The organism is Vibrio sp. B7 (assembly GCF_963888765.1).
In the GTDB taxonomy this organism is placed as follows: Bacteria; Pseudomonadota; Gammaproteobacteria; order Enterobacterales; family Vibrionaceae; genus Vibrio; species Vibrio anguillarum.
The window spans coordinates 1-57,671 of the sequence record NZ_CAWPKR010000004.1 but is presented as its reverse complement, the minus strand read 5'-3'; the positions used below and the strand labels follow the sequence as shown (position 1 = coordinate 57,671).

Annotated in this window: 49 protein-coding genes, 1 tRNA gene, 2 rRNA genes and 1 other RNA gene (1 of these 53 running past the window's edge); 18 read left to right on the top strand and 35 right to left on the bottom strand. The window is 45.2% G+C overall.

Features of this window, described 5'->3' with window-relative positions; translation table 11 throughout:
- From glnE to AACV32_RS02670, 3 genes are all read right to left on the bottom strand, one after another.
- Positions 1 to 1,900, bottom strand: the 5' portion of a protein-coding gene (gene glnE, locus AACV32_RS02680) for a bifunctional [glutamate--ammonia ligase]-adenylyl-L-tyrosine phosphorylase/[glutamate--ammonia-ligase] adenylyltransferase (protein ID WP_170895616.1). Its footprint begins 947 nt before the window's first position; 1,900 of the gene's 2,847 nt are visible here — the first part of the coding sequence; its start codon is at positions 1,898 to 1,900; its stop codon lies beyond the left edge, outside the window.
- A 126-nt stretch (positions 1,901 to 2,026) separates the two neighbouring features.
- Entirely contained in the window at positions 2,027 to 3,283 is a 1,257-nt protein-coding gene (locus tag AACV32_RS02675) for a methyl-accepting chemotaxis protein (RefSeq protein ID WP_013856051.1), read from the bottom strand.
- 381 nt (positions 3,284 to 3,664) lie between these two features.
- On the bottom strand, positions 3,665 to 5,188 hold the full coding sequence (locus tag AACV32_RS02670) for a CYTH and CHAD domain-containing protein (RefSeq protein WP_026028703.1): 1,524 nt from the start codon (positions 5,186 to 5,188) through the stop codon (positions 3,665 to 3,667).
- Between the two features lie 204 nt (positions 5,189 to 5,392).
- Here AACV32_RS02670 and AACV32_RS02665 point away from each other — a divergent pair, with 204 nt between their 5' ends.
- The 3 genes from AACV32_RS02665 (at position 5,393) to AACV32_RS02655 (ending at position 8,244) form a co-directional block, all read left to right on the top strand.
- Complete coding sequence (locus AACV32_RS02665) at positions 5,393 to 6,073, top strand: TIGR00153 family protein (protein ID WP_013856047.1); 681 nt, start codon at positions 5,393 to 5,395, stop codon at positions 6,071 to 6,073.
- Positions 6,074 to 6,217: 144 nt separating this feature from the next.
- Positions 6,218 to 7,477, top strand: coding sequence for an inorganic phosphate transporter (locus AACV32_RS02660; protein ID WP_026027278.1), 1,260 nt, complete (start codon positions 6,218 to 6,220; stop codon positions 7,475 to 7,477).
- A 158-nt stretch (positions 7,478 to 7,635) separates the two neighbouring features.
- Positions 7,636 to 8,244 carry a TIGR04211 family SH3 domain-containing protein gene (locus AACV32_RS02655; protein WP_026027944.1) on the top strand — a complete coding sequence of 203 codons (609 nt, stop codon included), beginning with the start codon at positions 7,636 to 7,638 and terminating at the stop codon, positions 8,242 to 8,244.
- 62 nt (positions 8,245 to 8,306) lie between these two features.
- On the opposite strand, the gene AACV32_RS02650 is transcribed toward AACV32_RS02655, so the two are convergent.
- Together AACV32_RS02650 and AACV32_RS02645 are read right to left on the bottom strand one after the other, a co-directional pair.
- On the bottom strand, positions 8,307 to 9,074 hold the full coding sequence (locus AACV32_RS02650) for a general secretion pathway protein GspB (RefSeq protein WP_170895615.1): 768 nt from the start codon (positions 9,072 to 9,074) through the stop codon (positions 8,307 to 8,309).
- A complete protein-coding gene (locus AACV32_RS02645; RefSeq protein WP_170895614.1) occupies positions 9,074 to 10,672 on the bottom strand; it encodes an ExeA family protein in 1,599 nt (532 codons plus the stop codon). Before AACV32_RS02645 ends, AACV32_RS02650 begins: the two co-directional genes overlap by 1 nt.
- Before the next feature lie 88 nt (positions 10,673 to 10,760).
- On the opposite strand from AACV32_RS02645, the gene AACV32_RS02640 reads away from it, so the two are divergent.
- Positions 10,761 to 11,972 carry a multifunctional CCA addition/repair protein gene (locus AACV32_RS02640; protein ID WP_170895613.1) on the top strand — a complete coding sequence of 404 codons (1,212 nt, stop codon included), beginning with the start codon at positions 10,761 to 10,763 and terminating at the stop codon, positions 11,970 to 11,972.
- 116 nt (positions 11,973 to 12,088) lie between these two features.
- On the opposite strand, the gene eno is transcribed toward AACV32_RS02640, so the two are convergent.
- From eno to rlmD, 5 genes are all read right to left on the bottom strand, one after another.
- Complete coding sequence (gene eno / locus AACV32_RS02635; RefSeq protein ID WP_013856041.1) at positions 12,089 to 13,390, bottom strand: phosphopyruvate hydratase; 1,302 nt, start codon at positions 13,388 to 13,390, stop codon at positions 12,089 to 12,091.
- Between the two features lie 79 nt (positions 13,391 to 13,469).
- The gene (locus AACV32_RS02630; protein ID WP_013856040.1) at positions 13,470 to 15,110 is read right to left on the bottom strand and encodes a CTP synthase; all 1,641 of its coding nucleotides are present in this window, start codon (positions 15,108 to 15,110) and stop codon (positions 13,470 to 13,472) included.
- A gap of 223 nt (positions 15,111 to 15,333) precedes the next feature.
- Positions 15,334 to 16,131, bottom strand: a complete 798-nt coding sequence (gene mazG, locus AACV32_RS02625; RefSeq protein WP_170895612.1) for a nucleoside triphosphate pyrophosphohydrolase — start codon at positions 16,129 to 16,131, stop codon at positions 15,334 to 15,336.
- Positions 16,132 to 16,265: 134 nt separating this feature from the next.
- Positions 16,266 to 18,488, bottom strand: coding sequence for a GTP diphosphokinase (gene relA, locus AACV32_RS02620; RefSeq protein ID WP_010319794.1), 2,223 nt, complete (start codon positions 18,486 to 18,488; stop codon positions 16,266 to 16,268).
- A 63-nt stretch (positions 18,489 to 18,551) separates the two neighbouring features.
- Positions 18,552 to 19,874, bottom strand: coding sequence for a 23S rRNA (uracil(1939)-C(5))-methyltransferase RlmD (gene rlmD, locus AACV32_RS02615; protein ID WP_170895611.1), 1,323 nt, complete (start codon positions 19,872 to 19,874; stop codon positions 18,552 to 18,554).
- A gap of 183 nt (positions 19,875 to 20,057) precedes the next feature.
- On the opposite strand from rlmD, the gene barA reads away from it, so the two are divergent.
- Positions 20,058 to 22,838: a two-component sensor histidine kinase BarA gene (gene barA, locus AACV32_RS02610; protein ID WP_017050472.1), complete on the top strand. Its 2,781-nt coding sequence runs from the start codon at positions 20,058 to 20,060 to the stop codon at positions 22,836 to 22,838.
- 93 nt (positions 22,839 to 22,931) lie between these two features.
- Here barA and acpS read toward each other — a convergent pair whose 3' ends face one another.
- From acpS to rpoE, 11 genes are all read right to left on the bottom strand, one after another.
- On the bottom strand, positions 22,932 to 23,312 hold the full coding sequence (gene acpS / locus AACV32_RS02605) for a holo-ACP synthase (protein WP_017047439.1): 381 nt from the start codon (positions 23,310 to 23,312) through the stop codon (positions 22,932 to 22,934).
- A gap of 9 nt (positions 23,313 to 23,321) precedes the next feature.
- Entirely contained in the window at positions 23,322 to 24,053 is a 732-nt protein-coding gene (pdxJ, locus tag AACV32_RS02600) for a pyridoxine 5'-phosphate synthase (RefSeq protein ID WP_013856034.1), read from the bottom strand.
- Positions 24,050 to 24,778 (bottom strand): DNA repair protein RecO, encoded by a 729-nt coding sequence (gene recO, locus AACV32_RS02595; RefSeq protein WP_026027280.1) that lies wholly within the window; start codon positions 24,776 to 24,778, stop codon positions 24,050 to 24,052. Before recO ends, pdxJ begins: the two co-directional genes overlap by 4 nt.
- 47 nt (positions 24,779 to 24,825) lie before the next feature.
- Complete coding sequence (era, locus tag AACV32_RS02590) at positions 24,826 to 25,800, bottom strand: GTPase Era (protein WP_010319802.1); 975 nt, start codon at positions 25,798 to 25,800, stop codon at positions 24,826 to 24,828.
- The gene (rnc, locus tag AACV32_RS02585; RefSeq protein ID WP_010319803.1) at positions 25,793 to 26,470 is read right to left on the bottom strand and encodes a ribonuclease III; all 678 of its coding nucleotides are present in this window, start codon (positions 26,468 to 26,470) and stop codon (positions 25,793 to 25,795) included. The genes era and rnc overlap by 8 nt, the downstream gene beginning before the upstream one ends.
- A 36-nt stretch (positions 26,471 to 26,506) precedes the next feature.
- Positions 26,507 to 27,403, bottom strand: coding sequence for a signal peptidase I (lepB, locus tag AACV32_RS02580; protein WP_170895610.1), 897 nt, complete (start codon positions 27,401 to 27,403; stop codon positions 26,507 to 26,509).
- Positions 27,404 to 27,497: 94 nt separating this feature from the next.
- On the bottom strand, positions 27,498 to 29,291 hold the full coding sequence (gene lepA, locus AACV32_RS02575) for a translation elongation factor 4 (RefSeq protein WP_026027281.1): 1,794 nt from the start codon (positions 29,289 to 29,291) through the stop codon (positions 27,498 to 27,500).
- A 112-nt stretch (positions 29,292 to 29,403) separates the two neighbouring features.
- Positions 29,404 to 29,874, bottom strand: coding sequence for a SoxR reducing system RseC family protein (locus AACV32_RS02570; RefSeq protein WP_017046485.1), 471 nt, complete (start codon positions 29,872 to 29,874; stop codon positions 29,404 to 29,406).
- Positions 29,871 to 30,851, bottom strand: a complete 981-nt coding sequence (gene rseB / locus AACV32_RS02565) for a sigma-E factor regulatory protein RseB (RefSeq protein WP_170895609.1) — start codon at positions 30,849 to 30,851, stop codon at positions 29,871 to 29,873. Before rseB ends, AACV32_RS02570 begins: the two co-directional genes overlap by 4 nt.
- On the bottom strand, positions 30,848 to 31,471 hold the full coding sequence (locus AACV32_RS02560; RefSeq protein WP_170895608.1) for a sigma-E factor negative regulatory protein: 624 nt from the start codon (positions 31,469 to 31,471) through the stop codon (positions 30,848 to 30,850). The genes rseB and AACV32_RS02560 overlap by 4 nt, the downstream gene beginning before the upstream one ends.
- A gap of 34 nt (positions 31,472 to 31,505) precedes the next feature.
- On the bottom strand, positions 31,506 to 32,078 hold the full coding sequence (rpoE, locus tag AACV32_RS02555; RefSeq protein ID WP_026027282.1) for an RNA polymerase sigma factor RpoE: 573 nt from the start codon (positions 32,076 to 32,078) through the stop codon (positions 31,506 to 31,508).
- A gap of 405 nt (positions 32,079 to 32,483) precedes the next feature.
- Here rpoE and nadB point away from each other — a divergent pair, with 405 nt between their 5' ends.
- A complete protein-coding gene (nadB, locus tag AACV32_RS02550) occupies positions 32,484 to 34,091 on the top strand; it encodes an L-aspartate oxidase (RefSeq protein WP_170895607.1) in 1,608 nt (535 codons plus the stop codon).
- A 54-nt stretch (positions 34,092 to 34,145) separates the two neighbouring features.
- Here the strand turns inward: nadB and AACV32_RS02545 are convergent, their stop codons facing one another.
- Both AACV32_RS02545 and AACV32_RS02540 read right to left on the bottom strand, forming a co-directional pair.
- A complete protein-coding gene (locus AACV32_RS02545) occupies positions 34,146 to 34,595 on the bottom strand; it encodes a protein YgfX (protein ID WP_306690709.1) in 450 nt (149 codons plus the stop codon).
- Entirely contained in the window at positions 34,543 to 34,803 is a 261-nt protein-coding gene (locus AACV32_RS02540) for an FAD assembly factor SdhE (RefSeq protein WP_010319812.1), read from the bottom strand. The genes AACV32_RS02545 and AACV32_RS02540 overlap by 53 nt, the downstream gene beginning before the upstream one ends.
- A 147-nt stretch (positions 34,804 to 34,950) precedes the next feature.
- Between AACV32_RS02540 and ygfZ the strand changes: the two genes are divergently transcribed.
- On the top strand, positions 34,951 to 35,922 hold the full coding sequence (gene ygfZ / locus AACV32_RS02535; RefSeq protein ID WP_170895605.1) for a tRNA-modifying protein YgfZ: 972 nt from the start codon (positions 34,951 to 34,953) through the stop codon (positions 35,920 to 35,922).
- A gap of 639 nt (positions 35,923 to 36,561) precedes the next feature.
- Positions 36,562 to 36,768, top strand: a complete 207-nt coding sequence (locus tag AACV32_RS02530) for a DUF1107 domain-containing protein (RefSeq protein WP_010319814.1) — start codon at positions 36,562 to 36,564, stop codon at positions 36,766 to 36,768.
- A gap of 74 nt (positions 36,769 to 36,842) precedes the next feature.
- Here the strand turns inward: AACV32_RS02530 and AACV32_RS02525 are convergent, their stop codons facing one another.
- From AACV32_RS02525 to AACV32_RS02515, 3 genes are read right to left on the bottom strand one after another with little or no spacing between them, the layout of a single operon-like run.
- The gene (locus AACV32_RS02525) at positions 36,843 to 38,072 is read right to left on the bottom strand and encodes an FAD-dependent 2-octaprenylphenol hydroxylase (RefSeq protein WP_017048689.1); all 1,230 of its coding nucleotides are present in this window, start codon (positions 38,070 to 38,072) and stop codon (positions 36,843 to 36,845) included.
- 12 nt (positions 38,073 to 38,084) lie between these two features.
- Positions 38,085 to 39,266 (bottom strand): 2-octaprenyl-6-methoxyphenyl hydroxylase, encoded by a 1,182-nt coding sequence (gene ubiH, locus AACV32_RS02520; RefSeq protein ID WP_170895604.1) that lies wholly within the window; start codon positions 39,264 to 39,266, stop codon positions 38,085 to 38,087.
- A 12-nt stretch (positions 39,267 to 39,278) separates the two neighbouring features.
- Positions 39,279 to 39,854: a YecA/YgfB family protein gene (locus AACV32_RS02515; RefSeq protein ID WP_017046479.1), complete on the bottom strand. Its 576-nt coding sequence runs from the start codon at positions 39,852 to 39,854 to the stop codon at positions 39,279 to 39,281.
- 243 nt (positions 39,855 to 40,097) lie between these two features.
- Here AACV32_RS02515 and AACV32_RS02510 point away from each other — a divergent pair, with 243 nt between their 5' ends.
- The 5 genes from AACV32_RS02510 to serA all read left to right on the top strand — a co-directional run bounded on the left by AACV32_RS02510 (position 40,098) and on the right by serA (position 43,418).
- Complete coding sequence (locus AACV32_RS02510; protein ID WP_010319818.1) at positions 40,098 to 40,406, top strand: cell division protein ZapA; 309 nt, start codon at positions 40,098 to 40,100, stop codon at positions 40,404 to 40,406.
- Positions 40,407 to 40,426: 20 nt separating this feature from the next.
- Positions 40,427 to 40,611, top strand: a non-coding RNA gene (gene ssrS, locus AACV32_RS02505) — 6S RNA.
- Positions 40,612 to 40,613: 2 nt separating this feature from the next.
- Entirely contained in the window at positions 40,614 to 41,204 is a 591-nt protein-coding gene (locus tag AACV32_RS02500) for a 5-formyltetrahydrofolate cyclo-ligase (RefSeq protein WP_026027284.1), read from the top strand.
- A gap of 64 nt (positions 41,205 to 41,268) precedes the next feature.
- Complete coding sequence (gene rpiA / locus AACV32_RS02495) at positions 41,269 to 41,925, top strand: ribose-5-phosphate isomerase RpiA (RefSeq protein ID WP_010319820.1); 657 nt, start codon at positions 41,269 to 41,271, stop codon at positions 41,923 to 41,925.
- 263 nt (positions 41,926 to 42,188) lie between these two features.
- Positions 42,189 to 43,418 carry a phosphoglycerate dehydrogenase gene (gene serA / locus AACV32_RS02490; protein ID WP_026028313.1) on the top strand — a complete coding sequence of 410 codons (1,230 nt, stop codon included), beginning with the start codon at positions 42,189 to 42,191 and terminating at the stop codon, positions 43,416 to 43,418.
- 82 nt (positions 43,419 to 43,500) lie between these two features.
- Here serA and ilvN read toward each other — a convergent pair whose 3' ends face one another.
- From ilvN to AACV32_RS02460, 6 genes are all read right to left on the bottom strand, one after another.
- The gene (ilvN, locus tag AACV32_RS02485) at positions 43,501 to 43,995 is read right to left on the bottom strand and encodes an acetolactate synthase small subunit (RefSeq protein WP_010319822.1); all 495 of its coding nucleotides are present in this window, start codon (positions 43,993 to 43,995) and stop codon (positions 43,501 to 43,503) included.
- Position 43,996: 1 nt separating this feature from the next.
- Complete coding sequence (locus AACV32_RS02480) at positions 43,997 to 45,736, bottom strand: acetolactate synthase 3 large subunit (protein ID WP_170895603.1); 1,740 nt, start codon at positions 45,734 to 45,736, stop codon at positions 43,997 to 43,999.
- A gap of 431 nt (positions 45,737 to 46,167) precedes the next feature.
- Positions 46,168 to 47,976, bottom strand: a complete 1,809-nt coding sequence (locus tag AACV32_RS02475) for an AMP-dependent synthetase/ligase (protein ID WP_026028312.1) — start codon at positions 47,974 to 47,976, stop codon at positions 46,168 to 46,170.
- A gap of 197 nt (positions 47,977 to 48,173) precedes the next feature.
- Positions 48,174 to 49,133 (bottom strand): transcriptional regulator LeuO, encoded by a 960-nt coding sequence (leuO, locus tag AACV32_RS02470; RefSeq protein WP_026027287.1) that lies wholly within the window; start codon positions 49,131 to 49,133, stop codon positions 48,174 to 48,176.
- A 343-nt stretch (positions 49,134 to 49,476) separates the two neighbouring features.
- A complete protein-coding gene (locus tag AACV32_RS02465; protein ID WP_026028708.1) occupies positions 49,477 to 50,523 on the bottom strand; it encodes an MJ1255/VC2487 family glycosyltransferase in 1,047 nt (348 codons plus the stop codon).
- Positions 50,520 to 51,053 carry a phosphatase PAP2 family protein gene (locus AACV32_RS02460; protein ID WP_017042702.1) on the bottom strand — a complete coding sequence of 178 codons (534 nt, stop codon included), beginning with the start codon at positions 51,051 to 51,053 and terminating at the stop codon, positions 50,520 to 50,522. The genes AACV32_RS02465 and AACV32_RS02460 overlap by 4 nt, the downstream gene beginning before the upstream one ends.
- 459 nt (positions 51,054 to 51,512) lie before the next feature.
- On the opposite strand from AACV32_RS02460, the gene leuA reads away from it, so the two are divergent.
- From leuA to AACV32_RS02435, 5 genes are all read left to right on the top strand, one after another.
- Entirely contained in the window at positions 51,513 to 53,060 is a 1,548-nt protein-coding gene (leuA, locus tag AACV32_RS02455; RefSeq protein ID WP_013856011.1) for a 2-isopropylmalate synthase, read from the top strand.
- Positions 53,061 to 53,133: 73 nt separating this feature from the next.
- Positions 53,134 to 54,225 (top strand): 3-isopropylmalate dehydrogenase, encoded by a 1,092-nt coding sequence (gene leuB, locus AACV32_RS02450; protein ID WP_013856010.1) that lies wholly within the window; start codon positions 53,134 to 53,136, stop codon positions 54,223 to 54,225.
- A 59-nt stretch (positions 54,226 to 54,284) separates the two neighbouring features.
- Positions 54,285 to 55,706, top strand: coding sequence for a 3-isopropylmalate dehydratase large subunit (gene leuC, locus AACV32_RS02445; RefSeq protein ID WP_017050484.1), 1,422 nt, complete (start codon positions 54,285 to 54,287; stop codon positions 55,704 to 55,706).
- Positions 55,707 to 55,720: 14 nt separating this feature from the next.
- Positions 55,721 to 56,323 carry a 3-isopropylmalate dehydratase small subunit gene (leuD, locus tag AACV32_RS02440; RefSeq protein WP_017042706.1) on the top strand — a complete coding sequence of 201 codons (603 nt, stop codon included), beginning with the start codon at positions 55,721 to 55,723 and terminating at the stop codon, positions 56,321 to 56,323.
- Positions 56,324 to 56,435: 112 nt separating this feature from the next.
- Complete coding sequence (locus AACV32_RS02435; protein WP_013856007.1) at positions 56,436 to 57,221, top strand: DUF547 domain-containing protein; 786 nt, start codon at positions 56,436 to 56,438, stop codon at positions 57,219 to 57,221.
- 40 nt (positions 57,222 to 57,261) lie between these two features.
- On the opposite strand, the gene rrf (AACV32_RS02430) is transcribed toward AACV32_RS02435, so the two are convergent.
- The 3 genes from rrf (AACV32_RS02430) to rrf (AACV32_RS02420) form a co-directional block, all read right to left on the bottom strand.
- Positions 57,262 to 57,377, bottom strand: a 5S ribosomal RNA gene (gene rrf, locus AACV32_RS02430).
- A 31-nt stretch (positions 57,378 to 57,408) separates the two neighbouring features.
- Positions 57,409 to 57,484 (bottom strand) — tRNA-Thr (locus AACV32_RS02425).
- A gap of 67 nt (positions 57,485 to 57,551) precedes the next feature.
- A 5S ribosomal RNA gene (gene rrf, locus AACV32_RS02420) occupies positions 57,552 to 57,667 on the bottom strand.
- Between the last annotated feature and the right edge of the window lie 4 nt (positions 57,668 to 57,671).

Here is a 57,671-nt window from a genome sequence, read left to right as displayed (position 1 = left end):
CAGCAATACGCAAAATGCAGATCTGCTTAAATTGGCGTAATCCTTCCATTTGCTGCTCCATATCCTCTTCGGGAATACGAGCAAGAAAATCACGCAGTTCAGTTTTATAAGCGGACAACTCCATTGGATTATAGAGATGCTGCGGGTCGATAAGTTCATCGAGTAAAATAGGGTAACGACTAAGCTGTTCCGAAATCATCGGGCTTGCGGTGCATAAACGCACCAGTTGCGTCAATGCCGCAGGGTGTTCATCTAGCAGCTCAAGGTAAGTGGTTCGAGTCACAATTTTGTACATCAAATGCAGCACACGAGGTAAGCCAAACTGCGCATCTGGGTGAATGAAAATCGCTTGGAACAGTTTTGGCATCAACCGGTTTAATACATCTCGTCCGCGTGGGCCCAGCGTTTTTTTCGCCAAATCCTCTTTAAATTGGATCAATACATGCACCATGCCGGCAGGATCATCACAGGTAAGCTCTTGTTGAAAAATCGTTTCAAGCACATCTGGCTTGTGCGCCATATCCCACAGCTCGTGAAAATGTTTAGCAACGCACTGGTCATCTTCTTCTTCATCATCGCCAATCAGAGTTGCAAATACTTGATGTACTTTGGTCATGTGTTGATGCGTTTCGTGAAGCAGCGTTACCCAGTCAGTGCATTGCATTGCAACGGCTAAGCGAAGTTGATCCAGTTCATTGTCTGGCAAGGTTTGCGTCTGCTTGTCGGCCATCGCTTGCCATAGGTTTTCAAGGCGACGTAAAAACAGATAAGCTTGTCGTAAATCGGCCACTTCTTGCGGTTTGAGCAGGGCAAGTTCTTCTATTGCAACCAGTGTTTCTAATAGTCCACGCTGACGTAAACTGGGTTCTCGTCCACCACGAATTAACTGAAATACTTGTGCGATGAATTCAATTTCGCGGATCCCGCCTGCGCCTAATTTGATGTTGTTATGCAGCCCTCGACGTCTCACTTCGCTGCTGATCATCGATTTCATACGGCGCAGAGATTGAATGGCGCTAAAATCGATGTAGCGGCGGAACACAAATGGTCGCAGCATTTGACGCAACTCTTGGTACTGCGAATACATTTCCCGCCCCATTACTCGAGCTTTGATCATCGCATAACGCTCCCAATCACGCCCTTGCTCTTGGTAATAATCTTCGAGCGCCGCATAGCTCATCACCAGTGGGCCACTTTCACCAAAAGGACGCAAACGCATATCAACTCGGTAGCAAAAACCGTCAAAGGTATGTTGATCCAACGCTTTAATGATTCGCTGGCCTAAACGGGTAAAAAATTGCGCATTCGCGATGCTGCGGCGAGCGCCTTGTGTTTCACCGTTTTCAGGATAAGTAAAGATGAGGTCGATATCCGACGAGAAGTTCAACTCACCGCCACCTAACTTGCCCATACCGATGATCAGCATAGGTTGTGCTTCACCTTGGTCGTTAGTTGGCGTTCCCCACTCGAAGCAGCAAACAGCGTACTGCCACTGGTAAGTCTCAAAAATGAGTGCTTCCGCCAGTGCTGAAAGATGTGCAAGGCTCTCTTCTAACGTCCAACTGGCGGTGAAATCTCGCCAAGCGATGTACACCATTTCACGGTTACGAAACTGACGCAAAATACGATGCCCTGACATTTCATCTTTGCACTCTTCTAGCTGTATAGCGAGATCGTCTCGGTAATGATCTAGCCTTGACTCTCCCGCCAACATTTCCGGTAATTGCATACACAACCATTCATCTCGCAATAATGCTTCATTGATAAACTGGCTCATCCCGACCACATACAACAGCTGTTTTCTCAATGGCTCGGACCACTGTGCAATGCTCGGTTGTTGCTCTAGCAAATGTTGATAGGTGGTGTGCGCAAAAGCGTGAAGTGATGAAGGCAGTAACATGAGACATCCTTGTGAATTGAGACCAATGCAGTCGCTAGAAGGCTATTTATAGCAAACTTATATCAATAAAAAACGCCCAACAACAAGAATTGTGGGCGTTGATTGAAGGATCGAATTTCTACAGAGTTAGACTTTGAACATCGTGATTTTCCGATCTAACTCTTCGGCGTTGCTTTGCATGATCTCTGATGTTTCAAGCAACTCACCAACCACTGTTACTGAGGCTTCAACAAGCTCCCTCACATTGGTTAGATTTTGGTCCATTTCCTGAGCCACGCTAGTTTGCTGCCCAGCGGCCGTTGCGATTTGGATATTCATGTCATTGATCCGTTGCACTTGATTCACAATACCATCTAATTCAGTGCCCGCATTCGTAACCAGCTCAACTCCTTCAGCCGCTTCAACTACACTTTTTTCCATTAAATCAACGGCTGAATTGGCACTATTTTGTAATTGAGAAATCATCTCTTGGATCTCAATCGTCGCTTTTTGGGTGCGCTGCGCTAAGTTACGCACTTCATCGGCCACCACCGCAAAACCACGCCCAGCTTCACCAGCCCGAGCCGCTTCAATGGCAGCATTGAGCGCGAGTAGGTTGGTTTGCTCGGAAATACTTTGGATGGTTCCAACAACACTGCCAATCGCAACCACTCGTTCTTCAACTTGGTTGACGGCTTGCGCTGATGCCGCGATATCCTTCGATAGCTCACTCATCTTAGTGATGGTGCCTTTGACAAAACGCTGACCAGTTTCGGCTTGACCTGACGCTTGCTCAGTTAGTGCTGATGCATTTTGTGCATGCTCTGCGACCGTTTGCACCGTGGATGTCATTTCACTCATGGCGGTGGCCAATTGGTCAATTTCGTTAAACTCTTCTTGAGCCGAATCTTTGGTTTCTGACATGCTGATGGTCATGACTTCAGTAAGTGACGAAAGCTCTTGTGAGGCATCCACTTGCATCTTAATGACGTCTTGCAACTGACGGCGGGTTTTCTCAAGCTCTCGCGCAACGTCGCCGTACTCATCTTTACATTCCATATTAATCGGTGTGGAAAGATCACGACTTGCCATCAACTTAATTGAATCACTTAAATATTGTGTTTGGCGTAGCATGACTTTGGCTGCGGCGAGTAAAAGCACAACAAAAACGATGATCATGAATGCCGTTTGCCATACTACTTGAGTCAAATAAGCATCATAGTGTTGCTGAGCGATTTCGGTATTCTGAGTTGCTGCAAGCAGTGATTCGTAAAAAGTACGAGCATCCCAAAGCTGCTTTGCGATGATCAATACTGTACTAAACACCATCAGCATAACCATTTTAGGAACGAGACGAATATCAGTAATCAAACGTTCCCATGGCTTAAATGCCATTGTTGCCATTGTCAGTTCTCCACTATGTCTTATATGTTGAAATTTCGGTAAGTAAGCAAACTCAAAAACTAAAAAGCTATTTATTTTGAGCTTCGTATGAAAAAAGATGATATCAAAGATGAGACAAATCCAATGTGTTTATTGTTGCTGATCCACTCACTCATGGCATTATTTGTGATCTCAGGCTTGTTGTTCATCCCTGTCAATCATGATACCTGTTAGGTTTCTATCGACCCTGATTTTTTGAACTGTAGTCGTTTCGTTGTGCAACCTGTTGGAGATTTGATCTCATCCACAAATCAATTGCAATTAATGAAACTAAATGAGCAGAGATATAAAAAAAGAGACACCGCAGTATCTCTTTTTCATTTTGGCTGTGAGCCATGTTGATTAGCGACTTTTACGCCAATAAGGCTCGGCTTCAATGCCAATTTGTCGCGTCTGCTCCATCGCATGAACAATGGAGTTTTGTTGGCGAATCAACCATCGCTTGAGTTGTTCTTGTTCGTCTTCTTGCAACTTGTCGATCAAATTCTCTAGCGGCTTGAGCATTAATAAATCATCTATTCCTTGCAGTAAATCAGCCCAAGGGAGACGGAAGTTTTTGCGTTCTTCAATATCATAAAGGCTCGCAAAACCAATGCCAGTGTAGAGATTACGCATTAAACGATACTGCTGATCAATATACTCTTGAGGGCTTAGCTCAACTTTAGGAGGAAAAGCTTCCATTAACTCGGCCCATGTGCGATCCAACTGCTTCACCGAAAACGAACCGACGTTACGCGCCATTTTTTCTCTGGCTTTATCGTCCAAGAAGGGTTGCCATCCACGGCTCAAAATCCAACGACTGAGATCAAGCAGTAACCCAGTATAACGCGCCGAACTGAGCAGCTTTAAGTTTTCTTCCCGAGTGGGTAGTGCCTCTTGCTGCTCTTTTAACTCGGCGATGATAAATTTACGAGCGTCCAGTTTACGCAGTGCGTGGCCTTTATCTTCAAGCAGGTTTGTTAGGTAGTCATGAGTTTTTAACCACGATAACTCTTGCTCCAACCATTTCAATTCCTGACGTAAAATAGCGCTGGCGCGACGTGGCACAATGCCGCCATAAATGCTCAAGATCTGACGTAAAAAACTAGTGGCGTGGCTTATCTCATGTAACGCCGGAATTGAATCGCGCTCGGTGTAGATCTGTTCATGGTGATGCCAATGGGATAATGCATGCTCTAGCGAGTGAATAAAACACTCTTCCACGCTGTCAGTACTGACTGTATTGACCAAGGTTAAGGCGTGAACTTCATCACCTTGATAACCAGACGCAAGACGATAGCCTCGCGCCGCTTTACTCAAGTTACCCAGACGCATACCACCGTGCTCACAAAACTGGCGAGCTAACGTAAACAAGGCATCCGTTTGCCCCGATTTCAACTCCAGCTCCACTTCGCAGATAGGTTCTTGTTTTTCACCTGCAACAACAAAACCTTGATCGAAAGCCACTTCAACTTGGCTGCCATCGGCCATGCCAATCAGCCACTGCTCGCGTGTGAAGTTGGTCGAAAATAGAGGCATCAGTTCAGATTGTAAGGTCGTAATATCTTTACCTTGTGGCCAGATATCTTCCGGATGAAGCGTCAAGTTCGGTTCATTGCTGTTGTGCTCAGCATTGTATTCTGGTCTTTGGTGCAACCCTGCAACGACTCGACCCGCCGTTTTAACAGTTTGAACATACACATCATCAAAGCGACGAATACGAAGCCCTGTGTCGTGTTGACGCAACCAGTTGTCAGGTGTATCGAAGTAAGTGTTCCCTAACGCTCGACAACTGTGCTGAAGTACTTTGATTTCAGAGATCTTGTAACGCAAAATTTCCGAAAATTCTGGTGAAACAAAAAACTTCAGTTCTATCTCGGTTTCCATAACTAACCCTTTCAAAGCAGATAGCGAAAGAATATGGCCTAATGCACAGTGGGGCAAGTAACAAATATCACCGGAATGATGATCTAAAACAGTTTTAATGAGAGATTTAATGGGTTAACATGCGCGCCTTTATAGCCATCGCTCAACATTTCGCCATGAATGGTGTATGTTATTTTAAGGTTATATTTTTTAGGTTGAACGACCATGCCAGTAAATACAATTATGGGGTTATTTGCAAAGTCCCCTATAAAGCCTTTGCAGCGCCACGTTGTGTGTGTGAATGAATGTTGCTCTCACTTAGTCAATTTCTTTGAAGTTTGTTCAAAGGGTGACTGGGAGAAAGCAGGTGAAATTCGAGCCCAAATTTCTCATTTAGAGAAAGAAGCGGACGTACTCAAGCGTGAAATTCGTCTTAAACTACCACGCGGTTTATTTATGCCTGTCGATCGTACTGACATGCTAGAGCTGTTAACTCAGCAAGATAAACTGGCCAACCTTGCAAAAGATATTGCAGGCCGTGTCTACGGTCGTCAATTGATCATCCCAGAGCCTCTTCAAGAAAACTTCATTGCCTACGTAAAACGCTGCCTTGATGCAGCAAATCAAGCGCAAAAAGTGATCAATGAGCTCGATGAGTTATTGGAAACAGGATTTAAAGGTCGTGAAGTCACACTGGTGGCGGAAATGATCAATCAACTGGATGTGATTGAAGATGACACCGATGCGATGCAGGTTCGACTCCGCCAACAATTAATGGCTATTGAGTCGAAAATGAATCCGATCGATGTAATGTTCTTGTACAAAATTCTAGAATGGGTGGGCGGCATTGCCGATCAAGCTCAGCGCGTTGGCGCTCGTCTTGAACTAATGCTTTCTCGCTCTTAAATCAGTAAGTTAACCAAATAACGAAGAGCAAAACTTGATCCATCAGCTTAGGCGTTGATTATTTTCTCCGCTGATGGTTTTGACTCGCTTCGAGAAAATGAGTCCAGTTATGCTCCGCTTGTTATCAAAAGACTAGGTATTACGATGGATATCCTTGCGAACTACGGCACTGTCCTGATTCTTGTTGCAGCCGCTTTTGGCTTCATGATGGCGATTGGTATTGGTGCAAATGATGTTGCTAATGCAATGGGAACTTCAGTAGGCTCAAAAGCGCTAACCGTAAAACAAGCTATTATCATTGCGATGATTTTTGAATTCGCTGGTGCATATTTAGCGGGTGGTGAAGTAACCGAAACCATTCGTAACAGCGTCATCGAACCCGCACTTTTCGCTCACCAACCCGACGTTCTTGTTTATGGCATGATGTCTGCACTTCTCGCTGCCGGAACATGGTTATTGTTGGCTTCATACATGGGTTGGCCTGTATCAACGACTCACTCTATCATCGGCGCCATTATCGGATTTGCCTGCATATCTGTCGGCCCAGAAGCGGTTGATTGGGCCTCAGTAAAAGGCATCGTAGGCAGTTGGATTGTCACTCCAGTCATTTCTGGTTTGTTCGCCTACTTAATCTTCGTCAGTGCTCAACGATTGATTTTCGATACTGAAAATCCACTGATGAATGCCAAACGCTTTGTTCCTATTTATATGTTCATCACCACTATGGTGATCGCACTGGTTACCATCAAAAAAGGCCTTAAACATATAGGCTTACACTTGAGTACCGGTGAAGCATGGTTATGTTCTGCGGCGTTATCAGGCCTTGTTATGGTCGGTGGTTACTACTACATCAAGAGAAAATTTGCCAACCGCGAAGAAGACCATGGGTTTTCCGGTGTTGAGAGCATCTTTAGCGTATTGATGGTGATCACTGCGTGTGCAATGGCTTTTGCGCATGGTTCAAATGATGTAGCTAACGCGATTGGTCCTCTGTCTGCGGTGGTTTCAACTGTTGAAAGCTTGGGTGCTGTTAGTGCTAAAAGCTCAATTGCTTGGTGGATTTTGCCACTGGGTGGTTTTGGTATTGTGGTTGGCCTAGCTACCCTTGGTCACAAAGTGATGGCGACGGTCGGTACGGGTATCACTGAACTGACGCCAAGCCGTGGCTTTGCCGCTCAGTTGGCAACAGCGTCAACGGTCGTATTGGCATCAGGTACTGGCCTTCCAATCTCAACCACACAAACACTTGTTGGTGCGGTATTAGGGGTTGGTTTTGCTCGTGGAATTGCGGCATTGAATCTAGGTGTGGTGCGTAATATCGTTGCTTCATGGATTGTCACCTTGCCAGCAGGCGCTTTACTTGCGGTCATTTTCTTCTATGCCCTGCAAGCAATATTTGGCTAATACAATAAGTCAATAGATTGTAAGTGCAATGTCATTAATTGACTCAAACGCACAGAAAGGGAGGCTTAGCCTCCCTTCTTTGTTGCACCAATCAACGAAACTTCTTAATATTTGTCGAAAGCATTTTAATACCTCATTTGATAGCTAAAGGACTTATCGTGAAAAAACTGATCTGCATGGTTTTACTGACCATGTTGGCTGCGCCAACGTTTGCGCAAGACCGCTATATTGCGGACAAACTCTTTACTTATATGCATTCAGGTCCAAGTAACCAATTTCGCATTCTCGGTAGCATCGATGCAGGAGACAAAGTAAAGCTGCTTGATGTTAATAACGATACTGGTTATAGCCAAATTATCGATGAGAAAGGCCGCACGGGTTGGGTTGAAAGCCGTTTTGTCACTCGCCAAGAAAGCATGGCGATGCGTTTGCCGAAATTGGAGAGTGAGCTGGCCGAAGTGAAAAGTAAATTGGCCAATGCAAAGCAAAATGCAGACAGTGAAAAAGCCGGATTGGCCAATTCATTAGAGGCTCGCAATCAACAAATTTCAGAGTTAGAACAAAACTACAGTGATATCAGTAAGCAGCTCACTGATTCACAAACTGAAATTCGCGAACTGCGCGCTAAGCTGGATACTCAGAAAGAGGATCTACTGCTTAAATACTTTACTTATGGGGGCGGCGTAGCGGGTATTGGTCTGTTACTTGGACTAATTTTGCCACACATTATCCCACGCCGTAAGAAACACCCTTCTGGTTGGGCATAATCTCCCTAACAGACTGGATCTATCACTTGAAAAACGGTCACCAGAGAAAGGTGACCGTTTTTTTATCCTTTCCAATCATAAAGAGCTGGGATTTCAATCAATTCACCATCGAAACGTATCAAGGTTGATTGCGGATTGATCTCGACTAATTGCACGCCATTCACCACATCATCGCCTACCTTTCGCTCTACGCCATTAATTTTTACCCATCGTTTATCTGTGCGACTTGAATAAACGTGAGTCTGGAAATTCAGCGCTGGGATACGTCCTGAAAAGGTATCAAGATGTTCTGTGAGCAGAAGATGATCTTTTGACGTGTCTCCTACAAGTACGACTTGATCTTTGCCTTGAATCGCCAACTCGACTCGTTGTACCAATTCCGGGGATAATTGACTTAAGTCGAGATCATTAAGGCCAAACTCCTGATCTGCGTTTTTATCTCGCGGCTCACGAGTCGTCAACTGAGTATCATGTAAAGGAGTAAGTGGCTGCGTAGAGCTTGTCTCGGTAAGTGTTTTCACTCGTGGTGTATTGGTTTGTAACTCACCAAAGTCAGGGTATTCCAGAACTTGGTAAGCCCCCTCTTGTTGCACAACTTGTGGCGCATTGTGCTTCAATTGTTCTAGCTCATCGATTCGAGCTTGGTATGAATGATAAACAAGATAACCGCAACAGAGTAACGATGGAGCAAACAACACGGTAAGCGATGATTTCGAGCACCATGAAGATGGCAAGGATTGATTAAACACTGCCACATGAGAAGAGTGAGGTAAGCTTTTGCTCTGGTGGCTAAGCTCTGATTGCTCTAATGCTTTAAGCACTTGCGACATTATCCTTGCTCCTTAGTAATGAGAAGACGAGGTGCGTTGTGTTGAGTCAATAGCTCAAGCCGACTGATCGTGCGAGCCCCAGCAATACCATCGCTGTCCATTTTCTGCCAGCGCTGGAAAAACGCTACTTTGCGCTTTACCTCACCATCAAATTGTTGATGCCCTGTGGCTTGCTCTCCAAGTAACTGAGACAATTTTTGGTCAAGCAGTTCAACATCATCTCCTTGCATGCCCTGTTTCAACGTTCGGAGTAAATCGTGCTGCCAAATGTAGTGATATTCTCCTGTCCATACGTCATTGAGCTGACTTTGGTTAATTTGCACATGCTTTCCTGCCATTAACAATTGCACCTGCTCAGCATTGATCTGGTACAGCACCGCATAAGCTTGTGTTTGCTCCGCAGCTAAAGTAAGCACCACTGGCAAATTTAACTGCTTTAATTGGTTGAAATCACCCTGCATACGCTGACATTGAAAGCGTCCTTGTGCTTGAACATCACAAAAACTATCGGCCAAAGATGCACTGTAACCCCAAACTTTATAAAGATCGCTAATGGCCGCTTCCAATGCCTTCGAGCGTTCTAGATCTTGTTCCAATTGAGCACTGATCACCACTTGAGTGATCGGTTTAGGTAATTCAGGGGAAGGCAACGCAAAGCGCATCATGCGATCAATCCATGGCGGGCTAAACCACGCCATGAACACAGCTAACACTAAGCCCGCAATGAGAGGAGAGCGATACGATATTGAAGACGGTACGAGGCGAGCATGAGGCGACTGATAGACCGAGGACTGAAAATTCATGACCTCTTGACCCGCGGTACGCACTAATTCAAATGAGAGCGCTTTCACGCCCTGCTGATAGGCTAACTTGAAACTCGCATCGCACACTAAGTTAATTAAACGCGGAATACCGTGGGTCTGTTCTGCTATCCATTTGATACTTTTCTGATCAAACCAATCCTTGTGACCGCCAGCTAACGCTAAACGAAAGTGGATGTACTGCTCTGTCTCTTGAACATTGAGAGGCAGCAAGTGATAACGACCGGTAATACGTTGCGCAAGTTGGCGTAATTGAGGTAATTGCAATTTTTGTTGTAACTCGGGCTGACCAATCAGTAAAACCTTAAGTAACTTACGGCTCTCCGTTTCAAGGTTAGTCAGTAGTCGCAACTGTTCCAGTACATCGGCGGCCAGATGCTGCGCTTCATCTATCACTAATAGCGTCTGTTTCCCTTGCGCGTGGTTATGCAGTAAATGATGATAAATTACTTGGCTAAGCGCTTTTAAACTCCCTGAAGGTGGGTAAGACAGCGCAAACTCATCACAAATCGCTTCAAGCAACTCGATGTTCGAAAAAGTTGGATTTAAAATAAACCCCGCCTGAGTACTATCATCGAGTGCCGCAAGCATCGCTCTTGCGATGGTTGTTTTGCCAGTCCCCACTTCGCCAGTTAATAGCGCAAAACCACCACCATCACCCAGCCCTGCTTGTAAATGTTGCATCGCTTCACGATGACGATGGCTCAAAAATAGGTAACGAGAGCTCGGTACAATTGAAAATGGCGGCTCGGTAAATCCAAAAAATTCCTTATACATTCTCTCGTCTCTATCATTTCACTGTGATGAAAAGTACCATTACTAACATCAATCGCCAATGGCGTTTCAGCATATTTAAGGTAATCCGGTGCAAGTATACTTAGTTGGGGGCGCGGTACGCGATCAGTTGCTCCATATTGATATCTATGACAAAGATTGGGTTGTAGTAGGCAGCAGCCCAGAGCAAATGCTGGCCACTGGTTTTACTCCTGTAGGAAAAGATTTTCCCGTATTTCTTCACCCGAAAACGAAACAAGAGTATGCCCTTGCTCGCACTGAGCGCAAAACTGGCGCTGGCTACACAGGCTTTGCCTGCTACTACGCACCCGATGTGACTTTGGAAGAAGATCTCGCCCGCCGCGATCTGACTATTAACGCCATCGCACAAGATAACGCTGGTAAGCTTATTGACCCCTATGGCGGCCAGCGCGATCTGCACAATCGCCTACTGCGCCATGTTTCTGATGCCTTTATCGAAGATCCACTACGCGTCCTTCGCGTGGCTCGTTTTGCGGCCAAATTCGCACATTTAGATTTTACCATTGCCGATGAAACCATGGCACTGATGAAACAAATAACGCAATCAGGTGAGTTGCAACACTTAACCGCCGAGCGCGTATGGCAAGAGTGGCAGAAATCACTGGCCACTCAGCATCCAGAAATATTTCTTTCTGTTTTATATGAATGCGGTGCACTTAAAGTGGTATTACCCGAACTGGATCGCCTGTTTGGTGTTCCTCAACCGGAAAAATGGCATCCTGAAATTGATACCGGAGTACACACCTTGATGGTTGCAGCGCAAGCGGCGAAGCTCTCTTCATCGATAGCGGTTCGTTTTGCAGCGCAAGTGCATGACTTAGGCAAAGGAGTCACACCTAAAAGCGAATGGCCCAGCCATAAAATGCACTGTCACACAGGAATTAACATCATTAAAGCCTTGTGCGAGCGGGTGCGTATTCCAAATGAGTGTAAAGAGTTGGCACTACTCGTCTGCGAGCAGCACTCCAATATTCATCGAGCGGCAGAATTAAAACCCAGCACCAAACTCAAAATACTCGATAAACTCGATGCATGGCGCAAGCCTGAGCGCTTGCTGGACGTTTTACTTTGTTGTCAGGCCGATCATGCGGGTCGATTAGGTTGCGAAGAGACCCCTTATCCGCAACGCGATATTTTTCTCAAAGCCTATCAAGCCGCACTGAGTGTCGATGTACAACAGGTGATCTGTGATGGTTTTCAAGGGAAAGCGATCAAAGAAGAGCTGGATAAACGACGGATCGCAGCGATTAGCGCGGTGTAAATCTTTCCCTTCTTAACTCGCAATTCAAAATGCGAGTTGCGATAGCAGAAAAAACAAAACGCCCTGCATTGCAGGGCGTTCTTTAAAGTAATGATGCTAAGCTGTATCCCGTGGGATTAAGCTTGGCCTTTCACTTCTTTAAGACCGTTGAAAGGAGCACGGCCAGCTAGCGCTTCTTCAATACGGATTAGTTGGTTGTACTTAGCAACACGGTCAGAACGGCTCATAGAACCCGTTTTGATTTGACCTGCAGCTGTACCTACCGCTAGATCAGCGATAGTTGCATCTTCAGTTTCGCCAGAACGGTGAGAGATTACCGCTGTGTAACCAGCATCTTTAGCCATCTTAATTGCAGCTAGAGTCTCAGTTAGAGAACCGATTTGGTTGAACTTGATAAGGATTGAGTTAACGATACCTTTCTCAATACCTTCTTTAAGGATCTTAGTGTTAGTAACGAATAGATCGTCACCCACTAGCTGAATTTTGTCGCCTAGAAGTTCAGTTTGGTGTTTGAAACCAGTCCAATCAGACTCGTCCAAACCGTCTTCGATAGAAACGATTGGGAATTGCTCAACAAGGCCCGCTAGGTAGTGGTTGAACTCTTCTGAAGTGAACGTTTTGCCTTCACCTTTCATGTTGTAGATGCCAGCGTCTTTGTCGAAGAACTCAGATGCTGCACAGTCCATCGCTAGAGTGATGTCTTTGCCTAGCACGTAGCCAGCCGCTGCAACCGCTTCAGCAATAACTTCTAACGCTTCAGCGTTAGATTTTAGGTTAGGAGCGAAACCACCTTCGTCACCAACAGCAGTGTTGTAGCCTTTAGACTTCAGAACTTTAGCTAGGTTATGGAATACTTCTGCACCCATACGTACTGCTTCTTTAAGAGTTTTTGCGCCAACAGGCTGGATCATAAACTCTTGGATGTCTACGTTGTTATCTGCGTGCTCGCCACCGTTGATGATGTTCATCATTGGTAGAGGCATAGAGAATTGGCCAGCAGTACCATTTAGCTCAGCAATGTGCTCGTATAGAGGCATGCCTTTCGCAGCCGCAGCCGCTTTTGCGTTCGCTAGAGAAACTGCTAGGATTGCGTTCGCACCGAAGTTAGATTTGTTTTCAGTACCATCAAGGTCGATCATCACTTGGTCGATAGCTGCTTGATCTTTAGCATCTTTACCAACTAGAGCATCAGCAATTGGGCCGTTTACAGCTGCAATCGCTTTAAGAACACCTTTACCTAGGAAACGTGATTTGTCACCGTCACGTAGCTCAAGAGCTTCGCGAGAACCAGTAGATGCACCAGATGGCGCAGCTGCCATACCTACGAAACCGCCTTCTAGGTGAACTTCAGCTTCTACTGTTGGGTTACCACGTGAGTCGATGATTTCGCGACCTAGAACTTTAACGATCTTAGACATTAATGTTTCCTCTCGTTGAATTTAAATGTCAAAACTATAAAGGGCAGCAGCACAACAATTGCAACTGCCCGTATCCTTGTTACTTCTCTGATTCACCGCGTTGGAACTCACCTGCCGCTTTAATAAAGCCTGCAAATAGTGGGTGACCATCACGAGGGGTTGACGTGAATTCTGGGTGGAACTGAGCTGCTACAAACCATGGGTGAGCAGGGTTCTCAATCACTTCAACTAGCTTCTTATCAGCAGACAGACCTGATACTTTCAAGCCGGCTTTTTCGATCTGCGGACGAAGTTTATTATTAACTTCATAACGGTGACGATGACGTTCATGAATGGTTGCACTACCGTAAAGCTCATACGCTTTGGTGCCTTTCTCTAAGTGGCATAGCTGCGAACCAAGGCGCATAGTACCACCAAGATCAGACTTTTCAGTACGCTCTTCTACGTTACCTTCGTCATCTACCCATTCAGTGATCAAGCCTACCACAGGGTATTGAGTCTCTTTGTTAAATTCTGTTGAATGCGCACCTTTCATACCCGCAACATTACGTGCGTATTCGATCAGCGCCACTTGCATACCTAGACAAATCCCTAGGTAAGGAACTTTATTTTCGCGGGCATATTGCGCAGCAAGAATTTTGCCTTCGATACCGCGATCACCAAAACCGCCAGGTACTAGGATTGCGTCCAAACCAGTCAGCACTTCCGCACCTTTGGTTTCAACGTCTTGAGAATCGATGTATTTGATTTTCACGCTCAAACGGTTTTTCAAACCTGCGTGTTTCAGTGCTTCGTTAACCGATTTGTAAGCATCAGGCAATTCAATGTATTTACCGACCATCCCGATCACCACTTCAGCGGTTGGGTTAGCCTCTTCGTAAATCACTTGTTCCCATTCAGAAAGATCCGCTTCCGGTGCTTTAATACCAAAACGGTTACAAACGATATCATCCAAACCTTGAGCTTTGATCAGTTGAGGGATCTTGTAGATAGAATCAACATCTTTCATCGAGATAACGGCTTTTTCAGGCACGTTACAGAACAAAGCAATTTTCTTACGTTCGTTCGCTGGGATAACGCGATCGCTACGACAAACCAAAATATCAGGCTGAATGCCGATAGAAAGCAGCTCTTTAACTGAATGTTGAGTCGGTTTGGTTTTCACTTCACCAGCAGCGGCAAGGTAAGGAACTAAAGTCAGGTGCATAAACATCGCGTGTTCACGGCCCACTTCAATCGCAAGCTGACGAATCGCTTCCATAAATGGCAATGACTCGATATCACCAACGGTTCCGCCCACTTCAACGATAGCGACATCGTGACCTTCAGAGCCTGCGATAACGCGATCTTTAATCGCATTAGTGATGTGTGGAATAACCTGAATCGTTGCACCTAGGTAGTCACCACGGCGCTCTTTACGCAATACATCGGCATAAACACGACCAGCAGTAAAGTTATTGCGCTTGGTCATTTTGGTACGAATAAAACGTTCGTAGTGACCAAGGTCAAGGTCAGTTTCAGCGCCATCTTCCGTGACAAACACTTCACCATGTTGAGTTGGGCTCATTGTGCCTGGGTCAACGTTGATGTAAGGGTCAAGCTTCATCATAGTCACTTTAAGACCACGAGCTTCTAAAATCGCCGCAAGAGATGCTGCCGCAATACCTTTACCTAGAGAGGATACAACCCCGCCAGTAACAAAAATGTAATTTGTCGTCATGTTTAACCTGAAATTGGTTGAATGAGGGAAATGGATTTCTTCTGGACGGGATAAAAATATACCAGAAGCCCTTATTCGCTACAACGTGAAATCTATCACACTGTCATTTTTTATTTTTTGCTTCAAATCAAAGAGCACCGCTTGATATGGCTTATCACACCACTCAAATGAGTCAAATTTGTCTCAATGGGTGGGTTTTATTGTGGATTGCCAACACAGGGTATTACTTCGACTCCAAGCGCTTCACTTCATTCCACATCGCATCCAATTCTTCGAGAGAAAAATCGGTCAAGGTTTTGTGCTGACGTGCCACCAGCATTTCAATACCTTTAAATCGACGTGAAAACTTTCGATTTGCTTTATTTAACGCCACTTCTGGATCAATTTTTAAGTGCCGAGCAAAGTTAACGGTGGCAAATAATAGATCGCCCATTTCATCCTCTACTCGAACCGGATCAGGGTTAATTTGCAACGCCTCTTCCATGACTTCTTCGATCTCTTCTTGGACTTTATCAACCACTGGGCCGATAGAATCCCAATCAAAGCCATATTGGGCACACTTTTTTTGAATCTTTGTAGCACGTAAAAGAGACGGGAAAGCGTGTGGTATTGAGTCTAGAATACTTTGATCTTTTTTTCCTGATTGTACCTTTTCTTTGGCTTTTTCAGCTTCCCAATTGGCGTTGATTTGCGCTTCATCCTCAAACTTGGCACCCGAAAAAACATGAGGATGGCGGCGCGTAAGTTTTTCATTCACCGTTTCAACAACTTGCGAGAAATCAAACAACCCTTGCTCTTTCGCCATTTGACTATAAAAAATAACTTGAAACAGCAAGTCACCTAATTCTTCTTTGAGATTAGGCCAATCTTGGTTGTAGATCGCTTCCATCACTTCATAGGTCTCTTCGATTGTGTAAGGAACAACCGTGTCAAAAGTTTGCTTGATATCCCAAGGACAACCTGTTTTTGGGTCACGCAACTGTGCCATGATCTGTTCCAGTTGTTCGATTGGGTGGCTCATTTATCCGCTCCTTACATCAATATTTAAAATAAAAAAGCGAGCAGTCATTGCCACTCGCCTTTGAAAACCCAAGGCGCTTGCGTCGCGATTTAATTGCGATTCACGCCAATAAGAGTGTTACTGTGATATGAAATTTAGCCTAGGCGTTTCACCAACATGACATCTTTGATCTGCTCTACTCGCATTGATACTCGTGACAGCGCTTCGATGTTGCTCACTTCAAGATCAAAATCCATGATGATCAACTGTCTTTTGTAGTCGCTACGACTTTTCATGCTGATGACTTTCACTTTCTCATTCGCAAGCAGGGTGGTGATGTCTTTGAGTAACCCACCTCGCTCCATCGCTTCAACGCGCAAAGTCAAAATATAGGTTCCAACAAACCCGCGCCCCCAAACGGTATCAATGATGCGTTCAGGTGCGTGATGGCTCAGCTCTTCTAGCTGTTCACAGTCACTGCGATGGACTGAAATACCACGCCCTTGAGTAATGTAACCTTTGATCTCATCACCTGGGATAGGTTGGCAACAGCGCGCTAGGTGTGTCATGAGGTTATCTACCCCTTCCACTACAACGGCATCTTTGTGCGCTCGATGTGGCTGAGCTGGACGAGTTTGCGCATCTTGCAATTTTTGCAGTGCTTGTTGATCTTCTTGCTCAGCGGTCGGCTTATTCACCAACGCATTGATGTGATTAACAATTTGGTTGATTCGCAGATCACCACTGCCAATGCCGACGTACAGCTCGTCAGGCGTATTGACGTTAAAACGTTTGAGCGCATATTTATCGGCATCTTTTAACGTGGCACCGATTTTGGCTAATTCTGATTCGAGGATCTCTCGTCCGGCTTCAAGGTTTTTCTCGCGGCCTTGTTTACGGAACCAGGCGTTAATCTTGGCGCGCGCACGGCCTGAATGAACAAACCCCGTTGCTGGATTTAGCCAATCACGCGAAGGATTCGGCTCTTTTTGAGTGATGATTTCGACTTGATCACCCATAGATAATTTATGAGTAAATGGAACAATACGACCCGCGACTTTGGCACCGATACAGCGATGCCCCACTTCAGAGTGAATATGGTAGGCAAAATCAAGCGGCGTGGCTCCCATGGGTAAATCAACCACATCACCACGAGGTGTAAAGGCGTAAACGCGATCATCAAACACCTGGCTACGCAGCTCGTCGATCATCTCACCCGAATCAGACATCTCTTCTTGCCAATCAAGAAGCTTACGCAACCAAGTAATTTTCTCATCGTAACCGCTGCGGGCAACCGTTGCGCCCTCTTTATATTTCCAGTGCGCAGCAACCCCAAGTTCAGACTCTTCATGCATCTGCTTAGTACGAATTTGAATTTCGATGGTTTTGCCTTCTGGCCCTAAAATCACCGTATGAATGGATTGATAGCCATTCGGTTTCGGATTCGCAACGTAATCATCAAATTCGCTAGGCAGGTGTTTGTATTTGGTATGAACAACGCCCAAGGCGGCGTAACAGTCTTGCAGTTGATCAGCAATAATGCGAACCGCACGCACATCAAACAGTTCATCGAAAGCCAACCCTTTCTTCTGCATTTTGCGCCAGATGCTATAGATGTGTTTCGGACGGCCACTCACTTCAGCATTGATATGAGAAAGCTTCATCTCGGCGCGCAGATCTTCGACAAAATCGTGAATATATTGTTCACGCACGATGCGGCGCTCGGAAAGCTGCTTAGCAATTTGTTTGTAGGTATCGGACTGCTGGTAGCGAAATGCGTAATCTTCAATTTCCCATTTGAGCTGACCAATGCCCAAGCGGTTTGCTAAAGGGGCATAGATATTGGCGCACTCTTTGGCCGCCACACGGCGAATTTCGTCAGGTTCATCTTTTACTTCACGTAAATTACAAATGCGCTCCGCTAATTTGATCACCACGCAACGAAAATCATCTACCATCGCAAGCAGCATGCGGCGAACGTTATCCACCTGCTCTGAAGCTTCACTGCCTTGCAAGGTGACGTTTAACTGACCAAGTGCCGCCATCTCTTCGACACCATCAATCAGCTTCACTATGCCTTTACCATAGGTCTCTTCTAATACTTCACGGTCAAAAAGCCCACTACTGACGATAGGAAAGAGCTGAGCCGCGACTAAAGTGGCGCGATCCATCGATAAGGTGATCAGGATTTCGATCATTTCACGGCCGCGCCACAGCAGTAGCGGTCCTTTGGCCTGACCTTCTAATAACGTTTCACACTGACGATATACGTCCGTCAGTTTAGAAGCTGTGCTTTTATCTTGATGTAAACTCGCAATCCATTTATCTAGCTCAAACTGTTCGTCTGGATTCAAGTGTGCGCTTCGTACCGCAACCATCTGATTCGTCCTAGTTTTATAGTTTGTGGTATTCGACTAACTTCGACTGAGTTAGTTCTCTGTCTACCGACTTTTTACAAATAGCGCCATCGATTCTAAATGACTGGTGTGTGGAAACATATCCAACATGCCAAGTTTTACCAACTTATAACCTTGGCTGAGTAAACTTTGACTGTCTCTTGCCAGTGTCGCCGGGTTACAAGAAACGTACACCACGCGCTGAGCGCCGAGTTTAGCCAATTGGTCGACAATGCCTGCCGCCCCGGCTCGCGCTGGGTCGAGTAGTACTTTAGCAAATTTTTGCTTTGCCCACGCTTGCGTTGACATATCTTGTTCCAAATTTGCTTGGTAGAACGTGATATTGTCGATTTGATTGCGCTGCGCGTTTTGTGTCGCTTGCTCAACCATCTCATCCACACCTTCAATGCCCACCACCGATTGAGCATATTGGGCCATCGGCAAACTAAAGTTCCCTACGCCACAAAATAGGTCCAACACTCGGTCATTCTCAGTCAAGGCTAACCATTCCAATGCTTGAGCCACCATTTTTTGGTTTATTTGGCGATTGACTTGAATAAAGTTGGAGGGCAAAAATTCGATAACTGATCCGGTTTCGCGGTAGCTTGCCATCTCTCCGTGAAGACGTTCGAGCTGATCGCTTTCTGGCATCACATACAAAGTGAGATGCTGCTGCTGAGCAAACGCCAGCAGCGCCGCGTGATCTTCACTTGGCAGCGGCTGAAGATGGCGCAACACCATCACCGCGCCTTGATCACCCAGCACCAATTCAACATGGCCAATCGCTTGCTGAGATTTAAATTGCGTTAACAGCGCTTGGATAGGTGTAAGTAGCGTGTTGAGTTGTGGTTCTAGCACTGGGCAGTCCGTCACGTTAACGATTTGCTTGCTCTGCTTTTTGCGAAAGCCAAATTGCAGCTGTTGCTGCTTTTTGTCCCACAACACGCTGATGCGGGCGCGGCGGCGATAGCCTTTATCGGCGCAACTTATTGCGGGGCTCAATGCCAACGTTTGTCCGGCGAATTTACTCATCAATTGCGAGAGTGTTTGCTCTTTGTGCGCCACCTGCGCACTGTGCTCTAAATGCTGCAGATCGCAACCACCACATTGACCGTAATGGCGACAAAATGGCGTCACGCGTTGTTCACTGGCCGTTAAGACTTTAATCAACTGACCGCGAGAGTATTTATTTTTGCTTTCAGTTAGCTGCATCAGCACTTGCTCACCGGGCAGCGCGCCATCAACAAAAAGCAGTTTATTATGTTGATAAGCGATACCAGAACCTTGATGATCAAGACGTTCAATCAATACCGTTTGATGTTTTGTTTCTAATTGCGCTTTCTTTTTCGGTTGGAAAAAACGTGCCATGCTCTGTGCCTAAGTAAAATTAAATCGATGTTTTTTGCCCTAGCGTCACTATTTAGTGCGGGGATGATTGTCGAACTTACTCGACTTGATTAAGCTAGCCGTCAATTAAACGATTTTCGTACAGGCTTGCTCATCAAATTGCGGGCTATTTTCCCATATCCACACCACGATGTTTAGACAATAATGACCAGATATGGCTTACGCGCGCGCGTTATTACTTTAACCTTAGCTCCAACCTTAATTATCGGCTTGTTGCTCAGTGCTTTTTTCTCATTCAATCGCTACCATGATCTGGAAAAACAGGTGATCAATGCGGGGGCAAGCATCATTGAGCCCTTGGCCATTGCTAGTGAAGACGCCTTAAAAAACCAAAGCCGTGAGTCGGTGCGCCGAATTATCAGCTACGCGCATCGGAAGAACTCTAAATTTGTCCGTAGTATTGCGGTGTTTGACGCCAACCACGAACTGTTTGTCACCTCGAACTTCCACCCTAACTTTGAAAGCTTAACTTATCCAAAAGAGAAACCCATTCCGATTTTAAGCAGCTCAAATCTCACCGAGAACACTTTAATACTGCGCACGCCAATTTTGGCTGAAAACCGTCTAACCGAAGGCATAAATGCCAATACATCAACGCCTGCGCTCGGCTATATCGCGATAGAGTTGGATCTCTCTTCATTGCGTTTACAACAGTATCAAGAGGTCTTTTCCGCCTTTTTAGTGCTTGCGCTTGGGCTCGGTTTATCAGGGATGTTCGCATTCCGACTCCTGCACGATGTGACTCGCCCTATCTCACACATGAAAAACATGGTGGATAGAATTCGTCGCGGCCACCTTGATGTGCGGATCGAAGGCAAAATGCACGGTGAGTTAGATTCGCTCAAAAAAGGGATCAACGCGATGGCGGTATCGCTATCGGAATATCACGTCGAAATGCAGCACAGTATCGACCAAGCCACCTCGGATTTGCGAGAAACCTTAGAGCAGTTGGAAATCCAAAACGTTGAATTGGACATTGCCAAAAAACGCGCCCAAGAAGCCGCGCGCATAAAATCAGAATTTCTTGCCAACATGTCCCATGAGTTGCGCACGCCGCTTAACGGTGTCATTGGCTTCACCCGCCAAATGCTCAAAACCCAGTTGACGAATAGCCAAGCAGATTACTTACAAACCATTGAAAAATCGGCCAATAACTTATTGAACATCATCAATGACATTTTGGATTTCTCCAAGCTAGAAGCCGGTAAGTTAGCGCTGGAAAATATTCCGTTCGAGTTTCAAGAAAGTTTGGAAGAGGTGGTTAACCTCCAAGCGACCAGTGCTCATGAAAAAGGATTGGAAATTACTCTTAAAGTGGATCAAAAAATCCCAGCAGGCTTGGTCGGTGACCCACTTCGTATCCAACAAGTGTTGACCAACCTGGTCGGTAACTCGATTAAGTTCACCGAACGTGGCAACATCGACATCAGTGTTGAATTGCGCTCACAACGCGACAATGTGGTTGAGCTGCAATTTATGGTGCGCGACACCGGCATTGGTATTTCAGAGCGCCAACAAGCACAACTGTTCCAAGCCTTTAGCCAAGCCGATGCCAGTATTTCTCGTCGCTACGGCGGTACTGGACTTGGTTTGGTTATTACTCAGAAATTGGTCAGCCACATGGGCGGTGAAATTAGCCTCACCAGCCGTCTTCACCAAGGTTCCACCTTCTGGTTTACGCTGCGTCTTAATACCACTGAAATGCCGATGAGCGACTGGCTTGATCCACATATTTTGAGCAATAAACAGCTGTTGCTCGTTGAACCCAATATGCAAGCCGCCTCCATCATCCAGCAAATGTTGGTGCAGGCAGGGTTGAGCGTCACATATCGAGCGGTGATGCCAGAAGAGACGGATCGCTTCGATTATGTATTACTCAATTTAGCCCCAAGTAGAGAGACTGATTTAGATTTGGTTGAGCAGTGGGTCACAAAGGCTATTCAGCTTGCCGACAACGTGATTATCGGTACACCAAGTACCGAGCTCGCACTATCCGATTATTTAATGCAGCATCATCCAGTGCAATGTATTACCAAGCCACTGTCGCGTAAAAAATTGCTGCAACTGTTAATCGCGCACCAACCGGTACAGCCTGCCATTCAAGATCTACCGATCACACTCGATACACTGCCCCTGAAAGTAATGGCGGTGGATGATAACCCTGCCAACCTCAAACTGATCATGGCCCTGCTGCAAGAACGTGTTGAAACCGTCATCGCTTGTACGAATGGCCAAGAAGCGGTCGAACAAGCAAGCCGCCAGAAATTTGATATGATTTTGATGGACATCCAAATGCCACAGATGGATGGGGTCACCGCTTGCCAGGAAATTAAGAAAACGGTACTCAATCACCAAACGCCCGTGATTGCGGTAACGGCTCATGCAATGATCGGAGAGCGCGATCGTCTGCTGAAAGAAGGAATGGATGATTACCTCACTAAGCCGATTGAAGAGCACATCTTGCAGCAAGTGTTAGCACACTGGAACCCCTACGCCAACCGTAAACAGTTGGAGAAATTACAACTCACAGAACAAGTTATACCGTCGCCGTCACAGGAAGCTGAGCAGCCTAATCACACCATTATCATTGACTGGCAAAATGCACTCAAACAATCAGCCAACAAGGAAGATTTGGCCAAAGAGCTGCTACAGATGCTAGTTGATTCGATTCCACAGGTGAGCCAAGTCGTCAGTATGGCGTTGGAAGATGATGAATACTCTACTCAAGATCTACTGCACCATATTCATAAACTGCACGGCAGTTGCTCATACAGTGGCGTCCCCCGCTTGAAAAAAGTGTGCGCGGCGCTCGAACAGGCATTGCGCTCAGGCAAATCCATCAGCGATGTCGAACCAGAGTTATTTGAATTACAAGATGAGATGGACAAAGTAATCGCCACCGCTAAACCGTATTTAAGCGAATGAGCAATTTAACCCAAGAGACAATTTAACCGAATGAAAAAAGGGGCTTGCCGCTCAGCAGTATTTGCTTGTCAGCAAGCAGAGAAGATTGACAGATTAAGACTCTAAAATCACCGTCGCCACCGCATAATGACGCTCATCAGAAATGGTTAGGTGAATGTGATTCACACTGGCTGTGGCAGCCAACTGCTTAGCCTTACCTGATAGTATTAGCACGGGTTTTCCGTTGGCGTCGTTGGTGACGGTAAAATCCTGAAAGCTAACGCCATGCGCAATACCCGTACCAAGCGCTTTAGATGCCGCTTCTTTAGCGGCAAAACGTTTCGCTAAATAGCGCCCTTTTTTCTTGAGCGAATGGAACACCGCCAATTCATCTTGGGTTAGCACCCGCTCGGCAAAAGCATCGCCACTGCGTGACAATGCTTTTTCTATGCGTTCAATTTCCGCAATATCAGTCCCTAAGCCGATAATCGCCATCGGTAGACCTTATTTGCGAGCCGCTTGCATGATGGCTTTCATATCGGCGACCGATTTTTCCAAACCATCAAATACAGCACGCCCGATAATCGAGTGACCAATGTTGAGTTCGTAAATCTCAGGCAATGCAGCAATGGCAGCTACGTTGTGGTAAGTCAAGCCGTGACCAGCGTTCACCGTAATACCCAAATCACTCGCATAGCTCGCAGCCGCCGCAATTTTCTTTAACTCATCTTGCTGATCCGCTTCGGTTGTTGCATCGGCGTAATGACCAGTATGCAATTCAATAAACGGTGCACCGCAAGTTTTAGCCGCGTTAATCTGCTCACGATCAGCATCAATAAACAGAGAGACTTTGATGCCTGCAGCGGTCAGTTTTTCGGTTGCCGCTTTCACTTTGTCAAGCTGTCCTAATACGTCCAGCCCACCTTCCGTCGTTAGTTCTTCACGCTTTTCAGGCACTAAACACACAAATTCAGGTTGGGTTTGCAGAGCAATATCAATCATTTCGTCGGTAACGGCCATCTCGAGGTTCATTCGAGTTTGCAACGTCTCGCGTAAAATACGCACATCGCGATCCTTGATATGGCGTCGGTCTTCACGTAGGTGAATGGTAATGCCATCAGCTCCGGCACGCTCTGCCATTTCAGCAGCATGCACGGGATCTGGGTATTTAGTACCGCGGGCATTTCGTAACGTGGCGATGTGATCGATATTAACGCCTAAGTAAATTGCGCTCATTTTCCTATACTCCGTACTCTGGAAAAACTAGACATGGGCAGGAAAAGCTCCCTGCTTTTTAAAGGTTTGCCGCCAAGATACGGCTTTAACGCTATGCGTGTAAAGCGTTTTGCCGCTTGAAGCTGCTCTTTACTGACAAAGCGCCGCTCACTAATGGCAATCAACTCATCGCCCATAAACGTGAGGTTATCGCGCCTAACAGATGCGATAAAACCTTTTTGCTCGCGATAGCGATAAGTCATGCGAGGATCGATGGCTTCTCCCGTTCCGGCGCAATGCAAGAAATCAACGCCATAACCCATTGAAGCTAGCAACGCGAGTTCAAAACGGCGCAGTGCTGGTTCTGGATTTTCACACTGAGCCAACTCGGTGAGTGCATGCAGATAATCATGGAACAGACCTGGGCAAGGCACTTCTTGCGCAAGCACGCGGCCAATCAGCTCATTGACGTACATGGCAGAATAGAGATGAATACCACTGAGCGGTAAGCCAAGGCTAATCGGTTCAGCTTGGCGCAAGGTTTTCATTGAACCGTTGCCTGACCATTTGAGCAATAAGGGGGTAAAAGGTTGCAGTGCACCTTTTAAGTTTGATCGTTTACTGCGTGCGCCTTTGGACATTAAGGTGACGCGGCCATACTCCTCGCTAAACACATCAAGGATTAGGCTCGACTCGCTATAAGGACGTCGATGAAGGACAAAACAGCGCTGTAAACCGTCTGACATATCAGCACTCAAAGGTGAGCGATGTTCTCGCCCACCTCGAATAGAGGTTATAGATCGTCAATATAACCAAGGCTACGAAGGGCACGTTCATCATCTGCCCACCCGGATTTCACTTTCACCCAAGTTTCTAGGTAAACCTTGCGACCAAACAACTCTTCCATGTCTAAACGCGCTTCACGGCCGATGGTTTTGATTTTTTCACCACCTTTGCCGATCACCATTTTTTTCTGGCCGCTGCGTTCAACGAGGATCAACGCGTTGATATGAAAACCATCGGTTTCAGGGTTATAGTCAAAACGTTCAATTTCAACGGTTACTGAATACGGCAGCTCTTCACCAGTAAAGCGCATCAGTTTTTCACGCACAATCTCGGAAGCCATGAAGCGCTGCGAGCGATCAGTCACATACTCTTCAGGGAAGTGATGCGTGGCTTGAGGTAAATGCTCACGCACATGTTTACGCAATACATCGACGTTTTTGCCATGTTTTGCCGCAATCGGCACGACATCAACAAATTCCATTTTCTTCGATAGCTCTAGCATATGCATCATTACATCGTTACGATCTTTCACGTTATCGACTTTATTGACACACAACACTACAGGGAAATTAGCATTGCGTAACTTGTTGAGCACCATTTCATCATCGGCGGTCCACTGAGTGCCATCGACTAAGAACAGCACTAAGTTAACATCACTGAGTGAACTACTTGCCGCACGGTTCATCAAGCGGTTAATCGCACGCTTTTCTTCGATGTGTAACCCCGGAGTATCAACGTAAATCGCTTGGTACGGTCCCTCTGTATCGACACCCATAATGCGGTGACGAGTGGTTTGAGGCTTGCGCGATGTGATGGATATCTTTTGTCCCAGTAAGTTATTCAGCAGGGTTGATTTCCCGACATTGGGGCGACCCACAATGGCGATAAAACCACAGTGCTGCTCACCACTTTCCGGAGTTGCTTCATTGCTGTTGGTGTTTGATGCGAAGTACGCATCCAAATCAAATTCGTTATCAGCCATTTGTCAGTTGCTCTAGTGCAATTTCAGCCGCCGATTGTTCAGCTTTACGACGACTGGTGCCTTTACCAATTACAGGCGTTCCCATTCCTGCTACATCACACGATACCGTAAATTCTTGGTTGTGTGCTTCACCTTTAATATTAGTCACTGTGTAGATAGGCAGTTGCTTTCTTCTACCTTGCAGAAACTCTTGTAGGCGAGTTTTTGGGTCTTTTTGCGATACGCCCGGCTCAATGGCGTCAAGGCGCTCTTGATACCAGCTCAAAATAATACGCCGTACTACTTCAGTATCGCTGTCTAAATAAATCGCACCAATGATGGCTTCTACGGCATCAGCAAGGATTGAATCACGGCGGAAACCACCACTTTTCAACTCACCTGGACCTAATTTTAAGTAATCTCCTAGGCAAAATTCTCTGCCCAGTTCAGCCAATGTGTGACCACGCACAAGCGTAGCGCGCATACGACTCATATCCCCTTCGTTAATTTTAGGGAAACGGTGGTACAGCTCATCAGCGATGACAAAACTTAAAATTGAATCGCCCAGAAACTCAAGACGTTCATTGTGCTTACCATTTGCACTGCGATGTGTCAGTGCTAAGGAAATAAACTCGGGATCATTAAATGAATAACCGAGTTTAGTTTCTAATTTACTAATTGGAGAATTCATGCTCTCTCGATGTAGTGATGGCTAGCCAAAGCTAGCCTAGTTAATGCCACCAATGCGGTTAAAACGCACACCAGTTGGGATCCACGAAGGTAAAACGCTATCGGCACCACGTTCAAACTCAAAACTTATCCAAATACCGACCGCTTTACCGACTAAGTTTGCTTCTGGAACAAAGCCCCAGTAACGGCTATCAGCACTGTTGTCACGGTTATCACCCATCACAAAATACTGACCTTGAGGAACAACCCATTCATTAACGCCATGGCGTGGTTGATAAGCATCAACACGATCACGACGCAATGGATTGATCAAAATCTGGTGTTCAACCTGACCTAACTTTTCATTCACTTGAATTAAAGGGATGTCATTTTGGTTGAACTCACTCTCTTCAACATTGGACAGTTTGACCTGTTTACATTCTGTTGAACCTTGAGCTTGAATACAAATCTCTTTGTTGCTGCTATAACGAACGGTGTCGCCCGGCATGCCGACCACGCGCTTGATGTAGTCAATGCTTGGTTGCGGCGGGTATTTAAAGACCACGACATCACCACGCTCTGGTTTACCAGTTTCGACCAGTTGAGTACGCCATACGGGGTCTTTCAAACCGTAAGCGTATTTCTCAACTAAGATGAAATCGCCCACCAGCAACGTTGGCATCATTGAGCCAGATGGAATCTGAAAAGGTTCGTACACAAAAGAGCGTAGCACCAGCACAAAAGCAATCACAGGAAAGATGGAAACACTGTTTTCAATCCACCAAGGTTGCGCGGAAATTTTGGCGCTGAGTTTGCCATCCAAGCCGTTGGTTTGCGCTTCAATAGCGGCCATCTTCTGTTGACGTTTTTTCGCCCACACCAACTTCTCCAGCACCCAAACTATGCCAGTCACTAATGTGACGATCACCAAGATGAGTGAAAATGTATTCGCCATGGAGTTCCCTTATCTAAAAATACGAAAGTGAAAGAGCCGAAACTCTTTCACTTAAATGGTGACTGCTGCATGCATAAGAAAGCCAAAGCAATGCTTAATCTTTACCTACGTGCAAAATGGCAAGGAAGGCTTCTTGTGGCAACTCAACATTACCAATTTGCTTCATGCGCTTCTTACCTTCTTTCTGCTTCTTAAGCAGTTTTTTCTTACGGCTAATATCACCACCGTAACATTTCGCCAGTACGTTTTTACGCAGCTGCTTCACGGTTGAACGAGCAATAATGTGGTTACCGATCGCCGCTTGAATCGCGATATCAAACATTTGGCGAGGGATAAACTCTTTCATTTTCTCAACCACTTGACGACCACGCGTTTGCGAATTGTCTTTGTGAGTGATGATGGCTAGCGCATCCACTTTGTCACCATTTAGCAAGATATCCACACGGACCATGCTTGAAGCTTCAAAGCGTTGGAAACCATAATCAAGTGATGCATAACCACGAGAAGTTGACTTCAAGCGGTCAAAGAAATCAAGCACCACTTCGGCCATCGGCACATCATAAGTCAAGGCTACTTGGTTACCGTGATAGACCATATCAACCTGCACGCCACGTTTTTCAACGCACAACATAATGACGTTACCCAAATATTCAGAAGGGGTCAAAATGTTACAACGCGCAATCGGTTCACGAATCTCTTCAATGTCGTTCACCGCAGGCAATTTAGCAGGGCTATCAACATAAAGCATCGTGCCATCGGTCTTCTTCACTTCATAGACTACCGTTGGCGCAGTGGTGATAAGGTCAAGATCGTATTCGCGCTCTAAACGCTCTTGAATAATCTCCATGTGGAGCATACCCAAGAAACCACAACGGAAACCAAAACCAAGGGCGGCCGAACTTTCTGGCTCATAGAATAACGAGGCATCGTTTAGGCTCAGTTTACCTAACGCATCACGAAAGTTTTCGTAATCATCAGAAGAGACAGGGAAAAGCCCCGCATACACCTGCGGTTTCACTTTTTTAAAGCCTGGCAATGCTTTTTCACACGGATCTTTCGCGCTGGTCAGAGTATCACCTACAGGAGCGCCGAGAATGTCTTTAATACCACAAACCACCCAGCCCACTTCACCAGTGTTCAACATGGTTTTGTCGACTTGTTTTGGCGTAAAAATACCTAAACGGTCAATACCCCAAGTTTGGCCTGTGCTCATCACTTTAATCTTGTCATTTTTCTTCAGCGCACCATTTTTCACTCGCACTAAAGAGACAACACCTAAGTAGTTATCAAACCAAGAATCGATGATTAACGCTTGCAGCGGCGCAGCAGGATCGCCCTCAGGAGCCGGAATACCAGAAACGATTTTTTCTAGCACTTCATCCACGCCAAGGCCTGTTTTCGCAGAGCAGCGCACTGCGTCAATAGCATCGATGCCGACGATATCTTCAATTTCTTCCGCTACGCGTTCAGGCTCTGCGGCTGGCAAATCAATCTTATTTAGGATTGGGACAACTTCAAGGTCCATTTCAATGGCGGTATAACAGTTAGCCAATGTTTGCGCTTCAACGCCTTGACCGGCATCCACCACCAATAGAGCACCTTCACAGGCGGCTAAAGAACGGGAAACTTCATAAGAAAAGTCAACGTGTCCAGGAGTATCGATAAAGTTGAGCTGGTATGTCTCGCCATCGTTTGCTTTGTAATCGAGCGTCACACTCTGTGCTTTGATGGTGATGCCACGCTCACGCTCAAGGTCCATAGAGTCTAGAACTTGAGATTCCATTTCACGATCACTTAATCCACCACAAACTTGGATCAAACGGTCAGATAGGGTCGACTTACCATGGTCGATGTGGGCGATAATCGAAAAGTTACGAATGTGCTTCATAGATTTGGGATGACTAAACTCTTGAAAAAAGGGACATAAGAAAGCCACATCAAGCGGCGTTTCCATAAAGTTGGCCGATTCTACCCAATTTCGGTAGGGTTCGCATCATAAATTAGGCGATAGGTTCACCAAGGACTCGGACCAAAACCACCTCTTGCTGCGATCGTTTTTCAAGAACCACAGAACAACGTTTGGCAATTCCGATCCCCAGCGCGATAAAAACAGCGGCCGTGATGATCACGATGCCCTCACCTAAACCGAGCCAAGGGGCCAAGAGGCTCTCACCCAGCCAAGCGCCGAACATCATCATAAAAAGCGGCACCAAATACACTAAGGCTGCCGATTGAAGCAAGCTTTTTTCGGGGAAACCGATTTCAACCGTCTGGCCTTGCTTCACTGGTTTTTTCGTATCGAGTTGCCATAACAGCGCTTTGTTACCAATCGCTTTCGATACGATCCCAGTACCACAGCTTTTGGAGGACGAACAACTGCTGCAACTTGTCTGCTGCTGACAACTGAGTTCAACGTGAAACCCTTTAGCATCAGGTTGAACAGCGGTGACTGTTGCTAACGCCGTCATCATGGTTTGGTTGCCTCTGTTGAGGGCGCCGCAGGCTGGACAAACGTCACCGATTGAGCAATGCGCTGCGCCGTTGCCGGTGGAATATCACCGACCACTGAGATTTCATTGTTTCCTTTCACCACACTATGCAAGGTACGGCGGCCTTGACGAACCAGTTGGCCTTTCAGCGAATGGTTGTCACTATCGGAAATATAGACAGAAAAACTAAATAGCCCATCACTGAACATCTGGCTCTCTACCAAACGCTCAGTAATCGCCATACGATAACGGTTAAGCTCTTTGGGTTCAAAGCCTTCAGGTTTCCAACTCACTTGCCAAAAACTTTCCGTAAGGTTGCCTTTCGGTAACGTTAATACCTCGGGTAACTCAACGTCATTTAGCCCTTGCATCGCCTGCGCTAATTTGTCGCTAATGGCGTAAGAGATAGTGCGATATTGCTCAAGCACCTCGCCGTCGCGATCGACTAAATCAGCTCGCAATGGCAAGTTACTGGTCTCATCTACCCACAAAATATAGGAATAGCGTAAGCCATCTTTCGGCACCACTCGCACCACTTGGCAAGCCGTGCCCGCTTCACGTGCACGGCCAACTTTGACGAAATCGTAGTAACGGCCTAATTCAGTGACATTGCTGGTTAGCATCGGAATCATCGGCGCAACCATAGTGCTTGACTCAATGGTGAACGGTTCTACCCCAGGTTCAATGTAACTCACTTCATTGCCACGGCGAATCACTTCACGGATCGGGCCGCTGAGATAAACGAGATGCGCAAATTGCTGATCGCCTTGACTTGCATGACGATACAGCAGTGGATCGATGCTGTTTTTCTTAATCAGAATGTAAGACAGCTCATAATTTAAATGCTGACTGGCCTCGTTCATTTGAAGCAACAAAGCCTCTGCAGGTTGGTCTTCTGCAAAGGCTAATGTAGAGTTCAAACTGAACAGCGCCAGTGCACTGATCAGGAATTTATTCATTCAACTACCGATTCAAGTACATCGTTATTTGGGCTTGCACTTTCACTGTTCAGGCGAAGTTGCAGCTCGTAGTCTTGCAATAATGCGTTTACGCGGCGACGTTGTTCTTGCACGCGGCTTTCGCTGGTTTGGCGCTCTACTGAATCACGCGTTAAGCTCACTGGCTCTGCGCTGCCAGCCAACGGAATGGTTTGCAGTACGGGTAATTGGTCGTTTTGATTCACTCCTGAATCACGGCCACCGTATTGTTGAACACCTAAAATCACCACAAACGACACACACGCAGCAACCGCAACCTGGCCAAATTGGGAAAGCCAAGCCGGTAACTGCCGACGAGCTTGAGCTGGCGTCGGCTGAGACTCACGGCTTGTATCACGAAAATCAATAACCGAAGCAGATTGTAAACGACTGTGTGCGGGTTCGTCATCCAATGCTAACGCGACGCTCTGTGCAATATCCCACTCAGCTCGGACTGGGGCATCTCCACGCATCACATCACCAACCAAATGGTAATTTTTCCACGTTTGCAAACTTTCTTGGTCGAGCTCTAATTCTTGAATGAGCGCTTTATCGACCATTTCCCCATCCATGAGTGCTGAAAGTCTTTCTTTGTCAGCCATTATTTATTCACCATTTTCGTTACCGGTTTGAGCGCTATAAAAGAGGTTTAATCTTCTTTTCTACCGCTTCACGAGCACGGAAGATGCGAGAACGCACCGTTCCTACAGGACAATCCATGACTTCTGCTATTTCCTCGTAACTTAAACCATCCAGTTCACGCAAGGTCATCGCAGTTTTCAAATCTTCAGGCAACGCTTCTATCGCACCAAAAACGACCCGCTGCAATTCTTTCGACAACGTAATGTTCTCAGGGTTCGATATTTCTTTTAATGCGTTGCCACTTTCGTAATATTCAGCATCTTCAGCATCAACATCGCTAGCGGGCGGTCTACGACTTTGGGCTACAATGTGATTCTTAGCGGTATTAACAGCAATACGGTATAGCCAAGTGTAAAAGGCACTCTCTCCGCGAAAACTTGGGATAGCCCGATACGCTTTGATGAACGCTTCTTGTGCGACATCGGCTACATCTCCGGAATTGCTCACATACCGAGAAATAAGGTTGCAGACTTTATTTTGGTACCTTAAAACCAAAAGGTTAAACGCTTGCTTATCTCCACTCTGAACTCGCTCAATCAATACTTGATCGGTCAGTTGCTCGTTCATTCGAGCCTGTACTCCTATTGTTATTCCCCTTACCTTCTCAGATATGGGCATTCATTATGCAAAATGTAGTATTGACACCACCGCTTACATGAGCACTATTGTGACTCAAGGGAGAATAGAAAGTTCCATTCTGTCTAAAAATATTTGCCAAGCATTATTCAATAAATGTGATCTAATTTCACTATAGGGGATCCCCAATATAGTGAGGGTCGATAAGACGAAAGACAATGGCATTTACAAAGTATTGCATCAAATCTTTCTCTACTGCTATTGGCTTGAAGCCATAGCGATACCGTTAGTGGATAAACCTTGCGGCTGAATCACTTCAAGAGTATAGATACATGCAATGCATATTTAAAATGAGAGTTGGACAACTCTACTCTAGTTCGGGAATTTAAAAGTTTTATGAACGCAAACCGTGAACATCTATGCGATGTATTAGTCGTAGGCAGTGGCGCAGCGGGTTTATCGCTCGCACTACGCGTAGCAAAACACAGTAAAGTCATTGTACTGAGTAAGGGACCACGCAGTGAAGGTGCCACTTATTACGCTCAGGGAGGTATTGCCGCTGTTTTTGACGAATCAGACAGTATTGAGTCACACGTCGAAGACACTCAAATTGCGGGCGCAGGGATCTGTGAAGAGGATACTGTCCGTTTCATCGCCGAGCATGCTAAAGAGTGTGTTCAGTGGCTTATCGATGGCGGCGTTCCTTTTGACAGAGAAGAAAATGACAGTGATGAAGCACCTCGCTATCACTTAACTCGTGAAGGCGGCCATAGTCATCGCCGCATATTGCACGCGGCTGACGCCACTGGCATGGCAATGCAAACCTCCTTGCAAGATAATGTTCATAATCACCCCAACATTACTATCCTTGAACGTCACAATGCACTGGATTTAATCACCGAAGATAAAATCGGTGGTGATAAAAAAAGAGTGGTTGGCGCTTATATTTGGAACCGCAATGAGGAACACGTTGAAACGATCCGCGCTAAGTTTGTCGTTTTAGCCACGGGCGGCGCCTCAAAAGTGTATCAATATACCTCTAACCCTGATGTTTCCTCAGGTGATGGTATCGCAATGGCGTGGCGTGCAGGATGCCGAGTGGCGAACCTTGAGTTCAATCAATTCCATCCAACTTGTCTTTTCCACCCTGAAGCACGTAATTTCCTACTGACAGAAGCACTACGTGGAGAAGGCGCTTTTTTAAGACGCCCAGACGGTTCACGATTCATGCTCGATTTTGATGGACGTGCCGAACTGGCTCCTCGTGATATCGTGGCTCGCGCCATCGACTATGAGATGAAGCGTTTAGGTGCTGATTGTATGTATCTGGACATCAGCCACAAACCGGCCGATTTTATTGAAAAACATTTCCCAACCATTTATACACGCTTGATGGATTTGGGCATTGATATGACCAAAGAGCCGATTCCGATTGTTCCTGCGGCGCACTACACTTGTGGTGGCGTTATTGTCAATAAACAAGGTAAAACGGATCTGCATAACCTGTATGCGATCGGCGAAGTTAGCTACACCGGTTTGCACGGTGCTAACCGAATGGCGTCGAACTCGCTATTAGAATGTGTCGTTTATGCTTGGTCAGCGGCAAAGGATATTTTAAAAGGATTACCAACGGCTCAGCTCCCACCAAGCTTACCCGGTTGGGATGAAAGTAAGGTCAATAACTCTGATGAAGAGGTCGTAATCCAACATAACTGGCATGAACTGCGCCTATTTATGTGGGATTACATGGGGATTGTCCGCACAGATAAGCGCTTAGAGCGAGCACTACGCCGCATTCAATTACTGCAACAAGAAACCCACGAATACTATAGTCATTTCCGCGTTTCAAATAACCTGCTTGAGCTGCGTAACTTACTGCAAGTGGCAGAGTTGATGGTGCGTTGTGCTATGCAACGTAAAGAGAGCCGCGGTTTGCACTACACGCTCGATTATCCAGAGTTAGCCGAAAATAGTGGTCCAACTATCCTAACGCCAGACGAGTAACCTCGCCAACGATCATCTGTTAGCGTCAAGTTGACCGAATGAATAAAGGAGCGTTTATCGCTCCTTTATTGTTGGTGATTGGTTATGGGTAACCTGCCGAAGCTGCACCAATAAACGGCGATAATCCGCTTCCACACAACTGTCGCGCCACACTAGATAGTGCTTACCTTGTTGTGCATAAATGATCAACACCATAAACGCAAACTGTGTAGAAACCTTTTCAATGGACAGGTTCTGGTCGGCACATTGCCACTCACCGTGACTCGTGAGCTTGAATTGGCCGATTAAGCTAGGGACTAACAGTGAGGTACTCTTTTGCGCCGTGATAAGAGGTGCGTAAAATAAGGGGAGCGTTACAAGTGGAATGGGCGATATCAATAATGCCCACACGGCTATCATCAAACAAATGAAGTTAGTAATGCGGGCAAAATGGGAAGAAAATAATACGAAATTAACGCACTTTGCTGAGGTTGTGAGCAACAATTTTATCCACCATTGCCGCATGCCCAAGATTTTCGCTACGACCATGCCCCATGATCCAAGTAAATAGATCAGGGTCGTCAGACTCAAGTAGGGAAACGAAATCTCGTTGCTCATTTTCATTCAGAGAATCAAAGCACTCTTCAAAGAACGGCATCACAACTACATCGAGCTCTAACATTCCACGACGGCATGCCCACTTGATTCTTGCTTTTTCTTCAGTGGTGTACATCGGTTTTCCTCACCTTATGTTTATTTGCGTTGAGTGTATCAACTGGATGAAGATACAACTAGTAGATGAGTCACAGTCCCTGTTCAAGCTGACAAAAAAAAATTTCCGGATTAACATGGGGCTCAAGATTCTCTTTAGGTAACGACTATGGACTGGCAAAACACATTGACACCTCTCGCAGTAACCGCCAATGACTCACTTCCACCACTGATGCTGACTCATCTTGCATCCTGGGGCACTATCATCATTTCAGGCAATGATAAAAAAGCCTATTTGCAAGGCCAAGTGACCTGTAATGTCGTCACTCTTGAACCAACACAGTCAACCTTAGGTGCCCATTGTGATGCGAAAGGCAAAGTGTGGTCCGTCTTTCGCCTGTTCCACCATCACGATGGTTATGCGATGTTCCAGCCTTTATCAGCAATAGAGGCTGAATTAAGAGAGCTGAAAAAATACGCTATTTTTTCTAAAGTCAATATCAGCCAGAGCCAAGACGTCGCACTGGGCGTTATGGGCGAACAAGCTGAGCAATATATCAATACATTAACGGCGGATGAAGGTGAGGTGCGTTTGATTGACGGTGGTAGCGCCATCAAAATTTCATCCCAACGTTGGCTATTACTTGTTTCAGAGCAAACCGCGCAACAGCTCATGACGCAAAGTGAAGCACTGAAAGTCACCGAGGAAACGTGGACTCGCTTTGATATCGAAGAAGCAGTCCCCGTCCTTGGTCAAGCGGATCAAAATGAGCACATACCGCAAGCCGTTAATCTTCAGGCCTTTAATGGTATCAGCTTTAATAAAGGGTGTTATACAGGTCAAGAAACCGTCGCTCGTGCTAAATATCGAGGTATTAATAAACGTGCAATGTACATCCTTCAAGGCAATATTGAGCAACCGCTAAGTAATGATCAACCAATCATGATCGAACGCTCAGTTGGAGAAAACTGGCGTAGTGCTGGGCAATTAATGGTTCACTACACGTTTGCTGATAATACCGCTATCGGTTTAGTAGTCTTACCAAACAATCTCGAGCCAGAAACTGAGTTTCGTCTTGCAAGCCAACCAAACACTCGTTGGTTTATGCAAGCTCTCCCCTACTCTCTTACTGACGAATAAGCTTCTTCCTCATATTGACCATGCGCCTCTTTACGAGGCGTATGCTTTCTAACACTCGCCTATCTCGAATAAATTTCAGGAAAAAGAATGCAATAATGTAATCCATTACATTGGCACGTGATCGCTCTCTAAATCACACAACATCAGAGGTGAATTTTTAGTCACTCTTGAAACATAAATAGTCACAAGGTTTATTTTGACGTACTCTTAACAATGCTGGTCAGGACAAACGAAAAGTTGTCCTGACCAACAAAAAAGTGAATCCACTGATTGTTTCAGGACATCCACTTTTTGTGTAATGCATCTGTGACTATTCGCCCGCCTATTATTTAAGCGGGCTTTTTTTTAGGCTATTCTTAACCAAAATTTAACACTTTCCATAAACAGCAGCTATTCTTTAAAGTGTAATATTTGTCGTGCTTAATATGCACCAAGTGAATGGTGCACTGAGCATTTTTTGTTAGCACTATTTTGAGGAGATAATCACGCAAACATGGGTATTTATCCAACATTTTGCCTACGGCAGCACAAATATCCAAAAGAGTCACCAATAACTGCATATTCCTCTATGGCAATCACACTATTAGAGGCGCAATTTATTTATAATTTGCAGTGTTAGAATAACAGAAGGATCGAAGTATGAGACTGTTTAAGCGCTATACGCCAGGTATGATAGCTAAACACGTAAGTCGGCTTTTTAAAGGAAGAATCTATATTTACGGGGTTGGAAAATTTGAATTCGATAATGGCAAACTGATCTTGCCAGAGCGCGCAGACAAGCGCCACTTTCAGACGGTGAAGGAAGTGAATCAGGAAATCATGAGACTACGCTGCGCCTACGCATAATACGAGTTTCATTAAAGAATTTTAAAAGGGTTGGCCATAAGCCAGCCCTTTTGCCATCATTAGGTTAATCACTGTTAGGGCTCAAGCAGCACCATTTTACTCTTGGCAAGATCAGGTAAATCACCTTTTAAACCCAGTGCTCTTTTCATAATCTCATCTTTGGCTCCAGGAAGTTGTCCAGCCAACTGCATGCCAATGCCACGGATCAGTTTCTTCGCCGGGTTATCACCTTCAAAAAGGTCTTTGAAACCTTGCATCGCGGCAATCATTTTGGCGGCTTCTGTTTTTCGCCAACGTTCATAACCTCGCAAATTTTTGAGCAAACCAATATCTTCACCTTGATGCCACAACGCGAGTAGTTCTTGAGCTAAGCTTGCAGCATCAAGTAAACCTAAATTAACACCTTGCCCGGCTAGCGGGTGGATGGTGTGCGCCGCATCACCAACGAGTGCGATTCGTTGTAAAGCAAAATCTCGGGCATAACGCATTTTAAGTGGGAAAGCAGCACGTTCACCGACCACCTCACACAAACCTAAACGATGATCAAACTCAGCGGTCAGTATCTTATTGAATTCGAGCTCAGACAAGCTGAGCAAGCGCTGCGCTCGGTTGGGCTCTGTAGACCAAACGATTGAGCTCATATGAGGATCAGACATAGGTAAAAAGGCCAGCGGACCTTGTGGTGTAAACACTTGCCTTGCCGTCGATTGATGTGGTTCCACCGTGCGGACATTTGCCACCAGCGCACTGTGTCCATAATCCCAATGGGTTAATGGAATGTCTTGCTGCTGACGAACCCAAGAGTTTGCGCCATCGGCTCCTACTATCAATTTTGCGGTGAGTGATTGACCGTTATCGAGCGTTAGCCACGCTTCACTTTCACCGACAGCCAGCGATTGGCATTGAGCGGGCATAAAGAGTGTCACATTCGCTTGCTTTTGTACTTGTTCGAGTAAGGCTAATTGAATGACGCGGTTCTCAACAATGTGTCCCAGATCCGGCTGAGTCATCTGATTGGCACTAAATTCGATCCGCGCAAAACTATCGCGTTCCCACACTTCCATCGCCGAATAAGGCGCAGCGCGACGAGAAGTAATACCTTGCCATGCACCAAGGTTTCGCAACATGATTTCACTGGAACGGCTTAAGGCGGAGACTCGCACATCCGGCAGCTCTGCAAGTTCAAGGCTGGGTACTCGGCCCTCAATCACGGCGATGCGCAGTTCGCTATGCTTTAATGCTGCGGCCAGTGCAAGGCCAACCATTCCGCCACCCACAATGACAATATCGACACTTTGCATCATATACAGACCCTTTTATCTATTCACTACGCCAAGCGTTCGGCGCAGTAGCGGCATTTTCAGCCACGGTAAATTATCCATCACCATGAGGCCTACATTGCGACCAATACGAGTGGTTAACCAATCATTGGAAAAGAGATGCACCAGGGATGATGTCAGCTTAATGGTGGCATCACGATCCGCTTCTCGGCGTTGGGAAAAAGCTTGTAAACCGCGATAGCAGCCAACATCGGCTTGCTGCTTGATAAGCTCATCCGCCAAGCTTGCCACATCTCGAATACCTAAGTTAAAACCTTGTCCCGCAATCGGATGTAATGTCTGAGCGGCATTGCCCACAATGGCAAAACGATGTGAAATGTTCTGCTCTCGATAACGCAGTTGTAATGGATAGCAGGCACGAGTGCCCACTTTATTCATTCGCCCTAAACGCCAACCAAACGCATCTTGAAGCTGTGCTAAAAAACCCTCATCACTGAGTGAAAAAACTCGCTCGGCTTTCGCGGGAGGTAAACACCAAACTAAAGAGAGTCGATTATCACTCATTGGTAATAACGCGACAGGACCATCGGCGGTAAATCGTTCAAACGCTCGTCCTTGGTGAGCTTTTGAGCTCACAACATTAGCAATAACCGCGACCTGTTCAAAATCATGCTCTTGTTGGATGAGGCCGATTTGCTCGCAGCAGGTCGATATCGCCCCATCAGCTGCGACCAATAACTTAGCTTGGATCGTTCGTTGATCGTTAAGGGTGACAGTGACCTTATCCATACTGCGTTCCACTTGCTGAACCGCGCTTGGGCAAAATAACTCAATATGCGGGCTCTGCTGCATTTTTTGCGCGTAAATCTGCCCAACATCGGCTAATTCAACCACGTAACCTAATGCTTCTAAATCGAGTTGCTGACAAGTGATATCGGTCATCCCAATATGAGACCGATCCGACACATGAATATGTGTAATTGGGGTGGCGACCTCTTGCAGCGACTGCCACAAGGAGAGATTTTGCAAAATTTGTACGCTACCGTAGGATAAAGCAATTGAACGCGAATCAAAGCCGGGATGGGCGAGCTTATCATCCAGCGGATGCGCTTCGACCACAGCAATCGCAAGCTTTCCTTGAGAAAGCGTATCTAAGGCCAACGCCAGTGTTGCACCGGCCATCGCCCCACCAGCGATAATCACATCAAATTGCTTCACAGTCATCTCTCTTTAATGCACGGTCGGCTGAGTTTCTTGTAGAGGTTTGATACCAAATTCAGCATGAATTGTTAACACACAAGCTTTTATATGCTCGATGACGTGTTCCAAAAGTTGAGCTTGCTCATCCAAGTCATCCTCTTCATCGATACCGAGCTTGGCAATTTCTTCTAGATCAGCCAAGGCCTCTTTAGTCTCTGCGGACGCTTTTTTCAAAACAACCCCAATCAAGCCAAGCCCAGAAATAAAGTGATTTACCCAGTCGGCTACGCCATCAGCCAAATCAAATACACTGGCACTCGCCTCTTCATCTGGCAACAGTAGTGACAACTCCATCCCGCTACCAGTGAGCTCTTCGATTGTAAAGGTGAGTACTTGTTCAGCCAATGTCAACGGACGATCTGGCCAACCCATACCTTCGTTAGTGTAATCAAAAATAAGTGGCTGCCAGCTCTTATCATTTAAGCCCAGACCACCGGCCAGCATGCCCGTTAGCAACCCATGCAACTCAGCAGGGTTAACCGCAAGTGCTGCAGATTGAAGGGCAGTGGCAAGAGAAAGATAATCCGGTAGTTTTTTTTCGCTCATGGGAAGCTCGTAATAAAATCAAATAAGCGCGATCCTACCACTTAGCTTCCAATGCGAAAATGCTCAAAGCGTTAATTGTGGGTAGCTTTTACTCAATTTGCCTAATAACTGTGTTTTTAGTCCCTCATTTTTTACTGCTCGCTTTGAAAAGCTTGAATCTTAGGGCCGCTTTACCTATAGTTTCCACCTCGATGGGCATGTGAGTGGCACCATCTTAGACAGCGCGATAAGAGTTCATCCATCATGAGTAATCAAGCGGTAGACGTAGAAATTTTAGGAAAATTGACTCGTGTGAATTGCCCTGCGGGACAAGAGCAGTCTTTAATCCAAGCGGCGCAAGATCTTGATAACCGATTGAAAGAGATGGCAGAGCGTACTAAAGTTACCAATGAGGTAAAGCTACTCACGATTGCTGCGCTCAACATTTGTTATGAATTGCAAACCAAAAACAATGAGAGCCTAGGCCAACAAAATCAATTAACCGAGCGCATGGAACAGCTCGCTGCATCTCTTGAAGATGCCATCAGTAAAGTGAAGCTAGGACAGCAGTAGTCTTTACCAGCGTGACCAAATTTACCCTAGAGTGTTTGTCAGCCGGATTTAAGTCCCTGAGCCGATAAGCAACACCAAAGGGTTAGTACTTGGTAGCTATTGAGCAAGCTCGGCTCGTACCGAGAAGCCTGCGGTTACCATTGCTGATCCGCCTTGAACCAGCTGGTTCAAGGGCCAAAATCCGCAACGGCACTCTGGGGTATCCTTATGCAAAACACTCGACACACACTTCGTCAAGTCATCCGCCAGCGGCGTAAACAGCTATCACCTACGCAGCAAAAACACGCTTCAATTGAACTTGTCTCTCGTTTTTCAACACTGCCTGAAGTTTTAACGAGTCAGCACATTGCCCTCTACTTAGCGACCGATGGTGAGCTTGAAACACAACCGCTCATAGCGTGGTTATGGCAACAAGGCAAACAGACCTATCTTCCCGTTTTACACCCCTTCTCGAGTGGGAATTTATTGTTCTTGCGCTATGATGCTCAAACCATAATGACGCGAAATAAATACGGCATTGCCGAACCCAAGCTCAACCAAACATTGATCAAACCAGTAAATGAGCTAGATATCATCTGCACACCATTGGTGGCCTTTGATCAAACAGGGCAAAGGCTCGGGATGGGCGGCGGCTATTATGATCGTACTTTAGAAGCTTGGTTTAAAACGGGTAAAGGTGCCCTACCCATAGGTTTAGCTCATGATTGCCAACAAGTGACTCATCTGCCGAGCGAAGCATGGGATATACCTTTACCTCAAATAGTGACTCCAAGCCAAATCTGGCAATGGGAATCATAAATTATTGAGGCTATAATCGCCCCGCAACATTACCGTCACTATAAATCGATATCAGGAGATTGGCATGACTCAAGATGAAATGAAAAAAGCCGCCGGCTGGGCCGCACTCAAATATGTAGAAAAAGGCAGCATCGTTGGTGTGGGTACGGGTTCAACGGTGAATCACTTCATTGATGCGCTGGGTTCGATTAAAGATGATATTAAGGGTGCGGTTTCAAGTTCTATCGCCTCAACAGAGAAGCTAAAAGGCCTAGGTATTGAAGTGTTCGACTGCAATGATGTTGATCAACTCGATATTTATGTTGATGGCGCAGATGAAATCAACCCTGCGCGCGATATGATCAAAGGCGGCGGCGCTGCGCTCACTCGAGAAAAAATCGTTGCCGCGATTGCGGATAAATTCATTTGTATCGTTGATGGTACAAAAGCGGTCGATGTTCTAGGTCAATTCCCACTTCCAGTTGAAGTGATCCCAATGGCGCGCTCTTATGTGGCACGTCAACTGGTTAAACTTGGTGGTGATCCAGCCTATCGCCATGGCGTAATAACGGATAACGGTAACGTTATCTTGGATGTGCACGGATTAAAAATTACTGATGCCAAAGCATTAGAAGATAAAATTAATGGGATTGTCGGCGTAGTAACCGTCGGTTTATTCGCTCACCGAGGTGCTGATGTCGTCATCACTGGCACGGAAAATGGTGCCAAAATCGAAGAGTAAGTCACAAAATAAGGCTACTTTCCGTTATTTCATTACAAACGGCACCCATGGGTGCCGTTTTTCTTCGCTATGTCCTAGAAAATCATGCCTTATTTCGTAATTTTCTTACCCAAAACAAAAAAAGTTTGTTACTTTATTGGTCAGAAGACGCACAAGGAAAACGTTTGTCTTCCAACAAAATGGTTAATCTTCCTCTTTACATTAGCCCTTTTGCTTTATGTGCGCCGTGTTTGCCCACCTTCCCATTTTTAAGGACGAGAATAATGGCCAAAGTTTCACTCGAAAAAGACAAAATCAAAATCTTACTCCTCGAAGGGCTACACCCTTCAACGGTTGAAGTACTGCAATCTGCCGGTTACAGCAATATTGAGTATCACAAAGGTTCTCTGGGTGATGAACAACTGCTCGAAGCGGTGAAAGATGCTCACTTCATCGGAATTCGTTCGCGCACTAATTTGACCGAAGCGGTAATCAACGCGGCAGAGAAGTTGGTTGCTATCGGCTGCTTCTGCATTGGCACCAACCAAGTTGACCTGAATGCAGCCGCAAAACGCGGTATTCCTGTCTTTAATGCACCATTTTCGAATACTCGCAGTGTTGCTGAACTCGTTTTAGGCCAAACACTGCTACTACTGCGTGGGATTCCTGAAAAAAATGCATTGGCACATCGTGGTATTTGGAAAAAAAGTGCTGATAACTCTTATGAGGCACGCGGTAAACGCTTAGGTATTATTGGCTATGGCCACATTGGCACCCAGCTCGGTATCATTGCCGAAAACCTCGGTATGCAAGTCTATTTCTATGACATAGAAAACAAACTCTCACTCGGTAATGCAACGCAAATACATACCATGAGTGAGCTACTGAATAAATGTGATGTCATTTCTCTGCATGTGCCTGAAACTCCAGATACTAAAAATATGATGGGTAAAGAAGAGTTTGCACGCATGAAGCCTGGCTCTATCTTTATCAACGCAGCACGCGGAACGGTAGTCGACATTCCCGCACTCTGCGATGCATTGGCATCAAACCATCTAGCTGGCGCGGCAATAGATGTATTTCCAGAAGAACCCGCCACAAACTCTGAACCTTTTGAATCCCCACTGATGCATTTTGATAATGTCATTCTGACACCGCACATTGGTGGCTCAACTCAAGAAGCACAAGAAAATATCGGTATTGAAGTAGCCGGTAAGTTGGCAAAATATTCAGATAACGGCTCAACCTTATCAAGCGTGAACTTCCCTGAAGTATCGCTGCCAATTCACCGTGATAGTTCGCGTTTACTGCATATTCACGAAAACCGTCCGGGTATTCTGACACAAATCAACACCATCTTCGCCGAAGAAGGGATCAATATCGCCGCTCAATATTTACAAACGTCAGCGGATATCGGTTATGTAGTGATTGACGTAGAAACCGCTCGCTCTGCGGAAGCTCTGACTAAGCTGAAAAGCATCAGCGGCACCATTCGTGCGCGTATTCTTCACTAAGCACTTCTCCAGTAAAAGCACCAAACAACAAAAAGGCCACATAAAATGTGGCCTTCCTTATTTCGATAGGGAGCTCGGTAAATTAAGCTTTAAGCGCTCGCTCCCCGCGAGCAATACCTACCACGCCACTTCGCGCGACTTCGATTACTTCAGTGACTTCCGACAACGCTTGAATAAAGGCATCGAGTTTTTCGCTGGTTCCAGCAAGCTGCACAGTATATTGCGCCGCAGTGACATCCACGATCTGCCCACGGAAAATATCAGCCGTACGTTTCACTTCGGCGCGCGCAAAGCCGCTAGCTTTGACTTTCACCATCATCAGCTCACGTTCAATGTGTTCACACTCTGACACTTCTTGCACTTTAAGCACATCAATCAACTTATGCAGTTGCTTTTGAATTTGTTCAAGTTGCATTTCATCGGTCTTAGTGGTGATGTTTAAGCGTGACAATGTTGCATCATCGGTTGGCGAAACCGTTAGTGATTCAATGTTATAACCACGTTGAGAAAATAGACCAACAACGCGAGACAAAGCACCCGATTGGTTTTCCATTAATATTGAAATAATGTGTCTCATATTATGTTCTCTCCGTTTTGCTTAACCACATTTTGTCCATCCCTTCGCCTTTAATTTGCATTGGGTAGACGTGCTCCGTTTCATCCACATTAATATCAACAAAAACCAATCGATCTTTCATATCGAGTGCTTTTTTAAGCCCGGCTTCAAGTTCATCAGGCTGTGAGATACGGATGCCAACGTGGCCATAAGCTTCTGCAATTGCTGCAAAATCGGGAACAGAACTCATATAAGAATTAGAGTGGCGTCCTTGGTAAATAATATCTTGCCACTGTTTTACCATGCCAAGAAAACGGTTGTTTAAGTTAATAATTTTCACTGGAATATCATATTGCAACGCAGTGGAAAGCTCTTGGATATTCATTTGAATACTGCCATCCCCAGTGACAATCACTACCTCTTCTTCTGGCATGGCAAATTTGACCCCCATTCCAGCGGGTAAACCAAACCCCATGGTGCCCAAACCGCCAGAGTTGATCCAACGACGAGGCTTATTGAATGGATAATAAAGTGCGGCGAACATTTGGTGCTGACCAACATCGGAGGCCACATATGCGTCTCCATTAGTCAGTTTATGTAAAGTTTCAATCACTTGCTGCGGCTTAATGCGTTCGCTGGATTTCTCATAAGCTAGGCATTGGCGGTCGCGCCAGCTTTGGATATCTTGCCACCATAGTTCAAGCGCCTGCGAATCATTATAGCCACCTTGCTCAGAGAGCAATTGCAGCATAGTTTCCAGTACTTGTTCAGCTGATCCCACTATCGGCAGATCGACTGGCACATTTTTAGAGATCGACGAAGGATCAATGTCAATGTGCATGATCTTAGCGTTCGGGCAATATTTTTCTAGATTATTGGTTGTACGGTCATCAAAACGCACGCCAATACCGAAAATCAAATCCGCATTGTGCATCGCCATATTGGCTTCATACATGCCATGCATTCCAAGCATGCCTAACGCATTTTTATGCGTCCCAGGGAAAGCACCAAGCCCCATTAACGTGCTGACTACGGGTAAATTGAGCGTTTCAGCCAGTTGTAAAATGTGCTGATCTGCGCCTGAAATAACAGCGCCACCACCAATGTACAATACGGGTTTTTTGGCTTCTAACAACGCTTTTAGCGCCTTTTTAATTTGCCCTTTATGACCAGAAGTAGTTGGGTTGTATGAGCGCAGTTTGATCGACCCAGGATACGTGTAAGGGAGTTTGATCTGAGGATTCATCACATCTTTAGGCAGATCGATCACGACCGGCCCCGGGCGCCCTGTTGAGGCAATATAAAAGGCTTTCTTAATGGTTTCAGGAATATCTTCAGCTTTTTTTACAAGAAAACTGTGTTTGACGATCGGACGAGAAACCCCAACGATGTCACATTCTTGAAACGCATCGTTACCAATGAGGTTATTTGGCACGTTGCCTGAAATAACAATCATTGGAATTGAGTCCATGTAAGCGGTAGCAATCCCTGTGACGGTATTCGTCGCCCCTGGGCCAGAACAAACAAGTACCACACCCGTTTTTCCGGTTGCTCGAGCATAGCCATCTGCCATGTGCGTGGCCGCTTGCTCGTGGCGAACAAGGACATGTTTAATTTGGTCGGTTTTTGCGTGCAGCGCATCGTAAATATCAAGAACGGAACCACCTGGGTATCCAAATATTTGCTCTACACCTTCTTCGATCAGAGATTGAACCACCATCTCTGCGCCAGATAACATCTGTTGATTGGATTGCGTTGCCATTTTTTCTCCTTACCAGTACCCAACACATGGTCAGTCAATGGGCCTGGTTTTACATAGTTTAGGGCTTATTTGTAGCCTAATTCGAAAACTTTCCACTTTCGGCTATGTCTTGCTTTTGTCATAACAAAAAACAAGGTAACGCAACAACTGTAACTCTTTCTTATCATCGGGTCGAACGCCAAATAGCGCACACTTTGGCAAATGTTTGGTTAAATGGAATTTTATTAGGTAACTATCGTAAAACCGGCATTAAAAACAGCTCAATCCATGAATAATTAGCAAAAATAAAGCAAAAAATATTACCATGCAGCAATGTGGCGTAATGAGGAAGCGAGGTTTAACTTCCGTCGTAATATAAAAAATCCCCCACGCTTTATCTGAAAAGCAAGTGGAGGATTTTTAAACAATGAAAAAACTATCTTAAGATAATCTTACTCACCTTTAGTCTTTTCTTTGTACATTTCCTCGATTTCATCTTGGTAACGATCACTAATGACTTTTCTACGCAGTTTCTGAGTCGGCGTCAGCTCACCTTTGTCCATTGAAAAAGCCTTAGGTAATAATTTAAACTTTTTCACCTGCTCAAATTTGGCTAGCTCTTTTTGCAAATCATTGACTCGTTTTTCCAGCATCTCAACCACTTGGTTGTTCTTGATAAGATCTAATCTGTCATGATATTTGATGTTGAGCTCTTTGGCGTAAACCTCCAAGCTGTCATAACAAGGTACAATTAAAGCCGATACAAATTTACGTGTGTCAGCAATCACCGCAATCTGTTCAATAAAGTGATCTTTACCAATCGCTCCCTCAATAACTTGTGGCGCAATGTATTTACCACCGGAGGTTTTCATCAGCTCTTTGATACGATCAGTAATGAAGACATTACCTTGCTCATCAATGTGCCCAGCATCTCCTGTTTTGAGAAAACCTTGTTCATCGAATGCTAACGCCGTTTCTTCTGCCATTTTATAGTAGCCGCGCATAACCATTGGTCCGCGAACAAGAATTTCATTGTTGTCACCGATTTTGACCTGAGCTCCTGGCATCGACATGCCTATTGAATCAGGATTAAAACACCGATCATCCCAACAAGAAACCGTTGCTGTGGTTTCCGTCATGCCATAACCCAACTTCACGTTAATGCCAATGGCATGGAAAAATCGGCCGATGGTTTCATCTAATTTCGCGCCACCGCAAGGCATGAAATTAATCCGCCCACCAAGCAATGCACGCAATTTAGACAACACGATTTTATCCGCTAACGCGTAACTCTTTTTCAGCATAAAGGATGGCTGGCGCTTTTCTTGGTGACAAAGAGCCATCTTAGCCCCCATATTGACTGCCCAAGTAAACAGCACTTTTCGATGTAACGGCGCTTTCGAGACTTTTTCGTGAATAGCGGAGAAAATTTTCTCGTAGAAGCGAGGAACCGCACACATTACCGTTGGCTTTAGCTCACTCAATGCATCACGTACTTGCATCGTATCCTGCAAATAACAGTTAGTTGCACCGCTGTAAAGAATGTAAAAAGTCCACGCCCGTTCAAACACGTGTGACAATGGTAAAAAACAGAGTGACACATCATCCTTAGAGATGTTTAACCGCTCATCATGCCCTTCAAGCTGAGCGCCAATATTACGGTAATCAAGCATCACGCCTTTAGGTTGACCTGTGGTGCCTGAGGTATAGATGAGCGTCAGCAGATCATCCATATTCGCCTGTTCAAGGCGAGACTCTAATTCCGCTTGCTGGCCATCTGTATTTTGTTCAATAAAAGTCTGCCAATGGATGCCATGTTGAAAACTTTTTAGATCAATGCCATCACTCATGGCGACAATTAATTCAAGCTGTTCGCACTCATCAAAAAAATCCAGTGCCGCATCGTATTGTGCCTGTTCACCGACCAAGAGCACTTTGACATCAGCATCTTGAATAATATAACTGGCCTGCGCTGGCGTATTAGTTGGATAAATAGGTACCGTAACGGCTCTTAACTGCAAAGTAGCCAAGTCAGCTATTGTCCACTGCGGCATGTTATTCGAAAAAATCCCAACTTTATCTTGGATTTTTATACCTTGCGTTAAAAGTGCAAGTGACATCGCATCAATACGTTGACCAAATTGCTTCCAGCTGATCCCATGCCACTCTTTCTCTATTTTGTGTTTTAGAGCAATGCACTCGCCACCTTTGACAATCTGTTCACGAATTCTTTTTACGATATGGAAATTTAAATTGGGCATCTTTTTTACCTGTAGCTTACACATGTAAGCTTTTTGAGCGCACAAGTGTACATTTAGAAGCAAAAAAGGCAACTGACGGATGTCAAAGTTATCAATTAATTCTACAGACAAAAAAGCCCTGAATGGATATAACCAATTCAAGGCTCAAAGAGGCGTATCACTAAGTTTAGATCACCGTACAAACTAACGGGTAAACGTTAGTTTAATGCAACAACTTCGCCGCAAATCATCATTAACTGATCACGCAGCCAAATATGGCCTTTGTCTTTTTCACTAGACTCATGCCAACTGAGATAACCACTGATTTGACCATTTGCAAATGGGAAATCGAGGATTTGTAACTGATCTCGGTTAGCCGCATTCTCAACCATCCAACGAGGTGCAATCGTCACCAACTCAGATTGTCCGACCACATAAAGCACGTTGCTCAAACTGGTCCCTTCATAATAAGGAACACAGTCTAATTCGCGGTATGCTTGCTCAGAAAAGCTACGTTGCCCATGGATGCGAGATAACTTCGCATGCTTTTCAGCTGTTAGGCTATCAGCGTTAACAGAGCCATTGATGCGAGGATGAGACTTAGATGCCACCACCACTAATTCATCTTGGAAAATTTCCGTACTGGAGAACCCTTGTTCATCAAAACGCGCGTAATCAATCACAAAATCGATCTCTTGGTAACGCATACGCTCGGCTAACAAACGGTTAAATTCCGCATCAAGATGAAGTTGGACCAAAGGCGCTTGTTCATGAACTGATGACATAATTTTCGGCGCGAAACGCATATCACAAGGACTGCAAATCGCTAATTTAAATAAGCGGGTTGATGTTTCAGGAGAAAACACCGAACTTGGCAGTTCATTACGGATTAATTGCAGTGCTTGACGCATCGGACCGAACAGTTGACGTGCACGTTGAGTAGGTTGAATACCTCGCCCTTGTCGCATAAACAGTTCATCATTAAACATTACCTTCAAACGCGCTACAGCATTGCTGACTGCTGGCTGAGACATACCCAAATTATGAGCGGCACGGGTAATATTTTGCTCTTGCATTACTGCATCAAAAACCGTCAGCAGGTTTAAATCTACACCACGTAATGTGCTTTCCATGCGGTAACTAGCAATAGCGCTCATTGCATCTTTTTTATCTAACATTTTTGGGACGCCTCTTGTTGTTATCGTCAATACCGTAAAAGTGATTTTTTAGAATAGATAACCTGCCATTTATTATATTTACCCAGACACAACTGGGTGGAGACTACTATCTGCTAAGCATTTATCGATTGGCAACAAGATTGATAAAATATCAGTTTTTTTTATCCAAATAAAAAGATTGTCCTTATTTATCAGTACGATGTGTTTTTATAAAAAACCATAAAACAGAAAATTTTATGCATTTTATTCAAAACATTGAATCAAGTGATGAATAACAAGCCTTTACCTTGATACATTCACCAAATAAATTGATTACGTCAAAATTCAAAACATTTCGTCAATATTAGCTAAATGACACATAGCTAGGGAAATCAACCTGTCGCCATAAAGACTGGCTCAGCTCTTTATGATTATCCCATTTGCCATTTTGTACCCATTCAACCAAGGCTTTCGCTACATTAGGATAGACAACGCGCTCGACCTGTTTTTCATCCAACCAACGGCGTAACTCCGACGGGTCCAAAAACTCCATAGATGCAGCAAGCCCGAGATTCTCAAGAGTGGCAACGTTACTTTGCTGCTCAAATTGACCCGATAGTGGCTTAAGTAGCAGCTTTTTACCCAATGAAAGTGCTTCTGATGGTAATTCAAAGCCACCATTAGCAATCACGCCATCGCAGCAATGCAAGTGATATTGAAAATGGGTATGACATAAGGGACGCAGCTCAACATTTTCAACGGATTGCGCTTCCATTAAGGAAGGGTGATAACAAATAAATGCTTGATTTGAAAAACGAAAAAGCAACTCAAGAATATCATCAACATGCTCAAATGGAAGATAGACCAAAATGAAATGCTCGTTAGACGTATGCTGCTCTGAACGATAGATAATCGGAGGAAGGATCGGTTGATCAAAATGATACCAATGTAAACCGACGTGGTAGTTGGCAGGCGCAAACTGTTGAATAATCTGTTTATCCAGCCAACTTGCCCCTTTCAAAGGCACATTATAACGAAATGCATTTTGATGACTTATCCCAATACACGGAATACCTTGCTGTTTAGCCGCCCATGCCGATACTGGTTCAAAGTCATTAATGACCAAATCATACGGAGACAAATCGAGGTTTTTTGTCTCACTCACGAAAGTCAGCAAATTATTATTCAGCGCCGTTTTAACGTAATTTACGTGTCCCTGTTCAGTTTCAAAAGTAAAACCGCGCCGAGTTTGGTAATCACCGAAACTTTCCATCGAAAAGTATTTCTCTTTTTCACGTCCAGAAAAGAGAAATTGCACATCAATTTTGGCTTCTCTCAACGCTTCACTCATCACTCGTGAACGAGCAATATGGCCATTTCCGGTGCCTTGGACACCATACAGAATTTTCAAAAGCCTCTCTCCACCAACCACAAAGCAAATCTTGCGCTGCTTACACCAAGCAGCGCGCCAATCACGATATCCGTCAAGAAGTGAACCCCAAGTAGGATGCGAGATACGCCAATTAAGCCAGCCCAAACCAAGACAAAAGCATCGCTATGAGGATAGAAGTGGCCAATTAATGTCGCCATAACAAACCCTGCAGCCGTATGACCAGAGGGCAAACTGTAGCGATCCGAAGGGGTAATAAAGGCAATGAATGAAGGAGAAAACTCTTCAGGGCGACGACGCTGAAAGCTATTTTTCAATCCCCAATAAATAGGGAGTTCAATCGCGAAAGCGGCCAGTCCAGCCATTAAGAATAGCTGGCCATTAAGCGGGTCTAAATACCAAGCTAAAGCACCAATCAACGCGTACAAATGCCCATCCCCAGTATGGGAAATAGCTTTGCTGATCTGCGCTACAGGCTGATTAAAACGATGCTGTAAACAAAATAGCGAAAACGCTACGTCAAACTTAACAATTTGTCCGATGGCACGCATGAGCGACTCCTGTCATTCCATAAACCTCTTACGCTCTAAACGTAGAAGTTTAAAATGACAAATACGTGACTGTTTGTTGGAGAATGAATGAATTTAACCGATGACAAACGTTCTTGCGTGAAAACATTCCGTGCTACAAAAAGTGATCCTCTCTACCAATTCTGCTCATTTTTACCGCTTTTGACTAAAACTGATCCGATATGAATAAAAAAACAACTTAATGGTTGACGAGTTAAGTCGAGTACGGTACTAATTTGTTAACTTAATCTTGTGGAATGTTACGAATGACTATCCGTTTTTCTATCCTGCTGGGCCTGCTCCTTATCGTGAACCATTCGCGCGGGTAGGTTGTGGAAGAAAAACACCACACAAGATGACAAGAGCCCGCACTGAGATGCGGGTTTTTTTATAACTATATTTAGGAAGTAAACGATTAACCATCGGTGCAAGGGAGCAAACATGAATAATCAAGTCATTATATTCGACACCACACTACGTGATGGCGAACAAGCTTTGTCAGCAAGCTTAACCGTTAAAGAAAAACTGCAGATTGCTTACGCATTAGAGCGCCTTGGTGTTGATGTTATTGAAGCAGGTTTTCCAGTTTCCTCCCCTGGTGATTTTGAATCGGTCAAAACGATTGCCAAACACATTAAAAACAGCCGCGTCTGCGCGCTTTCTCGCGCGGTAGCAAAAGATATTGATGCAGCAGCCGAAGCTCTGAAAGTCGCCGATGCTTTTCGTATCCATACGTTTATTTCAACCTCAACCATTCATGTGCAAGATAAATTGCGCCGCAGTTATGATGATGTGCTCGAGATGGCAGTCAGTGCGGTGAAACACGCCCGTAACTACACCGATGACGTCGAATTTTCCTGTGAAGATGCGGGCCGAACGCCCATTGATAATCTCTGTAGAATGGTCGAAGCCGCAATTAATGCCGGAGCTAAGACCATCAATATTCCAGACACGGTCGGTTATACTGTTCCTAGCGAATTTGGTGGCATTATTCAGATGCTGTTTGAGCGAGTCCCTAACATAGATAAAGCCATTATTTCCGTTCATTGCCACGATGACTTGGGAATGTCAGTCGCAAACTCGATTGCCGCTGTACAGGCTGGCGCAAGGCAAATAGAAGGCACCATCAACGGTATTGGTGAGCGCGCTGGTAACTGTTCACTGGAAGAGATCGCGATGATCATCAAAACTCGTCAAGAATTCCTCGGCGTACATACTGGCTTAAAGCATGATGAGATCCATCGCACCAGTAAGTTGGTCAGCCAACTGTGCAATATGCCGATTCAAAGTAACAAAGCGATTGTCGGTGCCAACGCATTTAGCCACTCATCAGGCATTCATCAAGATGGCATGTTGAAAAACAAAAACACTTACGAAATCATGACTCCAGAGTCAATTGGCCTAAAAAACCAAGCGCTGAACTTAACGAGCCGCAGTGGCCGCGCCGCAGTAAAAAGCCATATGGATAGCATGGGTTACAATGAAAACGAATACAACCTCAATGCCTTGTATGAAGATTTCTTAAAATTGGCAGATCGTAAAGGCCAAGTGTTTGACTATGACTTAGAAGCGTTGATGCACTTTTCAAATCTGCGTGATGAAGACGATTTCTACAAATTGAACTATTTGAGTGTTCAATCAGGCAGTGTTATGGCGACCACCAGTATTAAATTGCTTTGTGGTGATGAAGAAAAATGTGAAGCTGCCGTTGGTAATGGCCCTGTCGATGCGCTTTACCAATGTATTTACCGTCTAACTGGCTATGAGATCGTATTGGATAAATTTGACCTTACCGCCAAGGGCGAAGGTGAAGATGGACTCGGGCAAGCCGATATTATTGCCAACTACAAAGGGCGAAAATATCACGGTACAGGCGTCTCTACGGATATTGTCGAAGCATCAGGACAAGCCTTGTTGCACGTGATCAATAGCATTCATCGTGCCGATCAAATTGCAGAAATTAAACAAAAGAAAGTGGCAACCGTTTAACGTACCTAGATTAGAGCTTTTAGTCTTTAGAGCTCACTGGGGCAAGCAAATATAAAAATAGTAAAGGACTAACATGACAGACAAAACATACAAAATTGCCGTTCTTGCAGGTGATGGTATCGGCCCAGAAGTAATGCAACAAGCACACAAGGTATTGGATGCGATTGAAAAAAAACATGCTATCCGGTTTGCCAGAGAAGAACATGATGTCGGCGGGATTGCGATTGATAACCACGGTTGCCCGCTACCTGAAAGCACCATTAAAGGATGTGAAGAGGCAGACGCCGTATTGTTTGGTTCCGTAGGCGGCCCTAAATGGGAGCATTTACCACCCAACGACCAACCAGAACGCGGCGCACTCCTACCGCTTCGCAAACATTTTCAACTGTTTTGTAACTTGCGTCCTGCTCAAATTCACTCAGGCTTAGAAAGCTTTTCTCCTTTACGATCCGATATCTCCGATCGTGGCTTCGATATTGTGGTTGTTCGAGAATTGACTGGTGGTATTTATTTTGGCCAACCCAAAGGACGCGAAGGCGAAGGGGCAAATGAAAAAGCATTTGATACCGAAGTTTACCACCGCTACGAAATCGAACGCATTGCAAAAATAGCGTTTGAGTCCGCACGATTACGTCGTAAAAAAGTATGCTCAGTCGATAAAGCGAATGTATTACAAAGCTCTATCTTATGGCGTGAGGTCGTGGAAGAGATCGCAAAAGATTATCCGGACGTCGAGCTTTCACACATTTATATCGATAATGCCACTATGCAGCTCATTAAAAATCCCTCTCAATTTGATGTCATGCTGTGCTCTAATATTTTTGGTGACATCATTTCCGATGAATGCGCCATGATCACAGGCTCAATGGGTATGCTACCTTCCGCTAGCCTTAATGAAAGCAATTTCGGTCTCTATGAGCCAGCAGGTGGCTCTGCACCTGATATCGCAGGAAAGAACATTGCTAACCCAGTTGCACAAATTCTTTCCGCCGCTTTAATGCTACGTTATAGCTTAGGCGAAGAAAGTGCCGCTCAAGATATCGAAAATGCCGTATCAAAAGCGCTTACCGCAGGCGAACTCACCGCAGATCTTGCCAGTGGTAAAGCGGCACTTTCAACCTCTGAAATGGGCGATAAAATTGCCAGCTATATTTTAAACTCATAATTAGTAGGACTAGGCTCGCCTAGTCCTTTATAAAGCTCAAAGAGCTCAAGGAAGAAGCAATGTCGCAAGCAAAAACCTTATACGAAAAAATTTATGATGCCCACATTGCGGTGTCAGCTGAAGGGGAAACCCCCATCCTTTATATCGATCGTCATCTCGTTCATGAAGTGACATCACCGCAAGCATTTGATGGTTTACGCGAAAAGGGACGTAAAGTTCGTCAGACGAGTAAAACATTCGCTACCATGGACCATAACGTTTCAACCACCACAAAAGACATTGATGCCTCGGGTGAGATGGCTCGAATCCAAATGGAAACACTGTCAAAGAACTGTGCTGAGTTTGGCGTAACACTCTACGACTTAAATCATAAATACCAAGGCATCGTTCATGTCATGGGGCCAGAATTAGGTATTACTCTTCCCGGTATGACCATTGTCTGCGGTGACTCACACACAGCAACACATGGCGCATTTGGCTCGTTAGCGTTTGGCATCGGTACGTCAGAAGTTGAGCACGTACTTGCAACCCAAACATTGAAACAAGCTCGCGCGAAAACGATGAAAATTGAGGTGACAGGCAAAGTCGCTCCAGGCATCACCGCTAAAGATATCGTGCTAGCCATTATAGGTAAAACAACGGCGGCCGGTGGTACAGGCTATGTCGTTGAATTTTGTGGTGAAGCGATTACCGATCTTTCAATGGAAGGTCGTATGACGGTGTGCAATATGGCGATTGAGCTTGGAGCAAAAGCCGGTCTTATCGCCCCTGATCAGACTACTTTCGACTACATTAAAGGTCGCAAATTTTCTCCTCAAGGAAGCGATTTAGAAGCCGCCATAGAGTACTGGGCAACGCTAAAAACCGATGATAATGCCAAATTCGATGCAGTCGTTACCCTAAATGCCGCGGACATCAAACCACAAGTAACGTGGGGCACAAACCCAGGCCAAGTAATTGCTGTCGACGAAACCATTCCATCTCCCGATAGCTTTAGTGATCCTGTCGAAAAAGCATCAGCAGAAAAAGCATTAGCGTATATGGGACTGGAAGCGGGTAAATCCTTATCAGACTACAAAGTGGATAAAGTTTTTGTCGGTTCTTGCACAAACTCTCGCATTGAAGATATGCGAGCAGCAGCTCAAGTCGCGAAAGGTAAAAAAGTCGCACCACACGTTCAAGCATTGATTGTTCCAGGTTCAGAGCAAGTTAAGGCGCAAGCGGAAGCGGAAGGCTTGGATAAAATATTTATTGAAGCGGGTTTTGAATGGCGCTTGCCGGGCTGTTCAATGTGCTTGGCTATGAACAATGACAGGCTCGGTGCAGGTGAGCGTTGTGCATCAACATCCAACCGCAATTTTGAAGGCCGCCAAGGTCGAGATGGACGTACACATTTAGTCAGTCCTGCAATGGCCGCCGCCGCCGCCATCGCTGGACACTTTGTCGATATCCGTAATATTCATTCTTCAACACTCAACTAAACAGGGGATCACCAATGTCAGGTTTTAAACAGCACACAGGTTTGGTCGTTCCTCTTGATGCAGCGAACGTCGATACAGATGCCATTATCCCTAAGCAATTTTTACAGAAAGTAAATCGCACTGGTTTTGGCAAACACCTTTTTCATGATTGGCGTTTTCTAGATGATGCAGGTCAACAACCTAATCCAAATTTTGTCATGAATAAACCTCGCTATGAAGGAGCGAGCATTCTACTTGCTCGTGAAAACTTTGGGTGTGGTTCTTCACGAGAACATGCCCCTTGGGCTTTAGCGGATTACGGCATCAAAGCCATGATTGCACCCAGTTTTGCGGATATTTTTTATGGTAACTCAATCAATAACCAAATGGTTCCAGTCCGTCTTACAGAGCAAGAAGTTGATGAAATATTCCAATTTGTTGAAGGAAATGAAGGGGCTCAACTAACTGTAGATCTTGAACGAATGGAAGTTAAAGCCAATGGAAAAACATACTCATTTGAAATTGATGAATTTCGTCGCCATTGCTTACTTAATGGATTAGACAATATCGGTTTGACGCTACAGCACGAAGATAAAATCGCTGATTATGAAACAAAAATTCCTAGCTTTTTGAAATAGCGAGTATCGATTTAATTTCCAGAGGTTGGTGTAGATGCACCAACCTTTTATTTTATCTGAAATTTATCAATCCCTACCTAGGTCATATAACCTATGAGATGAGAGGTAAACGATGAAATATCTATTAACGCTATGTTTGACACTCGGGTCAACGAATGTATTTTCTGCTCCTAAATCACAACTATGGGATTATTGGAACTCTAGTAATGAAGAAAATACACAAGCCATTTCACATCAAATTTGGCAGACAACACTTGATACTTATCTAATCCAAGAAAATCACAACAACCTCTTCGATTATCAAAGGGTCAACTCAAAAGATAAAGAGCAATTAGAGCTCTATATTTCACAATTATCAGCCCTTGATCCAAGAGAGTATGCAAAGCTGGAACAATATGCTTACTGGGTCAACTTATATAATGCCTTAACAGTTAACTTAATCGTCGATCATTATCCAATACCATCCATCACTAAACTGGGAGGATTTTTCTCATTTGGCCCTTGGGAACAAAAGATCATTACCATCAATCAAAAAGAGCTGACTCTCAATGATATTGAACATCGAATTTTAAGACCCATTTGGAAAGATCCTCGAACCCATTATGCGGTCAACTGCGCAAGCCTTGGCTGCCCAAACTTACAAAAGCAGGCTTTCACAGCAGAAAATACTGAATTATTACTGGAGAAATCAGCCACTGAGTTTATCAATAGCGAAAAAGGAGTAAAGGTCACCAATGATAAATGGGTTCTGTCTTCTATTTATGACTGGTTTGCTGAAGATTTTGGAACGAAACAGCAATTATTTGAGCACTTAGTGCAGTACAACAAGGCACTAAAAAGCGAGAAAAAGAGTATCAGCTATCACTATGATTGGACATTGAATGATACGAATAGATAGAAAAAAACCTCAGCATTTCTGCTGAGGTTTCGTAATTCAAACCTGGCGATGTCCTACTCTCACATGGGGAGCCCCCACACTACCATCGGCGCTGTTGTGTTTCACTTCTGAGTTCGGCATGGGTTCAGGTGGGTCCACAACGCTATGGTCGCCAAGCAAATTCTTTTAGCTTACAGAGCTATAAAACTGGTGCTGATACCCAGAATCGAACTGGGGACCTCATCCTTACCAAGGATGCGCTCTACCGACTGAGCCATATCAGCACACTGTATCTTGTGTCACAAGTGACTAAAAAGCCCGCTCTTACAAACGGGCTCTTATAAATTCAAAGCCTGGCGATGTCCTACTCTCACATGGGGAGACCCCACACTACCATCGGCGCTGTTGTGTTTCACTTCTGAGTTCGGCATGGAGTCAGGTGGGTCCACAACGCTATGGTCGCCAAGCAAA

Excerpts from the sequence above, each read along its gene's own strand:
- AACV32_RS02675 (WP_013856051.1), bottom strand. The coding sequence starts at position 3,283 with ATGGCAACAATGGCATTTAAGCCATGGGAACGTTTGATTACTGATATT.
- AACV32_RS02670 (WP_026028703.1), bottom strand. The coding sequence starts at position 5,188 with ATGGAAACCGAGATAGAACTGAAGTTTTTTGTTTCACCAGAATTTTCG.
- AACV32_RS02665 (WP_013856047.1), top strand. The coding sequence starts at position 5,393 with ATGCCAGTAAATACAATTATGGGGTTATTTGCAAAGTCCCCTATAAAG.
- AACV32_RS02660 (WP_026027278.1), top strand. The coding sequence starts at position 6,218 with ATGGATATCCTTGCGAACTACGGCACTGTCCTGATTCTTGTTGCAGCC.
- AACV32_RS02650 (WP_170895615.1), bottom strand. The coding sequence starts at position 9,074 with ATGTCGCAAGTGCTTAAAGCATTAGAGCAATCAGAGCTTAGCCACCAG.
- AACV32_RS02645 (WP_170895614.1), bottom strand. The coding sequence starts at position 10,672 with ATGTATAAGGAATTTTTTGGATTTACCGAGCCGCCATTTTCAATTGTA.
- eno (WP_013856041.1), bottom strand. The coding sequence starts at position 13,390 with ATGTCTAAGATCGTTAAAGTTCTAGGTCGCGAAATCATCGACTCACGT.
- AACV32_RS02630 (WP_013856040.1), bottom strand. The coding sequence starts at position 15,110 with ATGACGACAAATTACATTTTTGTTACTGGCGGGGTTGTATCCTCTCTA.
- mazG (WP_170895612.1), bottom strand. The coding sequence starts at position 16,131 with ATGAGCCACCCAATCGAACAACTGGAACAGATCATGGCACAGTTGCGT.
- relA (WP_010319794.1), bottom strand. The coding sequence starts at position 18,488 with ATGGTTGCGGTACGAAGCGCACACTTGAATCCAGACGAACAGTTTGAG.
- rlmD (WP_170895611.1), bottom strand. The coding sequence starts at position 19,874 with ATGGCACGTTTTTTCCAACCGAAAAAGAAAGCGCAATTAGAAACAAAA.
- barA (WP_017050472.1), top strand. The coding sequence starts at position 20,058 with ATGACCAGATATGGCTTACGCGCGCGCGTTATTACTTTAACCTTAGCT.
- acpS (WP_017047439.1), bottom strand. The coding sequence starts at position 23,312 with ATGGCGATTATCGGCTTAGGGACTGATATTGCGGAAATTGAACGCATA.
- pdxJ (WP_013856034.1), bottom strand. The coding sequence starts at position 24,053 with ATGAGCGCAATTTACTTAGGCGTTAATATCGATCACATCGCCACGTTA.
- recO (WP_026027280.1), bottom strand. The coding sequence starts at position 24,778 with ATGTCAGACGGTTTACAGCGCTGTTTTGTCCTTCATCGACGTCCTTAT.
- era (WP_010319802.1), bottom strand. The coding sequence starts at position 25,800 with ATGGCTGATAACGAATTTGATTTGGATGCGTACTTCGCATCAAACACC.
- rnc (WP_010319803.1), bottom strand. The coding sequence starts at position 26,470 with ATGAATTCTCCAATTAGTAAATTAGAAACTAAACTCGGTTATTCATTT.
- lepB (WP_170895610.1), bottom strand. The coding sequence starts at position 27,403 with ATGGCGAATACATTTTCACTCATCTTGGTGATCGTCACATTAGTGACT.
- lepA (WP_026027281.1), bottom strand. The coding sequence starts at position 29,291 with ATGAAGCACATTCGTAACTTTTCGATTATCGCCCACATCGACCATGGT.
- AACV32_RS02570 (WP_017046485.1), bottom strand. The coding sequence starts at position 29,874 with ATGATGACGGCGTTAGCAACAGTCACCGCTGTTCAACCTGATGCTAAA.
- rseB (WP_170895609.1), bottom strand. The coding sequence starts at position 30,851 with ATGAATAAATTCCTGATCAGTGCACTGGCGCTGTTCAGTTTGAACTCT.
- AACV32_RS02560 (WP_170895608.1), bottom strand. The coding sequence starts at position 31,471 with ATGGCTGACAAAGAAAGACTTTCAGCACTCATGGATGGGGAAATGGTC.
- rpoE (WP_026027282.1), bottom strand. The coding sequence starts at position 32,078 with ATGAACGAGCAACTGACCGATCAAGTATTGATTGAGCGAGTTCAGAGT.
- nadB (WP_170895607.1), top strand. The coding sequence starts at position 32,484 with ATGAACGCAAACCGTGAACATCTATGCGATGTATTAGTCGTAGGCAGT.
- AACV32_RS02545 (WP_306690709.1), bottom strand. The coding sequence starts at position 34,595 with ATGCGGCAATGGTGGATAAAATTGTTGCTCACAACCTCAGCAAAGTGC.
- AACV32_RS02540 (WP_010319812.1), bottom strand. The coding sequence starts at position 34,803 with ATGTACACCACTGAAGAAAAAGCAAGAATCAAGTGGGCATGCCGTCGT.
- ygfZ (WP_170895605.1), top strand. The coding sequence starts at position 34,951 with ATGGACTGGCAAAACACATTGACACCTCTCGCAGTAACCGCCAATGAC.
- AACV32_RS02530 (WP_010319814.1), top strand. The coding sequence starts at position 36,562 with ATGAGACTGTTTAAGCGCTATACGCCAGGTATGATAGCTAAACACGTA.
- AACV32_RS02525 (WP_017048689.1), bottom strand. The coding sequence starts at position 38,072 with ATGATGCAAAGTGTCGATATTGTCATTGTGGGTGGCGGAATGGTTGGC.
- AACV32_RS02515 (WP_017046479.1), bottom strand. The coding sequence starts at position 39,854 with ATGAGCGAAAAAAAACTACCGGATTATCTTTCTCTTGCCACTGCCCTT.
- AACV32_RS02510 (WP_010319818.1), top strand. The coding sequence starts at position 40,098 with ATGAGTAATCAAGCGGTAGACGTAGAAATTTTAGGAAAATTGACTCGT.
- AACV32_RS02500 (WP_026027284.1), top strand. The coding sequence starts at position 40,614 with ATGCAAAACACTCGACACACACTTCGTCAAGTCATCCGCCAGCGGCGT.
- rpiA (WP_010319820.1), top strand. The coding sequence starts at position 41,269 with ATGACTCAAGATGAAATGAAAAAAGCCGCCGGCTGGGCCGCACTCAAA.
- serA (WP_026028313.1), top strand. The coding sequence starts at position 42,189 with ATGGCCAAAGTTTCACTCGAAAAAGACAAAATCAAAATCTTACTCCTC.
- ilvN (WP_010319822.1), bottom strand. The coding sequence starts at position 43,995 with ATGAGACACATTATTTCAATATTAATGGAAAACCAATCGGGTGCTTTG.
- AACV32_RS02480 (WP_170895603.1), bottom strand. The coding sequence starts at position 45,736 with ATGGCAACGCAATCCAATCAACAGATGTTATCTGGCGCAGAGATGGTG.
- AACV32_RS02475 (WP_026028312.1), bottom strand. The coding sequence starts at position 47,976 with ATGCCCAATTTAAATTTCCATATCGTAAAAAGAATTCGTGAACAGATT.
- leuO (WP_026027287.1), bottom strand. The coding sequence starts at position 49,133 with ATGTTAGATAAAAAAGATGCAATGAGCGCTATTGCTAGTTACCGCATG.
- AACV32_RS02460 (WP_017042702.1), bottom strand. The coding sequence starts at position 51,053 with ATGCGTGCCATCGGACAAATTGTTAAGTTTGACGTAGCGTTTTCGCTA.
- leuA (WP_013856011.1), top strand. The coding sequence starts at position 51,513 with ATGAATAATCAAGTCATTATATTCGACACCACACTACGTGATGGCGAA.
- leuB (WP_013856010.1), top strand. The coding sequence starts at position 53,134 with ATGACAGACAAAACATACAAAATTGCCGTTCTTGCAGGTGATGGTATC.
- leuC (WP_017050484.1), top strand. The coding sequence starts at position 54,285 with ATGTCGCAAGCAAAAACCTTATACGAAAAAATTTATGATGCCCACATT.
- leuD (WP_017042706.1), top strand. The coding sequence starts at position 55,721 with ATGTCAGGTTTTAAACAGCACACAGGTTTGGTCGTTCCTCTTGATGCA.
- AACV32_RS02435 (WP_013856007.1), top strand. The coding sequence starts at position 56,436 with ATGAAATATCTATTAACGCTATGTTTGACACTCGGGTCAACGAATGTA.